The organism is Arthrobacter sp. T2-23 (assembly GCF_055398325.1).
In genome coordinates, this window is record NZ_AP027917.1 from 565,490 (window position 1) to 623,160 (window position 57,671).

The window sequence follows — 57,671 nt, forward strand, 5'->3', positions numbered from 1 at the left end:
GGCTCCGTCGCCTGGACCTGGCTCGTGGAGGCGCTGGAAAACCACCAGGCCGACTACCGGTCGGCCGGCGGCACGGCAACCCGGGTGCTGTCCGAGAGCTTCGGCACGCTGGCTGGCCGGCCCGGAACCATTGACATCGAACTCCGCGCCTCCTGGACCCCGGCCGGCCGCGACATCACCGCGCATCTGGAGGCCTGGTCGGACATGGTCTGCACTTTCGCCGGCCTCCCGCCGCTACCCGACGGCGTCTCCGCGCTGCCGCGCCGGCGTCCACGGCAGGCATGAACGGGCATCGCGACGCACCGCCTCGGCCTGCAACGATGGCGTTGTCGGTAAACTGGAGTCATCATGACCCCTCATAATCCGGAAATCACCACCGCGGGCACCACTTCAGGCACCGTCACCAACACCGCTTCAAGCACCGTCACGAACACTGTCGCGAGCACCGCAGCCAATACAGCCGCCGGCGCGGCGCAGGCCCCTGACACGGCAGCCCATATCACGGTGGAAGGCTTCGACAGCCTGGTCCCCGAGGTCATCGACCTCGACGCCCCGCGTGACGGCGTACCGCTGGTCATCGAGACCAAGGCAGGACTGGAGCGCTGCGCGGCAGCCCTGGCCGCCGGGCACGGCCCCGCGGGAGTGGACGCCGAACGGGCCTCCGGATTCCGTTACGGCCAGCGCGCCTTCCTCGTCCAGATCCGCCGCGAAGGCGCCGGCACCTGGTTGATCGACCCGGAGCCTTTCGGGGACCTCAGCATCATCAACGACGCGCTGCGCGGCGTCGAATGGATCCTGCACGCTGCCAGCCAGGACCTCCCTTGCCTCTCCGAACTGGGCATGTGGCCGGACAAGCTCTTCGATACCGAGCTCGCCGCCCGCCTCGCCGGGCTGCCCCGGGTGGGCCTCGCCGCGGTGATCGAGCAGCTGTTGGGCTTCGGCCTGGCCAAGGAACACTCGGCCGCGGACTGGTCCACCCGGCCGCTGCCCGAACCCTGGCTGCGCTACGCCGCGCTCGACGTCGAGGTCCTCACCGAGCTGCGCGAGGAGCTGATCGAGCTGCTCACCGCCGACGGCAAGCTGGACTACGCGGAGCAGGAATTCGCCGCGATCCTCGAGGCCGGACAGGCCCCGCCGCGTATCGACCCGTGGCGCAAGACGTCAGGGCTGCACCAGATCCGCGACCGCCGCCAGCTCGCCGCCGTCCGCGAACTCTGGCTGGAGCGCGACTCGCTGGCCCAGAAGCGCGACGTGGCCCCTGGTCGGCTGATCCCCGATTCGTCCCTCGTGGCGGCCGCCAAGGCCATGCCCAGCACCGTCCCGCAGTTGCTCGGCACCAAGGGCTTCCACGGCCGGGCCGCGCAGCGCGAGGCTCCGCGCTGGCTGCGTTGCATCAGTACCGCCCGCAGCCTCGACGAGCTGCCGCCGCTGCACCTGCCCACCAACGCTCCCCCGCCCCCGCGCGTCTGGGCCGACCGGGATCCGGAAGCGGCGGCACGCCTCGCCACCGCCCGGCCCATGCTGCAGGCCCGGGCCGAGGAACTCAACCTGCCGGTCGAGAATTTGCTCACCCCGGACTACCTGCGCCGGGTGGCATGGCGTCCCCCGGCGGAAATCAGTGAGGAAGGCATTGCCGAAGAGCTCCAAAACCTCGGGGCCCGCCAGTGGCAGATCCAGCTCACCGCCCCGTTGATCGCCGAAGCCTTCCTCAACCCGCAGCCGCTGCCGCCCAAGGAAGCCAAAGCAGCCAAGGAAGCATCGACGGGTCCGGGCGAAGCCTCCTCCGACGCCGTTTCCTGACGCGGCGGCTCCGCCTCCTTGCCAGCTATGTTACTGATGAGTAACATAGCTAGGGATGCGCCAGGATCATTCCTGCCGGCCAGGCCCCACGGGTGCGGGCAGCGATCCGGCACCCATGTCTCAATGAGGAGTAATACGTGAGCCAAGCCAGCAGCGCCAAGCAGACCACCGGAAGAAAGAACACCGTCCGCGACGTCGTCTTCGTCGACGGCGTCCGCACCCCGTTCGGCCGCGCCGGCGAGAAGGGCATCTACGCCGGAACCCGTGCCGATGACCTTGTGGTCAAGTGCATCCGCGAACTCATGCGCCGCAATCCGTCCCTGCCGGCCGAGCGGATCGACGAGGTGGCCATCGCCGCCACCACCCAGACCGGCGACCAGGGCCTGACCATCGGCCGCACCGCTGCCCTCCTGGCCGGCCTCCCGCGGACCGTTCCCGGCTTCGCGATTGACCGGATGTGCGCCGGCGCCATGACCGCGGTGACGACGACGGCGAGCGGGATCGGCTTCGGCGCGTACGACGTCGTGATCGCCGGCGGCGTCGAACACATGGGCAACCACCCGATGGGCGCCGGCGCGGACCCCAACCCGCGTTTTATGTCCGAACGGATCGTGGACCCGGCCGCCCTGAACATGGGCAACACCGCGGAGAACCTGCACGACCGCTTCCCCGCCATCACCAAGGACCGCACGGACGCCTACGCTGTCGCGTCCCAGGACAAGCTGGCCGCGGCCTACGCCAAGGAACAGATCCAGCCGGACCTGGTCCCCGTCGCCACCATGAAGCCCGGCCAGGGCTGGACCGTCAACACCGCGGATGAGCCGCCGCGTCCGGGCACCTCGGTCGAGGACCTCGCCGCGCTGCGCACCCCGTTCCGCGCGCACGGCCGCGTCACCGCCGGCAACGCCGCCGGCCTCAATGACGGTGCCACTGCCGCCCTGCTGGCCTCGGCCGATGCCGCCGAGGAACTCGGCCTGCCGGTCAAGATGCGGCTGGTCAGCTACGCCTTCGCCGGCGTCGAACCGGAGGTCATGGGCATCGGGCCGGTGCCGGCCACCGAGAAGGCCCTCAAGAACGCCGGACTCGGCATTGAGGACATCGGCCTCTTCGAAATCAACGAGGCCTTCGCCGTCCAGGTGCTCAGCTTCCTGGACCACTTCGGCATCGCCGACGACGACACCCGCGTCAACCGCTACGGCGGTGCGATCGCCGTCGGTCACCCGCTCGCCTCCTCCGGCGTCCGGCTGATGAACCAGCTGGCCCGCCAGTTCGAGGAAGACCCCAGCGTCCGCTTCGGCATGACCACCATGTGCATCGGCCTGGGCATGGGGGCCACCGTCATCTGGGAAAACCCGCACCACGCCGACTACGGCACCGATTACACCACCATCGAGACTGGAGCCGCAGCATGAGCGCCGCCGATTTCCACAAACTTGCCGAACTGTTTCCGGGCGAAACCGTGACCCACTCCTACGTCCAGGACATCAAGCTCCCGGCCGTCAATGGCACCAGCCCCGGGACCTTTGCACTGGTCACCCTGGACAACGGCCTCGACCACTCGAAGCCCACCACCCTGGGCCCGAACACCCTGATCGAGCTGGGCACCGTACTGGAGGGTCTGCGGGACCGCGCCGCTCGGGGCGAGATCGTCGGCGTCGGCGTGACCGGCAAGCCGTACTTCCTGGTCGCGGGCGCGGACCTGTCCACGGTCAAATCAGTCAGCGGCCGCGAACAGGGCCTCTGGATGGCCCAGCTCGGCCACGATGTCTACGCCACCCTGGCCAACCTCGGTGTCCCCAGCTTCGCGTTCATCAACGGCCTGGCCCTGGGCGGCGGCCTGGAGATCGCCCTGCAGTCCACTTACCGCACCGTCTCCACCGGGGCAGGCGCGCTGGCCCTGCCCGAAGCGTTCATCGGACTGATCCCGGGCTGGGGCGGCGTCTACATCCTGCCGCGGCTGATCGGCCCCGAGAACGCCGTCAAGGTCATGATCGAGAACCCGCTGAGCAACAACCGCACCCTGACCGGCCCGCAGGCCTACGAACTCGGCGTCGCAGACGCCATCTTCGAGCCCGCGGACTTCGTCGAGCAGTCCGTAGCCTGGGCCGCCCAAGTGATCGCCGGCGCCGTCACCCCGGCCCGTGCCAACGCCGTGGACGCCTCCGCCCCGGAGGTCGCCGAGCGCTGGGCCGGCGCCGTGGCCGCCGGCCGCGCTTTCGTCGAGGCCAAGACCTCCAACGCCTCCCCCGCCCCGGCAAAGGTCCTGGACGTGCTGGAAGCCAACCGGACCCTGACCCAGGCCGAGTCGGCGGAGCTTGAGTGCGAGACGCTCGCGGACCTCATGCAGACGGACGAGTTCCGCTCCACGGTCTACGCCTTCCTGGACCTCGTGCAGCGCCGTTCCAAGCGCCCCGCCGGCGCCCCGGACCGCAAGCTCGCCCGCCCGGTCACGAAGATCGGCGTCGTGGGCGCCGGCCTGATGGCCAGCCAGCTCGCGCTGCTCTTCGCCCGCCAGCTCAAGGTGCCCGTGGTGCTGACGGACATCGACCAGGCCCGGGTGGACAAGGGCGTGGACTACGTGCACGCCGAGGTGGACAAGCTGCTCGCGAGGAAGCGGATCAGCCCGGACGCCGCCAACCGGACCAAGGCCCTGGTCAGCGGCTCGGTGTCCAAGGAGGCGTTCGCCGACGCGGACTTTGTGATCGAGGCCGTGTTCGAGGAACTCAACGTCAAGAAGCAGGTGTTCAAGGAGGTCGAGGCGATCGTTTCGCCCGAGTGCATCCTGGCGACCAACACGTCCTCGCTGTCCGTCACGGCCATGGCCGAGGACCTGCAGTACCCGGAACGCCTGGTGGGTTTCCACTTCTTCAACCCGGTGGCCGTGATGCCGCTGCTGGAGATCGTCCGTGCGCCCAAGACGGACGACGCCGTGCTGGCCACCGCGTTCGAACTGGCCAAGGGCCTGAAAAAGTCCGCAGTGCTGGTCAAGGACGCCGCAGCCTTTGTGGTCAACCGGCTCCTGCTGCGGCTGATGGGCGAAGTGACCGCCGCGTTCGATGAGGGCACCCCGGCCGAGGTGGCGGACAACGCGCTGCGCCCGATGGGCCTGCCAATGACGCCGTTCACCCTTGGCGCCATGGTGGGGCTGCCGGTCGCTCAGCATGTCCAGGAATCCCTGCACGCCGCTTTCGGGGACCGCTTCACCGTGTCGAAGAACCTGCAGGTGCTGATCGACAATGGCATCAAGTCCCTTTGGGATCCGGCCTCGGTGAAGGCGGGCAAGCCGGTAATCCCGGCCGAGACCCTGACCCTGCTGTCCTTCGGCGATTCGCCGTCCACCGCCGAGGAAGTGCTGCGCCGCACGCAGGACGCCCTCGCTGAGGAAATCGGCCTGATGTTGGCCGAAGGCGTCGTGGCAGGACCGGAGGACATCGATCTGTGCATGATCCTCGGCGCCGGCTGGCCGATGTTCCTGGGCGGCATCACCCCGTACCTGGACCGGGTGGGCGCCTCCGAACGGGTCAACGGCAACAAGTTCTTGGCACCGGGTGTGGCCTCCGAACCGGCCGAGTAAGGCAAGCAGCCTCAGCCGTTAAGCACAAAAGGCGCCGCCGTCCCCGCCAGCAGGCAGGGACGGCGGCGCCTTTTGTGTCAGATCTCCCGCAGGGTGCCGCCGTCGAGCGCGAGGACTCGGTGGGCGCTGGCCCGGGCATAGTCGAGGTCGTGGGTGACCATAACGACGCCGGCGCCCCGCGCCGCCGCCGCGGCCACGGCGTCGGCGAGGTGTTCAAGGCCGTGCCGGTCCAGTCCCACGGTGGGCTCATCCAGGGCCAGGACGGCCGGACGGCGGGCCAGCACGGTGGCCAGGGCCAGCAGCCGCTGCCGGGAGGACGGGAATTCGGCGGGGTGCTCCCCCGCGGCGTCGGAGAGCCCGACGGCGGCCAGCGCCTCGAGCGCCCGTCCGGCCGCGGCCCCGGCGCCGACCAGGCGGGGCAGGCCGAAGCCGACCTCCCGCAGCGCCGTCCGTTCAAAGAGCTGGTCGCGCGGCTGCTGGAACAGCAGGCCGACCGAGGCAGCGATGCGGCCGGTCGGGATCCCGTCGATGCTTTGTCCCTGGACGCGGACCTCGCCGGCGTCGGGCCGGAGCAGCCCGTTGAAGTGGCGCAGCAGCGTGGATTTTCCGCTGCCGTTCGGGCCGGTGACGGCGACAATTTCCCCCGGGCGGACAGTGAGGTCCAGGTTCCGCAGCACGCCGGCGGGGCCGTAGCCGAAGCCGATCCCCCGCAGTTCAAGGACCGGCGCCGCAGCCGCTGCCGGGGCAACGGGCAGCGCCGGCGGGGATGCGGCAGCCAGGCCCGCCACCACAACGCCAGCGTCGCTCAGATGGGGGCCGCCCGCCAGCTCGGCCGGCGCGCCTTCCGCCGTCGCCGTGCCGCCGTCCAGCACGAGCCAGTGCCCGGCGCCGCGGGCCAGTGCATCCACCGCCTGGCTCAACAGCACGACGGCGGTGCCGGCGGCAAGCAGCCCGTCCACCAGCATCCGGAGCTGGCGGCCGCCAGCCGCATCAAGGGAGGCCAGCGGCTCGTCCAGGACCAACACCTCCGGCTCGGCAATGACAGCGCAGGCCACCGCCAGCCGGCGCAGCTCGCCGCCGGAAAGCTCCGCCGGGTCCCGCTCCATGAGCCCGGACAAACCGGTCAGTTCCGCGGTCCGCGCCACGCGCCGGAGCATCTCCAGTCGCGGGACGGCCCGGTTCTCGAGGCCGAAGGCCAGCTCCTCGGCGACCGTGGAGCGCACCGAGGAGAGCATGGCTCCGGCGTCCTGCGGCACGTAGCCTACCCGGCCGGACCAGGCGGCCGGGTCGATCCGGGGGTCTCCGCTAGCGCCGTCGAACTCCAGGACATCGGCGCCGAGGGCCAGGCTCCCGCGCAGGATCCCGGAGTGGCCGGCCCGGAGCCAGCCGGCGAGTACCTTGCCGAGGGTGGTCTTGCCGCTGCCGGAACCTCCCAACACGGCGGTCAGGGAACCCGGCCGCACGGACAGCCGTACGTCGCGCAGGGCCTCCCCTGCGTCGCCGTGGAAGCTGAAGCTGACGATCCGCGCGGCGGCTGCCGGCGGCGAGGAGGTGGCGCGTCCGGACGCGCTCATGCGGGGACCGCCGTCGGCCAGGCCGTGACGAGCCGCAGCACCACGGCGGCCGCGGTCAGCAGGAGCGCCGCGACACGGAAAATCCGCTGCCCGGGCGGGTCCTGCAGCTGCCGGTAGCTGGTCCGCGGGCCCGGTGCGCCGAAACCGCGCGCGTCGAGCGCCTGCGCCCGGACCCCGGCGTCTTCCAGCAGGCCCAGGACCAGCGGCACCGCCTGCAGCCTGGCGGCGGCCAGTTTGGGCAGCAGCCCGCGCCGCACCACCAGCCCGCGCGCCTCCTGCGCCTGCCGGATCTTCTCCAGCCGACCGGCCACGGCGGGGACCAGGGTGAGCGTGGAAGCGAGCACAAAGCTGAACTGCGGGGGGATCCGCCGAATGGCCAGGGCGGTCAGGAGATCCGGGACGTTGACGGTGAAGGAGAACAGCAGGAGCACCAGGACCGACGCGGCCGTCCGCGAGGCCAGCTCCAGGGCGAAGCCAAGCCCCTCTGTGGTCACCCGGGCCGGCCCCCACTGCGCCAGCACCGTGTGGCCTTCCGGGAAGAAGAGCCCGTGCAGTACCAGCAGGGACAGGCACAGCGGCGCCAGGATGACCGCTGCGGACGCCAGCACCCGGGGCCCCACGCTCGCGCGCACGGCGAGCAGCACGGCCGCCAGGGCCACCGCGAGGGACAGCGGCCAGCTGCCCGCCGCCGTCGTGGTGACCGCGGCGCAGCCTGCCGCGGTCAGGGCCGTCAGCGGGTGCAGGCGCATGGTTTAGGCGACAGGTGCCGCCGGGGCCTTGCCGGCGAGCACCCGGAAGCGGCGGACGAAGGCGAACTGGAACGTGGTGCGGCGTGGCAGGGCATACGCCAGCAGGGCGGCGATCGTGAAGACGATGGCCTTGTCCATCGGGTCCGAGATGAGGGCCTGCTTGGTGATGGCGGCCAGCAGGGTGTCGCCCATGGCGCGGAAGGCGCTGACGACGGCTCCGGTGCCCAGGCCCGCGGTTCCGCCGTAGACGAACGCCGCAATCGGGGCGGAGACAACGCCGGCCAGGATCCCGGTGACGAAGCCGGCCACGGGCGCGAGGTAGAAGCGGCGGAACAGGCCGCCGCGGGCGGCGAGTCCGGCGAGGAAGCCGATCAGGGCCGCGCCGGCGGCGAAGGGGAGCACGGTGGGGTTGACGAAGGACCATACGATGCTGCCGAGCACTCCGGTGGCGGCGCCGGCGGCCGGGCCGGCCAGGACGGCGATCAGGACCGTGCCGATCGCGTCGAGGTAGAACGGCAGTCCGGTGCTGCCCATCAGCTGGCCGAGGACCACGTTGAGCACGATCGCCACCGGTATCAGGACCAGGGTGGACGTGGGCAGTACGGGCAACACGGCGACCAGCAGCAGTGCCGCGCCGAGCAGGAATCCGCCGAGGGCCACGAGCGCGGAGAAGCTGGCCAGGCCGTCGGCGAGCTCCACCGGCTGGGTCAGGACGAGGAAGACATAGGTGGCCGCGATGGCCGCGGCGCCCGCGACTTCGAGCAGCCGACGGCGGCGCGGGGACCGTGCGGCTCCGTTCCTGGAGCCTGCGTCGGGGAGGGTCAGGGGCTGCTGTGACATGGGAAAAGTCCTTCGGCGTGGGTCTGGAATATCCGCCTCATGTCACCTCGGCGCAGCTATCATCTTAGCGATCCCCCGCCCCGCCGGAAACACCGCCGGGAACACCGGGGGGTACACCGCCGCCGGGGGCTCCTGTTCCCGGTTGCGGCTACCGTGAGGCCAGCGACCGGGCCAGGGCGCCCACCGAGGAAATCAGCTCGTCGAAGCACTGGCCGGGATCGTTGTCCGCGACGATCCGGGCGTTCGGCGGCAGCCCCCAGAGTCCGCGGAAGTCGGCCACGGTGGTGCCGGCCAGCAGCGGGGAGTCGGTCTCGACGTCGACAGTCGCTGCCCGGGTGCTGAACGGTGTGCGTCCAACGGCGGCACAGGCGGCGAACGCATCGTGCATGTGGGCCACGTAGCCCTGGTCGTAGAGCCGGTGGAACTCCATGTAGAAGCGGATCGCGTCGGACAGGCAGGCGACCAGCGGGCTGCTGGAGGTGCTCCGCTGCCCCTCGGGTTGGTCCGGGAGCACCAGCTCGGGTTCGGCGGCGCCGGCGGCCTCGCCGAGCCGACGCAGGTGCTCCGGCAGCATCTCAATCCGTTCGGTCGATTCCAGGGCGCAGACCACCGGCAGCTTGTCCTCCGGCAGCCCGCGGTAGGCCGCGAAGACCTCCTTGGCGGCGTGCGGATCCACCGAGGTGTTCCATTCCGCCGTCGGGGTCGTGTTGCCCTGGTAGTAGAAGCTGCCGCCCATGATGACGAGGCCCTTGAGCAGCCGCGGCAGTTCCGGTTCGCGGCGCAGGGCAAGGGCGAAGTTGGTCAGCGGTCCGGTGATCAGCCCGGTGATCTCCCCCGGGTGCGCCCGGGCCTCCTCCACCCAGACGTCGACGGCGTGGCGCTGCGAAATCGGCTGGGCGGGGGCGGGCAGCTCGGCGTAGCCGATCCCCTGCGGCCCGTGGGTCTCTTCGGTGGTGACGAGCGGGATTTCCAGCGGGACCTCGGCGCCGATAGCGACTTCTATCCCCTGCCGCCCGCACAGCTCCAGCAGTGACAGGCTGTTCAGGGCCACCTGGCGCGCGCCGACGTTGCCGGCGGTGCAGGTGATCGCCTGCAGGTGAACCTCGGGCCGGGACAGCAGGTAGACGATGGCCAGGGCGTCGTCGATGCCGGTATCGACATCCATCAGGATCCGCCGGAGGGCGGCGTCAGTCTCGGGCACAGTGCGGCTCAGAACAGTGCGACCTTCGGCGTGCGCGGGAAGATCTCATCGAGTTCGGCGAGCTCCTGGGCGTCCGGGACCCAGGCGACGGCGGCGGCATTCTGCCGGACCTGTTCGGGCCTGGTCGCGCCCGCGATGACGCTGCTGACGGAGGGCTGGGCGGCAAGCCAGGAGAAGGCCACCTGGATCTCGGTCAGATCCCGCTCGGCGGCGAACGCGGAGAACGCCCCCAGCTGCTTCCAATCGGCGTCGTGGACGAGGTTGGTGCGCGTGTGGCTCAGGCGCGAACCTTCCGGCGCCTGGCCCTCGGAGTACTTGCCGGTCAGCAGGCCGTTGGCCAGCGGGAAGTAGGGCAGCACACCCAGGCCGTAGGCTTCGGCGGCCGGGGTGACTTCCAGCTCGGCGCGGCGGTCCAGCAGGTTGTAGTGGTTCTGGCTGGAGATGAACCGGGCTCCGCCGCGGTTGCGGGCCACAAATTCGGCCTCGGCGACCTGCCAGCCGGCCCGGTTGGAGTGGCCGATGTAGCGGACCTTTCCGCTGGTCACGAGTTCATCGAGGGCCGCGAGGGTCTCATCGATGGGGGTGAGCGGGTCCGGCGTGTGGAACTGGTACAGGTCGATCCAGTCCGTTCCGAGCCGCCGCAGGGACGCCTCCGCGGCCTTGATGATGTAGCGGCGGGATCCACGGGCGCCGAAGTCGTTGCCGTTGGCTCCGCCCATGTCCATGCCGAACTTGGTGCCGATCACGGCGTCGTCGCGGCGGGACCCGAGTGCCTTGCCCAGCATGGTTTCGCTGAGCCCGGGCTCGCGGCCGTAGGTGTCCGCGACGTCGAAGAAGGTAATGCCGGCGTCCAGGGCCGCATGGACGACGGCGTCGGTCCCCTCCTGCGACTCGGTGGCGGTGTTGGCCCGGCCCAGGTTGTTGCAGCCCAAGCCCACGACGGAGACGGTCAGTCCGGAATTTCCTACGCGGCGGTATTCAGTCATGGGATTCAGCCTATAACGGGCGCGCGCGCCGCCGCGTCAAGGGCGGCACGCCCCCCCTCCGCCACAGGGGCCCGTCCCCCTATCCTGCGGGCAGTTCCAGCCCGTGTTCGTCCATGGCGTCCTGGAGCTGGGCCAGGGTGCGCGGGCAGACGCCGGGCATCCCGGTCAGCTTGCGGCGGCCCAGTTCCATGACATGTTCGAGGGTTTCCACGCCTTCATGTGCCAGGGACTTGCGGGCGGGGGCCGCCAGCCCTGCGGGAAGTGGAGTGCTGCCGGGTCGAGAGGATTTTCGCGTCATTGCGTTGCCTTCCAGTCGCTTGCCCCCAAAACTGATGTGAGCCGTGTCCGGCTCCTTGCAGGTACTTTCCGGGCCATTTTCCGGACGGGTGGTGCCTAGAGCGTGAAGCTGTTGGTGGGTTTGGCCGAGTGCTTGAGTTTGAAGTCCGTTCCGCCGAACGGTGCGGCGCCGATGCTGAGCTTGGTGAAGTCCAGGTCCTCGCCGCGGATGCAGACCTTGATCGCGTTGACGGTCTTGTTGATGTCCGGGGTGAGGCAGAAAATGTTCAGCTTGGCGTCGGAGAATTCGGAGCGGTCCACCACTCCGAGGCCGCGCCAGGCGAGGTGGCTGATCAGGGCGTCCTTGGCCTTTTCCTCGAGGTAGCGGTCGCGGCTGGTGCCGTCCTTGGTCTTGAGCGCGTACTGCGCCACGACCCAGAACTGCTCCTCCTCCGGAATTTCGGCGTAGCCGTCCTCGGCGCACTGCACGGCGAACGCGTCCATGAGCCGCTCCGCGGTCTCTGCGTCGGCCGCGCCGGTTTCCTCGGTGGTGCTCTGGTGCCCGACGACGCCGTGGTTCATCACGAACTCGTGGTACTCCTCATCGATCCAGGCCTCCCTGAAGTGCAGGACTCCCTCTTCGTCGCGTTTGTAAACCCGGATGATGCCGCTCATGGCTGTCCCTTCGTAAACCGTCCGCGGCACGTGCCGTCGAAGGGTGCTTGCTGTGCCGTGACGGCGTGGTACTGCTGGTCCAATGACGGGGTCCTCACAGGATCGGCAGGCTGCCGGTGCTGGGATGCGCCTGGCCGGGCAGCGGCCGCGCGAACGGCACCTTGGTCCCGAGGACCTGGGCGACGACGTCGTGGGTGATCTGCTGGGCGGTGAGTCCCACGCGCTCGAGCACCTGGCTGCGGCTCCCGTGGTCCAGGAACTCCACCGGAAGGCCCACCTCGTTGAGCGCGGTGTCCACCCCGGCGGCACGCATTTCCTGGCGGATCCGTGAGCCCACGCCGCCGGCCCGGACGCCGTCCTCGATGCAGATCACGAGGCGGTGGTGCGAGGCGAGGGCGATGACGGACTTGGGGACCGGCAGGACCCAGCGCGGGTCCACCACCGTGGAGCTGATGCCCTGGGCGCCCAGGCGGTTGGCGACGTCAAGGGCGAGTTCGGACATCGCGCCGACGCTGACGATCAGGACGTCGTTTTCGCTCGACCCGGCAGGCCGGCGCGCCAGCACGTCGACCCCGTCGCTGAGGCGTTCGAGTGCTTCCACTTCGGCGCCGACCGTGCCCTTGGAGTAGCGGATGACGGTGGGGGCGTCTTCGACGGCGACCGCCTCGCGCAGTTCCTCGCGCAGCCGGGACGCGTCGCGGGGCGCTGCCAGGTGCAGGCCGGGAACGATCTGCACCATTGCCATGTCCCACATGCCGTGGTGGCTGGCGCCGTCGGGCCCGGTGACGCCGGCCCGGTCCAGCACCACGGTGACGCCGGCCTTGTGCAGCGCCACGTCCATCAGCAACTGGTCGAAGGCGCGGTTCAGGAAGGTCGCATAGACGGCCACCACCGGGTGCAGTCCGCCGAAGGCCATGCCGGCCGCGGAGGTGAGGGCGTGCTGTTCGGCGATACCGACGTCGAACACCCGGTCCGGGTGGCGCGCGGCGAACTTGTGCAGCCCCACCGGGATCAGCATGGCCCCCGTGATGCCGACGATGTCCTTGCGTTCATCGGCTATATCGGCGATCTCATCGGCGAACACAGAAGTCCAGGACTTCGCGCCGCCGGCTTCGGTGGGCTCGCCGGTTTCCGGGTCGATGATCCCGACGGCGTGGAACTGGTCCGCCTCATGGGCGCGGGCCGGCGCGTAGCCGTGGCCCTTTTCGGTCATGGCGTGGACGATCACTGGCCCGGCGTAGTTCTTGGCCGTGGACAGCGCGTTCTCCATGGCCTGGAGGTTGTGGCCGTCCACCGGGCCGATGTACTTCATGCCGAGGTCCTCGAACATGCCTTGCGGCGCCCACCAGTCCTTGATGCCCTTCTTCATGGCATGCAGGCTCTTGTAGGTGAACTGGCCCACGGGGCCGCCGCTCTGCAGCCGCTTCTTCCACCAGTCGAGGGCGCCTTCGTAGGCGGGCGCGGCGCGAAGCGAATCGATCGTGGGGCGCAGCGAGGCGAGGTAGTCGGCGACGCCGCCCACGGTCGGGGCGTAGGAGCGGCCGTTGTCGTTGACGACGATCACCACGCGGCGCTTCTTGTCCGCGGCGATGTTGTTGATGGCCTCCCAGGCCATGCCGCCGGTCAGGGCGCCGTCGCCGACGACGGCAATGACGTACCGGTCGCCGTCGCCGGTCAGCCGGCGGGCGCGGGAGATGCCGTCGGCCCAGGACAGCGAGGACGAGGCATGGGAGCTTTCGACAATGTCGTGCTCGGATTCGCCGCGGTCCGGATAGCCGGAGAGGCCGCCCTGCTGGCGGAGCGTGCTGAAGTCCTGGCGGCCGGTGAGGAGCTTATGCACATAGGACTGGTGGCCGGTGTCAAAGACGATGCTGTCGCGGGGGGAATCGAAGATCCGGTGCACCGCAATGGTGAGTTCAACGACGCCGAGGTTCGGCCCGAGGTGGCCTCCCGTCTGGGAAACGTTGCCGATCAGGAACTCCCTGACCTCGGCGGCCAGCTGTTCCAGCTGCGCCTCGGACAATTTGCTCAGGTCCTGCGGACTCCGGATGGTCTCCAAGATTCCCAACGGCCCCTCCTTGCGGGTAGTAGACATGCCTTTTAACTCTAACGCCTCGGAACCGGGCGGGATGCCGGAAACGGGAAAGCCCCGGTCCGTCGGGGACGGACCGGGGCTTTCGGGCGGTGCTGCCGGACGCCGCTAGCTAGCGGAGACGATCTCCGCGCTCCCCCGGTAAACCCGGCGGAAAAGCGTTGCCGGGTTTACCGCGGGACCCTACGCGGAGATCTGGCGCAGCACGTACTGCAGGATGCCGCCGTTGCGGTAGTAGTCGGCTTCACCCGGGGTATCGATGCGCAGGACCGCGTCGAAGCTCGTGGTGGTGCCGTCTTCGGCCGTGGCGGTGACCTTGAGGGTCTTCGGCGTGGTGCCTTCGTTGAGGGCGGTGACGCCCTCGACCACGAAGGTTTCCGTGCCAGTCAGTCCCAGGCTGGCGGCGTTCTGGCCGGCCGGGTACTGCAGCGGCAGGACGCCCATGCCGATCAGGTTGGAGCGGTGGATGCGCTCGTAGCTCTCCGCGACGACAGCCTTGACACCGAGCAGTGCAGTGCCCTTGGCGGCCCAGTCACGGGACGAGCCGGAGCCGTACTCCTTGCCGGCCAGGACAACCAGCGGGGTGCCGGCGGCCTGGTAGTTCTGCGCGGCGTCGTAGACGTAGGCCTGGGGGCCGTCGGCCTGCGTGAAGTCGCGGGTGAAGCCGCCCTCGACGCCGTCGAGGAGCTGGTTCTTGATCCGGATGTTGGCGAAGGTGCCGCGGATCATGACTTCGTGGTTGCCACGGCGCGAGCCGTAGGAGTTGAAGTCCTTGCGCTCCACACCGTTGGCCAGCAGGTACTGGCCGGCCGGGGTGTCGGACTTGAAGGAACCGGCCGGGGAGATGTGGTCCGTGGTGACGGAATCGCCGAGCTTGAGCAGCACGCGGGCTCCGGTGATGTCCTTCACGGGCTCCGGCTTGGCCTGCATGCCCTCGAAGTACGGGGGCTTCCGGACGTATGTGGACTTCTCATCCCAGGCGAAGGTGTCGCCGGCCGGGGTGTCGAGCGCCTTCCAGCGGTCGTCGCCCTCGAAGACGCCCTCGTAGCCGCGGGCGAACATGCCCTTGTCGATCGAGGAGTCGATGACCTGCTGGACCTCGACCGGGTTCGGCCAGATGTCCTTCAGGAAGATGTCGTTGCCGGCCTCGTCCTGGCCCAGCGCGTCGTTCTCGAAGTCGAAGTCCATGGTGCCGGCGAGGGCGTACGCGATGACCAGCGGCGGGGAGGCCAGGTAGTTCATCTTGACGTCCGGGTTGATCCGGCCTTCGAAGTTGCGGTTGCCCGAGAGGACTGCCGTGACGGAAAGGTCGTTGGCCTGGATGGCCTCGGAGATTTCGGCGTCGAGCGGGCCGGAGTTACCGATGCAGGTCGCGCAGCCGTAGCCGACGATGTAGAAGCCAAGCTTCTCCAGGTACGGGGTCAGGCCAGACTTGTTGTAGTAGTCGGTGACGACCTTGGAACCCGGGGCCACGGAGGTCTTGACCCACGGCTTTGAGGCGAGGCCCTTCTCCACGGCATTGCGGGCCAGCAGCGCGGCGGCCAGCATCACGGACGGGTTGGACGTGTTGGTGCAGGAGGTGATCGAGGCGATCGACACCGCACCGTGGTCCAGTTCGAACTCGCGGCCGTCGGCGGTCTTGACGGCCACCGTCTTGGACGGGCGTCCGTTGGCCTTGGGGCCGTGGCCGTGCGGGGCCTGGTCCGCGAGGTGGGTCGCCGAGGCGGTGAAGGACGGCGAGTCCGACGCCGGGAAGCTCTCGTCGATCGCTTCGTCCAGGCTGCCGTCGGCGAGGTCTTCCTTCACGTAGTTGCGCAGGTCCTCGCGGAACTGGGCCTTCGACTCGGTGAGGATGATCCGGTCCTGCGGGCGCTTCGGGCCGGAGATCGACGGAACAACGGTCGACAGGTCCAGCTCGAGGTACTCGGAGAACTTGATTTCGCGGGACGGATCGTGCCAGAGGCCCTGCTCCTTGGCGTACGCCTCGACGAGGGCGACGTTCTCGTCGGACCGGCCGGTGAGGCGCAGGTAGTCGAGCGTGACGTCGTCGATCGGGAACATAGCGGCGGTGGAGCCGAATTCGGGGCTCATGTTGCCGATGGTGGCGCGGTTGGCCAGCGGCACGGCCGCGACGCCTTCTCCGTAGAACTCCACGAACTTGCCGACCACGCCGTGCTGGCGCAACTGCTCGGTGATGGTGAGCACGACGTCGGTGGCGGTGGCGCCGGCCGGGATGGAGCCGGTCAGCTTAAAGCCGACGACGCGCGGAATCAGCATGGAGACGGGCTGGCCCAGCATGGCAGCCTCGGCTTCGATGCCGCCGACGCCCCAGCCGAGCACGCCCAGGCCGTTGACCATGGTGGTGTGCGAGTCGGTGCCGACGCAGGTGTCCGGGTAGGCGCGGAGCGCGCCATCAACCTCGCGGGTCATGACGGTGCGGGCCAGGTACTCGATGTTGACCTGGTGCACGATGCCGGTTCCCGGCGGGACGACTTTGAAGTCGTCGAACGCGGTCTGGCCCCAACGCAGGAACTGGTACCGCTCGCCGTTGCGCTGGTACTCGATCTCCATATTGCGCTCCAGTGCGCCGGAGTTGCCGAAGGCGTCGATCTGGACGGAGTGGTCGATGACCATTTCCGCCGGCGCCAGCGGGTTGACCCGCTTGGGGTCGCCGCCGAGTTCCTTGACGGCCTCACGCATGGTGGCGAGGTCGACAACGCAGGGCACGCCAGTGAAGTCCTGCATGATCACGCGCGCCGGCGTGAACTGGATTTCAGTGTCGGGCTCGGCGTTGGGATCCCACCCGGCCAATGCGCGGACGTGATCGGCCGTGATGTTCGCGCCGTCCTCGGTCCTCAACAGGTTTTCAAGCAATACCTTGAGGCTGAACGGAAGGTTTTCTGCACCTTCAACGGAGTTCAACCGGAAAATTTCGTATTCGGTACCGGCTACATTAAGTTTGCCTTTTGAACCGAAGCTGTCCACAATGCTCATCGCAGGACTCCTCTCGCAACAGTTTCATCTTTGTCGCGCCGCAGACCCCTTGCTAGTTAGGCCAGCCTAACTAAGACATGGGTGATGGTTTCTTAACAGTGATTCCTGAAAAGTGACTGCAGTGCGCGATGTCGGACTACTCCGCCCATCCTAGTGGCCTCAGCCCCGCGGAGTCAGTAACGCCACAGTCTCCAGGTGGTGGGTGTGCGGGTAGAGGTCGAAGGCGCGCAGCCCCTCCAGCGCCCAGCCGGCCTGCTGGAAGTACCCCACGTCCCGCGCGAACGACGCGGGATCGCAGGACACATAGGCGATGGCCCGGGGCCCGGCCGCCACCAGCTGGTTGACGACCGCCTTGCCGGCGCCGGCCCGGGGCGGGTCCAGCAGCAGGGCATCGAAGCTGCGTGGCTGCTGCCGCAGCACGCGTTCGACCTTGCCCTGGATGATTTCCACTTGGGGTGCGCCATGGAGGTTCTTGCGGGCATCCCGGCTGGTGCCCGGCGCCCCTTCCACGGACAGTACGGACCCGGTGACCCCGACGGCGTCGGCCAGGGGCGCGGTGAAGAGTCCGGCGCCGGCGTACAGGTCCGCCGCGACGGACCCGGCGGCGAGGTAGCCGCCGTCGTGCAGGACTCCGGTCACGGCGCCCACCAGCGTCTCCGGGGCGTCGCGGTGGATCTGCCAGAAGCCGTCGCCGCTGACACGGTACTCGTGGCCGGCCGCGGTTTCCTGCACCCAGGTGCGGCCGCGCAATTGAGTCACGGCGCCCGTGCCCGGGTCAACGGCCGCCACCGAGACGTCCTCCGGCAGCTGGGCCACGATGGCGCCGAGCTTGGCCCGGGTCCCGGCGGACGGGACCAGGAGCACCAGCGGGCGGGACCCGTTGGCCGGTGCCGCGACCTCCACCCGCTCGATCCCCTGCAGCTCGATGTCCCAGAGCCTCAGCGCGTTGATGGCGTCGACGGCCAGCGGCATCTCGCGGACCGGAAAGACGGCGTCGGAGCGGTGCGCGTGCATGCCGAGCTTGCCGCCGGCCGTCACGGCAAAGCCCGCGCGGGTCCGCCAGGCCAGGCCGGTGCCGGCCCCGGCTGCTGCCTCCCCCACGGCCTCGACCGGAACGGCCAGGTCGACGCCGGCCAGCCGGCGCAGCTGCTCGGCCAGGACCTCGGCCTTGAGGCGGCGTTGGCGGTCCAGCGAAATGTGGCCCAGCTCGGCGCCGCCGACCGGCGCGTGTCCGTGCGACCAGGAGCGCAGGGCGTCGGCCGCGTGCCAGAAGTGGTCCACCCGGTCCGCGGAGGGCTCCAGCACCTCGACGACGTCGGCGCGCCAGAACTTCGCGGTTTCGCCGTCCTCGGTCAGCCGGATCCGCACTTTTTCGCCGGGGATCCCGTGGCGGACGAAAATCACGCGGCCCTCGTGCCGGGCCACGCAGTGGCCGCCGTGGGCAACGGGGCCGACGTCGACAATCAGCTCGGTGCGGGCGGGTGTCCGGGTGTCGGTGCTCATTGGATATCCTGCAGTTTCTTGGCTTCTTCGGACGATTTCAGCTGCCACGGCACGCTCGCCACCATGACCCCGGGCTCGAAGTGCAGCCGGGTCTTGATCCGCAGCGCCGTCTGGTTGTGCACCAGCTGCTCCCACCACTTGCCCACGACGTATTCGGGGATGTAGACGACGATCAGGTCACGCGGCGAATCGCGCCGCATGTTCTTGATGTACTCCATGATCGGGGTGACAGTCTCGCGGAACGGGCTGGCCAGCACGGTCAGCGGCACGGGGATCTCCAGCTTCTCCCAGTCCTCCAGTGTCTGCTCGGTCTCCTCCGGGCTGATGTCCACCGTGATGGCGTCCAGCCGGGAGGGCCGCGAGGCGCGGGCGTAGGCCAAGGCCCTCAGCACGGGCTTGCGGACGTGCGAGACGAGCAGCACGGCGTGCACCCGGGTGGGCAGCGCCCGGGGCGAGGAGTCCTCATCCACGGCGAGCTCTTTGGCCACATTGTCGTAGTGCGCCCGGATGCTCCACATGATCAGGAACAGGATGAACATGGCCAGCAGCGCGATCCAGGCCCCCTGCTCGAACTTCGTGATCAGCACGATCACCAGGACCAGTCCGGTCATGCCGAAGCCGATCGTGTTAATGGTCCGCGACTTGAGCATCCGCAGTTTCGCGGCCGGGTCCTTGGCGAGCTTCAGTTCCCGGCCCCAGTGCCGGATCATGCCGAGCTGGCTCAGCGTGAACGAGATGAAGACGCCCACGATATACAGCTGGATGAGCTTGGTGACGTCGGCGTTGAAGGCGATGATCAGCACCAGCGCACCGGCGGCCAGCGCCAGCACACCGTTGCTGAACGCGAGCCGGTCACCGCGGGTGCGGAGTTGGCGCGGCAGGTAGCCGTCCTGGGCCAGGATGGAGCCGAGGACCGGGAAGCCGTTGAAGGCGGTGTTCGAGGCAAATACCAGGATGACGCCGGTGGCGGCGACGACGATATAGAACGGCAGCGAGCCGGCACCGAAGACGGTCTGAGCAATCTGGCTGATGGCCGGGTTCTGGATGTAGCCCTCGTCCACCGGTTTGCCGTTGAGCAGGAACTCCTTGGCCGGGTCCTGCACGATGTGCACCTTGGTGGCGTTGGCCAGGTAGATGATGCCGGCCAGCATGGAAGCCGCGATCACACCGAGCAGCAGCAGTGTCGTCGCGGCGTTCTTGCTCTTGGGCTTCTTGAAGTTCGGCACGCCGTTGCTGATGGCCTCCACGCCGGTCAGCGCGGCGGCCCCGGAGGAGAACGCCCGGAGCAGCAGGAACGCTCCGGTCAGGCCGACCAGCCCCTCGTCGAACCCCGGGGTGGGCACGATCTGGAATTCGGCCGACGGCGCCTGCCCGAGCTGGCCCGTGGCGGCTTGGAAGACGCCCACGGCGGTCATGCCGAGGATCGAGAACATAAAGATGTAGGTCGGCACGGCGAAGACGCTGCCGGCTTCGCGGATGCCGCGCAGGTTCACCAGGGCCAGGACCACGACGCCGATCGTGGCGATCGTGGCCTGCTGGCCATGCAAAGAGGGGACGGCGGTGGTGAGGTAGGCGGCGGCAGAGGACATCGACACCGCGACCGTAAGGACGTAGTCCACCAGCAGGGCCGCGGCGACCGTGAGGCCCGCGTACTTGCCGAGGTTTTCGTTGGCGATCTCGTAGTCGCCGCCGCCGGAGGGGTAGGCGTGGACGTTCTGGCGGTAGGACGCCACGACGGTGAGCAGCACCACCATCACGGCCAGGCCCACCCAGGGTGAAAAGGCCACGGCGCTGACGCCGGCCAGCGCCAGGGTCAGCAGGATTTCGTCCGGTGCGTACGCCACCGAGGAGAGCGCATCGGAGGCGAAAATCGGCAGCGCGATCCGCTTGGGCAGGAGGGTGTGGGCCAGACGGTCGTTCCGGAAGGGCCTGCCTACCAGCACCCGCTTCACGGCATTGAAAATTGTCAGCACCAGACAAAGCTAGTCTGATTCGGACGCGATGTCATGACGGCGGAGCCCGTCGCTAAGCGGCCGGCGGACCGCACCGCCGTCGGACCGTCTCCCGGGCGCCCGTGGCCGGTACAGTTTTACGCAGCAGCAGAACAAAAGAAGCTTGAGGAGGCACGTGTGGCGCACTTCGTGATCATGGGTTGTGGCCGCGTTGGGGCAACCCTGGCGCACACACTGGAGGACGCCGGCCATTCGGTCGCGATCATCGACCAGGACGACCGCGCTTTCCGGCGGCTACGGACCGGCTTTTCCGGCCGCAAGGTCACCGGCGTCGGCTTTGACCGGGAAACGCTCAAGCAGGCCGGCGTCCAGGAGGCCTACGCCTTCGCGGCCGTGTCCAGCGGTGACAATTCCAACATCCTTGCCACCCGGGTGGCGCGCGAGACGTTCCACGTCCCGCACGTGGTGGCGCGGATCTATGACCCGGGCCGCGCGGAAATCTACCAGCGGCTCGGCATCCCCACGGTCGCGGCGGTGCGCTGGAGCGCGGACCAGGTGCTGCGCCGGATCCTGCCGGAGCAGCACCTCGCCGGCGACTTCCGCGATCCTTCCGGGCGGCTGGTGCTGGCCGAGGTGGACGTGGACTCCGGTTGGATCGGGCAGCCGCTGTCCGCGATCGAAAAGGCCGCCGACATCCGCATCGCGTACCTCACCCGCTTCGGCGAGGGCATCCTTCCCGGCCCGGGAACAGCCTTCCAGGATGGAGACACCGTTCACGCCATGCTGAGCGTGGACCGCACCTCCGAGGTCGCCCATATTCTTGCCAAGTCCCCCGTCAAGGAGTCCTAAGTGAAAGTCGTCATCGTCGGGGCAGGCAGCGTCGGTTCATCGATCGCCCGTGAACTGCTGGCCCACAAACACGAGATCCTGCTGATCGACCTCAAACCCGAGGTGATTGGCCGCAGCGGGCTGCGCGGGGCGCACTGGCTGGTCGGCGACGCCTGCGAGCTCAGCACGCTCAAGGACGCCCGGCTGGAGGACGCCGACGTCGTGGTGTCCGCGACGGGCGACGACAAGGTGAACCTGGTGGTCTCGTTGCTGGCCAAGACCGAATTCGGCGTCGGCCGGACCGTGGGCCGCGTCAACAACCCGAAGAACGACTGGATGTTCGACGATTCCTGGGGCGTCGACGTCGCGGTCAACACCCCGCAGCTGATGACCGCCCTGGTGGAGGAAGCGGTGGAGATCGGCGACCTGGTCCGGCTGCTGACCCTGCAGACCGGGGTGTCCTCACTGGTGGAATTCACGGTGCCGCACGATTCGCATGTGATCGGCCTGACGGTGGGCGACATTGACTGGCCCGAGGACGCGGCCCTGGTCGCGATCCTGCGCGACCAGGCCCCGATTACGCCCAGCCGCGACGACGTGATCGACGGCGGCGACGAGCTGTTCTTCGTCACCACGATCGCCGCCGAGGACGGCCTGCGCGCGCTGCTCTCCGCCCCGGAGTCCGGCGTCGAGTCCGCCGGGGAGCCGTCCGCCGGCCAGCACCCGGTCACCGCCGACCAGCACGGCCGGGAGACCCAGTCCGCCGGCGACGACGGCTTCGAGGGCTGACCCGCCCAACTAGCTGGCAGTTGTTGCCGTTTCGACGCCTCAAAACGGCAACAACTGCGAGTTAGTTGGCTTCGGACGGCCCGTCAACTGGCTCGTCAACGGCGGCCGGCGCGGGGCGGGTGAGCAGCCAGGCGACCCACATACCCAGGATGTACAGCGGCGCACCCATGATCAGCCTGGTGGTGGCGAGGCCGGCGAGGCCCTGCTCCCCCATGAAATACAACGGGACCTGGACGAGCAGGCGAAGGACCAGGACCGAGATGATCACCCAGGTACCGATCCGGTACGCCTTCACCCGGGCGGGGTGCTTGCGCCAGTCCAGGCCCTCGTTCCGGATGAACCCGAAGAGGAGCCCGGCGAAGGGCCACCGCACCGCGATCGAGATGGACATCGCAATGATGTACCCGAGGTTGGTGAAGAACCCGAGCACGTAGAAATCCTCGGCCTTGCCGGTCGAGTTCGCCAGCCACGCAGAGAGACCGACGCCGACAATGCCGGCCAGCGCCTGCGTCAGCGGCTTGCGCTGGATGAGCCGCGCGACGGTGAACACCGCGGCCACGGCGAGCGAGGCGACCAGCGCCAGCGGAAGTTCGCGGCTGACGGTAAACGCAATCAGGAACACGAGCCCCGGAAGGATGCTTTCGGCGAGGCCCTGGACACCGCCGGCGCTCTTGAGCACGTCGATGTTGCCGTTGCGGGAACGGTGCAGTCCGGCCTTGGCCGCATAGCCTTCGGCGAGCTGGGCCACGGTGGGCTGCGCGGGGCCGGCCGCTTCGCGACCCTGCGGCGCGGTGCGCGGGGGCGCGGTGCGCGGCTGCGGGTCTTCGGGGGTGCTCATTGCTCCTCCTGGCGGGAGAGTATTTCGTAACGCGGATTGAACATGGTGGGCAGCCCATCACGCACCGTGACCATCCCCTCGAGCCGGAGTTCCAGGCCTGCCTTGACGCCGGGGATCCTGCGGCGTCCCAGCCAGATCACCCGGAGCCGGTCGGCGGCCACGGCGGGGGCCTTGCGGCGGGCCCCGGACTGAATGGCCTGCGCGGCCGGGCGTGCCTGCACAGCAGTGCGTGCCTTCGGCGGCGGGGCGTCATGGTCGGTGACGATGGCGGTGAAGGCGGCAACTTCGCCGGCCGGGGCATACGTCACGGACTCGATGAACCCGCGGCACAGCACGCGGCCGCGCTCCGGGAGCCCCCGCACCGGAACGGCGGCGGCTGGATCCTTGCCGGAGGCATCACCCAATCTGGGTAATCTCCGGTCCGCGCTCGGGCTGGTCAAACTCCGGGGCACCCTGCGGCGCCGGCGCGCCGGAGTCCCGGGGAAGGCGGAGCTGGAGCAAGTCGCGCGGCGGCATCGGGTTCTCGCCCCGCACCACAACGATCTGGCGGAAAAGTTCCTCGAGCCCGGCGGCGGCTGAACGGTCCAGCGCCGCTTCCCCGCCGAGGACGCCGCGGAGGAACCAGCGGGGGCCGTCGACGCCGATGAACCGGGCCACGCGGTAGCCCTCGCTGCCGTCGCCAGCAGGCAGCTTGGCAACGAGTTCGATGCCGAAGTGGCCCTCGATCTCATCGACCTGACCGCCCTGGCTGCCCACGGACTGGCCGATCTGCTCGCGGATTTCGTCCCAGAGGCCCTCGGAGCGGGGCGCCGCGAAAGCCTGCAGCTGCAGGCTGGAACCTTCCAGGTCCATGGTCACGGCGACAACGCGCTGGGTGGCTTCCTCGACCTCGAGCCGGAGCTGCAGGCCTTCCCGCGGGGCAATCAGCAGGGCGCCGAGGTCGACGTAGCCGTCCTGGTTGTCGATCTCCGAGGCGTCATACGGGCCGGCATTGCGGACGGCACCGTCCGTGGCGCCGGCGGCTGCGCCGGCGTCGACAGCCTCAGCTTCCCCGGTCTCGCCGGTGTCCGTCAACTGCTCCTGTTTGGCTTTCCTGCCACGCCCAAAAACCATGGGGTTGTCTCCTTAGTTGTGATCCTGCGCGAAGCCCTCGGCCGCCGCGCGGGGAACAGCTGTGTCTAACGGCCGGGGTTCAGGCCCCGGGGGCGCCGAATCCGCCGGTGGAGCCGAAGCCGCCGCCGCCGCGGACGGAATCGCTGAGTTCCTGGACGGGCACAAAGTCGGCGTACTCCACCCGCTGGATGACCATTTGTGCAATTCTATCGCCGCGCCGCAGTTCAATCGCCTGCTCACGGTCAGTATTCAGCAGAGTCACCGCAATCTCCCCGCGGTACCCCGCATCCACGGTGCCGGGAGCGTTCACGACGGTCAGACCGTGCTTGGTGGCGAGGCCGGAGCGCGGGTGGATCAGCGCGACGAAACCGTCCGGAAGAGCGATCGAGACGCCGGTGGGCACCAGCCGACGCTCCCCCGGGCCGAGGACGACGTCCTCGCGCGCGCGCAGGTCCGCGCCGGCGTCGCCCGGGTGGGCATACGACGGCGGCTTCAGGCCGGCGTCGAGCATTTTCAGCTGCACCTTCAGGGTGGGGGCTCCGTAGGCAGGAACGTCGCCGGCCGGAAAGGCGCTGGCGGCGGGCTCTGCCGGCGGGGTGTTCACGGCAGTCGTTTCTTCAGTCACAGTTCCCCACTGTAACGCCCGCGGGGAGGATCGACCTACCGCGGTGCCGCCGCTGCCGCGCGCCGGACCGCGGCGGCCTGGCCAAGGTGAAAAGGCCCGGGAAAAGTGGAAAGCTGGACCCATGCCCGAATCCAGCGCCGCCGTGCCTGCCTCAAACACCCCCCACAACGCCACCGTTCTCTACAGCGAGAAGCTCTGGCCGAGCTTCTGGATCTGGCTGGTGGCGGCTGGACTGGCCGGGGGCGGCATCTTGGTGTTCGCGCCGATCAGCATCGCCGCCGGCATCACGGCCGCTGTGGTGCTCTTCGTCATCCTGGCCGTGCTGCTGGTCCTGTCCACACCGTCCATCTCGGTCACCGCAGAAACCCTGCGCGTCGGTCGGGCCACGATCGACCGGAGCTTCATCGGCGCCGTCGAGGCGTTCCGCGGGACGGAGGCGACGGCGGAACGTGGCACCCGGCTCAACGGCCTGGCGTTCATGTGCATCCGCGGCTGGATCGATCCGGTGGTCCGGATCGGGATCACCGACCCCTCGGACCGCACGCCGTACTGGCTGGCGTCCTCGCGGCACCCGGACGAGCTCGTCGCCGCCCTGTCCCGCTGAAACTGTTCCGCTGAAGCTGTCCCGCTGAACCAGGCGACCCTTAGCCCTCGCAGTCCTTGCAGTACTTAAGGCCGTCCTTTTCGCGGGCGATCTGCGAGCGGTGGCGGACGAGGAAGCAGGAGGCACAGGTAAATTCGTCTGCCTGGGCGGGCAGGACCCGGACCAGCAGCTCCTCGCCGGACAGATCAGCGCCCGGGAGTTCGTAGCCCTCGGCGAGGTCGGTTTCGTCCTCATCGACCACCGCGGAAGGCTTGTCCGTACGCCGCGACTTCAGTTCCTCGATGGAATCCTCGTTGAGGTCTTCTTCAGTCTTGCGCGGCGCATCGTAGTCTGTCGCCATTAGTTGTTGCTCACACTCCGCATTCGTTGGGTTGGGTCGCCGCCTCCGCACCGGTGGGGGCTGGTAGCCCCCGGTACCGGCCGGGTTCGGTTCACCGATGTCAACGCCGGACAACCGCTTTTTGTGCCCGATGTCGGGCCATTTTTACGCACATCCCAAGCCGAATACCAGAGGCATGCGGTCCGGGTGCCGCGGGGCCGGCCCTGGTCACGCCGAATGGGGCGGAAAGTCGCGGAAAATCACGGCGCGCCCACCCTCCTAACCGGATTCACTGCCCATCGGTGGCAGAGTTTCGAATGTTAGTAATGCCAGGGTGGAGGATTTGTATGCAGGATCTACGGCTTGTAGGCGTCCACGACGACGGGGAGCATCTCCTGTTGAGTGGCACCGGCGGCGAGATGTTCCAGCTGCCGATCGATGAGGCTCTTCGGACGGCTGCCAGCCGGACGCCGGCGAAGGCCGCTTCCGGTGTGGGCGCCGGGCCCATTGCCATGTCCCCCCGCGACATCCAGGCCAGGATCCGCAGCGGCGCCACCGCCGCGGAGGTAGCCGAACTTTCCGGCATTCCGCTGGCGAAGGTCCAGCGCTACGAGGGCCCCGTGCTTGCCGAACGCGAGTACGTCGCGCAGCAGGCCCGCAAGATCGAGGTGGCGTCCCCGTCCGCAGGGCACGACAGCTACCGCTCCTTCTTCGGCGACCAGCCCGCCACACTGGACGAGATGGTCACGCACCGGCTCCGGGCCCACGGGATCGAACCCTCCAGCGTGGAGTGGGATTCCTGGCGCCGCCCGGACGGCAGCTGGAACGTGGTGGCCCGGTTCGAAGCCCCGTCCGGCGCCCACGCCGCGATCGGCGAAGAGCCGCCGGCGATGTGGACGTTCAGTCCGGCGCGCAAGTCGCTGCAAAACGCCAACCGCTGGGCCCAGCAGCTCAGTGAACTTGAGCCGATTGACGGCCCGGTCCCGGCCCGCAGGCTCTCCGCGGTCTCGGACCGTCCCTTTGATTTCGAGACCGACGCGGAGGCCGCGGCCCGCACCGCCACCGCGCAGCTCAGCGTCGTCCATCCCTTCGGGGCGGCCCAGCAGGAAAAGGATGCCGACGGGCTGCTGGACATGCTCCGGTCACGCCGCGGGCACCGCCTGGGCCTTGACGAGGACGCCGACGACGCCCTGGCGCTGCTCCTGACCACCGGTGTTCCGGCCGCCCACCCCCGGCCGTCCGAGGTCCCACCGCCGGAGGACGACGGCGGCGACCACGACGACGCTTCCGGTAAACCCGCGCCCGCGGCGGAGGAACAGACGGCGTCGGCAGCGAAGACTGAGCCGCACGCGGCGCCTCGCCCGGATGCGGTTCCTGATGCATTTGCGCGACGCCGGGACGCCCGGCCCTCAATGCTCTCGCGGCTGAGCCTGGCGCCGCGGCACCAGGACAACGACGACGGCGACGACGCGCTGAAGCTTCACGACGGGGTCAGCACCGAGACCCGCGAAATCACCATCGCGGCTTCGCAGTTGCGGCCGGTCCGCACCGGTCCCACGTCCAGCCCCGGGCTGGATGAGCTGCTGGGCGGCGGACCGTCCCGGCGCGCGCAGGCCGACTCCCCCGCGGCCCAGGGCCCGGACTCCCGCCGCACCGATCCGTCCCACACCGATCCGTCCCACACCGGTCCGTCCCACGCTGGCCCGGCCCGCCCGGACCTGCCCGGCACGGAGTCATCGCGCAGCGATTCCTCCGGCGACGAGCGGGAGCCGGAAACCCCGGAACGCCAGCCCTCCAAGCCCAAGCGGTCCAGCGTTCCCAGCTGGGATGAAATCGTGTTCGGCACCCGCAGCGACTAACACGAACCGCCCGGCACGAACGGCCAGGCAAGGCTTGGCTTGGCAGGGTACGGTTCAGCGCCGCGGAACCTTGCGGGCAGCCTTCGCTCCGCCGGCTTTTCCCTCCGCCCGGAAGCACAGCAGTGGGACCTCCCGCTCCGCCTTGGTCAGCGAACCGTGCTGGCCGACCACCTCAAGCGCGCGCGCCTGGACCCGCCGGGTGTCGTAGAAGGCCAGGGCGTCGCGGGCGGCGATCATCACGTCGCCGATCCGTGCGTTTACCGGGCCGCGGACTTCGCCGAACAGCCCGGCGGCCACCGCCTCTTCGCGGGTGAAAGCCCAGATCCGGTCGCCGAACCGTGCCCGCCAGGCATCCAGCAGCCGCCGCCGGCCGGCGTCGTCCGTCCCGTCCTCAAGGTAGAGGTGCACCATGCGTGGTTCCCCCGCCGTGTGCCGAACGCCGGCGATCAGCTCCGGGTGGGCGGAGTAGTCGATCCGCTGCGATTCAGGCACGTCGACCATGCCGTGGTCGCCCGTGACCAGCACCGTGGTGCCGGCGGGGAGGGCTGCATTGAGCCGGCGCACGGTCGCGTCCAGCTCTTCGAGCTGGTGTTCCCACTGCGGTGACTGGCATCCGTAGCGGTGCCCGGCCTTGTCCAGTTCGTGGACGTAGAAGTACATCAGCGAGCTCTCGGCGCCGGCCATGGCCTCCCCCGCGGCCGCGGTCCGGGCGTGGGAGGTGGTCCCGGCCAGGAAGCGTCCGCCCCGCAGCGCGGCCCTGGTCATCGCGGAGTCGCTGAACCGCGGCAGGGCGACGGTGCTGACGTCGACATACCCGCCGGCCCGCTCGAAGACAGTGGGCAGCGGCTGCCATTGCTGCGGGTCGACGCCGTCGTCCCAGTTGCCCAGCATGTTGACCACCCGGTCCTGGTCCGGGTCGAGGACGTCATAACCGACCATGCCGTGCTGCCCGGCGGGCAGTCCGGTGCCGAAGCTGGCCAGCGACGCGACAGTCGTGGACGGGAAGGCCGAATCGACCCAGGCCGGCACGGCGCCCTGGCCCGCCTGCAGCACGGACCGCAGGAACGGCGTGTGGGCTGACTTCTGTTTGAGCAGCTGCCGGCCCAGGCCGTCGGCGAGGACAACGCAGACATGCTTCGCGGCGGGGAGCTTCAGCCGGTTGTCGAAGCCCGGGACGCCGAGGCTGGCCGCGGCGCTGCTGAGCACCTCGGCGATGGAACGGTCCCCGTAGGCCGGGGCGGCCGGCATCCCCGCCTGGCCGCCGGGGGTCGGGAGGGGCGCCTGCGGGGCGGGTACCGGGGACTGGGAGGCGCGGGCCGGCACCATTTCAGCGCTGGTGACCGCGGCTGAGGCGGTTTCCGAAGACGCCGGCGCGGGGACGCTGCGGCAGCGCCGAGACGCCGTGCGCGGCGGGGGCGGTGGAGCCGGTGTTCACGGCCCGGAGCGCCCGGGCGAACAGCTTGGCGTCCTGGACGGCCTGGAGACCGTCCGCCTCGGCGCTGATCCGCAGAACGATGTCTTCCTGCGCGATGGTGCCGCTGTAGCCGTGGTCGGCCTCGCACTGCGGGTCGCCGCAGCTGGCCGGACCCATATCGAGGCGCTGGCCGCCGGACCAGGCGATCGACAGGGTCAGTTCACGGACCGGGTCCGAGGGCTTGTAGTCCTGCGGCTGGGCGTAGACGTAGCTGAGCACCACGGAGCGGATCTGCGTCACCGGAACGGATTCGGTGGAGACCTGGGCGACGATCTGCTCGCCAGCCTCATCGAGCTGCTGGTCGTCCACATGCGTGATGACCAGCATGTCCTCGGTCAGCACCAGCACGGTGATGTGCCGGCGCACCTCGGCCCGGTCGAAGTGGGTCTCAAGGTGGACCAGGTGGGCCACGCAGTCCCGGCCGTCCAGGGCGTCGGCGACGACGTCGGCGACAAGGCGGGGGTAGAAGCCTGCCTGCTGGAGGGCGCCTTCCAGGCTCTGGCCCTGCGCGCTGTGGTCATGCAGGCCGTGGTGCGAGCCGTGGCGGGCGGGGGCCGGCGCCTGGGGCTTGGATGCTGGAGGCTGGGAGCTCATGGCTTCCATTTTCACAGATCGGCTGGGGACTTGCTAACTGCCGTGCTGTTCCTGCCCTCCTGTTGCTGCCTTGCCGGCCCATGCTCCTGCGCGGCGGCCTGCGCGCTAGTTGCGCATGGCCCGCCGTGCCGTGTCGGTGCGCTGCGCGGCGTTGGCAATGCGGACGTCGGCTGCCAGGATCACTGCGCCCTCGGGACCGGCCAGGACCGGGTTGAACTCCACCAGCACGATCTCCGGGTGGTTGTCCTTCAGCCGGGTCAGCCGGGCCGCGAGGTCCTCGAGCGCGGCGGCGTCGACGGCTGGCAGGCCCTGGTAGCCGAAGAGTTTGCGGGAGGCGCGGGGTGCGCGGATGAAGTCGTGGACGTCCGAGTTGGAGAGCGGCGGAACCCGGTGCGCCCAGTCATCGAGCAGGTTGACCGCGTCGCCGGCCAGCCCGAAGGACACCACCGGGCCCAGCAGCGGGTCCTCGATGGCGCGAAAGGTGCAGGCCTGCCCCACCGGGGCCATCGACTGCACCTCCAGGGACGGGGAGCCGTAGCGCTGCAGTGACTTGCGCATCTGCACAATGTTGCGACGCAGCGAGTCGGCGTCCTGGATGTCCAGTCGCACCCCGCCCAGGTCCAGCCGGTGCCGCAACGCCGGGTCCGTGGTCTTCAGCGCCACCGGCCAGCCCAGCCGGTCTGCGGCAGCGACGGCGTCGTCCTCGCTCTCAAAGCCTTCGGAGGGCAGCACACGGATGCCGTAAAAGCCCAGCAGCCTGGCGGCCGCGGGCGGATCCAGCCGGACCAGCTGTTCGCCGCCGACGGGCCGGAGCAGTTCCTCCAGGTCCTCGTGGGCGCCCTCGGGATCGCAGCCCTCGGGTTCCACGAACAGGCCCTGGTCGCGGTCCACCCATTGGGCGTAGCGCACCACCGCGGCGAGGGCGGCGACGGCGGCCCCGGGGTTGGAATAGCAAGGCACCCCGGCAGCGGATTCCGCCGCGTCGTCCTCGGCGGCCCCGACCATTCCCTCGACGTAGATGGACGGGTCAAGGAGGCCGGTGAACGCTGCCACCACGGGTTTCCCGGCGGCGGCCGAGCACTCGGCCAGCACCGCGCCGATCTTCTCCACGGTAAGCCCGCGGGCCGGCAGCAGGGCGACCACCACGGCGTGGACCGACTCGATGGTCAGCGTCTCCTGCAGGCTGCGGCGCAGCGCCGGCAGCGCCCGGGACATGCCGGCGTCCAAGTCGACGTCGGCGACGATCCGCTCCACGCCAAGTCCGGCCGCGGTGACCCGGTCCGCCACTACCTTGCCAAGCGCACTCGAGTTGCTGAACACGGCGACGCCGGGGCCCTGGGGCAGCGGCTGGCTGGAGACAATCTGGGCCACGTCCATGAGCTGTTCGATGGTTTCCACCCTGATCACCCCTGCCTGGCGCATCATGGCGTCCAAGGCTTCGGGCGGCGCCTGGGTGGTGCGCACGGCATGCCCCGGCGGCAGATTCAGCCCCATGGCGTCGGACTTGGCCACGATCACCGGTTTGGTCCGCGCGAGCCGCCGGGCCAGCCGCGAGAACTTACGCGGATTGCCGATGGACTCGAGATACAGCCCGACGGCGGTGGTGTCAGCGTCGTCCTCCCAGAACTGCATCATGTCGTTGCCGGACACGTCGGCGCGGTTTCCGGCGGAGAGGAACGTGGAGATGCCCACCCGGCGGCGGCTGGAGGCGGCGTAGAGCGAAACACCGATCGCCGCGGACTGGCTGAACAGGCCGAGCCCGCCGCGGCGGGCCAGCGAGGGCGCCATCGAGGCGTTGAGGGACACGGCGGGGTTGGTATTGACGATCCCGAGCGAGGCGGGGCCGATCACACGCATCCCGTTGGCGCGGGCCTGCCGGACCAGTTCGCGCTGCCGGGCGAGGCCGCGTTCGCCGTCGTCCGCGTAGCCGGCGGTGGCCACCACGATGCCCTTGACCCCGGCCTCGGCGCATTCCTGGACCACCTTCGGGACCTCGTCGTACGGGACCGCGATGATCGCGAGCTTGACCGGGCCAGGCACTTCGGACAGCTTGGCGAAGGACAGCATGCCAGCCAGTTCCAGCGCCTCGGGGTTGATCGCGTAGACCGGGCCGGTGAAGCGGCCCTCAATGATGTGCTCCAGCAACTGGTAGCCCACGGTGCCCCACTTGCGGCTGGCCCCGATCACGGCCACGGAGGACGGCGCGAGCAGCTCCTGGATGCTGCGGGCCTCGGCGCGGTGTTCGCGGGACTCCATCACGGCCCGGGACTTGTCCGTGGGGTCGATGTTGAATTCGAGGCTCACGACGCCGTCGTCGAAATGCCGCTTGACGTCGTAGCCGGCGTCCGAGAAGACCATCAGCATCTTGCGGTTCTCCGGCAGCACTTCGGCGCTGAACTTGCGGATGCCGTTCTCCCGGGCCGCGGCGGCAAGGTGTTCGAGCAGGATGGAGCCGATGCCGCGGCCCTGGTGCGCGTCGGCGATATTGAAGGCCACCTCCGCCTCCTCCGGGTCATCGAGCCGGTCGTAGCGTCCGATGCCCATGATTTCGCCGCCGATGGTGATGACGAGGGCCACCCGGTCCTTGTAGTCGACCTCGGTGAACCGTTTGAGTTCCTTGGCGGAGAGCTTGGACTTGAAGGCGAAGAAGCGCATGTAGATGGACTTCTGCGACTGGCCCACGTGGAAGGCCTGCACGGCGTCGGCGTCGGCGGGGTGGATGGGGCGAAGGTGCGCGGTGCCGCCGTCGCGCAGCACGACATCGGCTTCCCAATGTTCCGGATATACGCCGTCCGCGGGCTGATCCACCATAGGCTTAGCCTAGCCATAAACTTACGCAGTACCCGTTCAGCACCCCGAAGAAGGATCCACCCGCCTCATGGCACGCCGCCAAACCACGCCCCCGGCAGGGGAAGCCCCGGACTTCGTCGAGAACATCGTCGACATCGACGTCACTTCCGAAATGGAAGGCTCGTTCCTGGAGTACGCCTATTCGGTGATCTACTCCCGGGCCCTGCCCGACGCCCGGGACGGCCTCAAGCCCGTGCAGCGGCGCATCCTGTACATGATGAGCGAGATGGGCCTGCGTCCGGACCGCGGCCACGTCAAGAGCGCCCGCGTGGTGGGCGAAGTGATGGGTAAGCTGCACCCGCACGGCGACACCGCCATCTACGACGCCATGGTGCGGATGGCGCAGGACTTCTCCCTTCGGCTGCCGCTGATCGACGGCCACGGCAACTTCGGCTCGCTCGACGACGGCCCGGCAGCCCCCCGGTACACCGAGGCCCGGCTGGCGGCGGCGGCGCTGACCCTGACGGACCACCTCGACGAAGACGTCGTGGACTTCGTCCCGAACTACGACAACCAGCTCACCCAGCCGGACGTACTGCCGGCCGCGTTCCCGAACCTTTTGGTCAACGGCGCCACGGGCATCGCCGTCGGTATGGCCACCAACATGGCCCCGCACAACCTTGCCGAAGTGGTGGCGGCGGCCCGGCACCTGATCGCGCACCCGGACGCCACGCTCGAGGACATCATGAAGTTCGTCCCCGGCCCGGACCTGCCCACCGGCGGCCGGATCGTGGGGCTGGATGGCATCCGCGACGCCTACGCCACCGGCCGCGGCTCCTTCAAGACCCGGGCCAAGGTCGACGTCGAACAGCTCTCGGCGCGCCGCACCGGCCTCGTGGTCACGGAACTGCCCTACATGGTGGGCCCGGAAAAAGTGATCGAGAAGATCAAGGACGCGGTCAACGGCAAGAAGCTGACCGGCATCAGTGACATTGTGGACCTCACCGACCGCAAGCACGGGCTGCGGCTCGTGATCGAGCTGAAGAACGGCTTCAACCCCAACGCGGTACTCCAGCAGCTCTACCGGTTCACGCCGATGGAGGACTCCTTCGGCATCAACAACGTCACGCTCGTCGACGGGCAGCCGCAGACCCTGGGCCTGCTGGAGCTGCTCTCCGTTTACGTGAACCACCGGATCAACGTGGTGCGGCGCCGCACCTCCTTCCGGCTGGGCAAGAAGAAGGACCGCCTGCACCTGGTCGAGGGCATGCTGATCGCGATCGTGGACATCGACGAGGTCATCCAGATCATCCGTTCCTCGGACGAATCGGCAGAGGCACGGACACGGCTAATGTCCATCTACGACCTCACCGAGATCCAGGCGAACTACATCCTGGAACTGCGGCTCCGGCAGCTGACCAAGTACTCCCGGATCGAGCTGGAGAAGGAACAGGACGAGCTGCGGCGGGAGATCGCCGAGCTTCAGGCGATCCTGGACTCCCCCGAGCTGCTGCGCGGGCTGGTCTCCGACGAACTTGGTGAACTCGCGGACAAGTACGGCACCCCGCGCCGGACCGTGCTGCTCGAATCCGAGGCCGTCTCCCCCACGGTCGCCGCCGCCCTCGCGGCGCCCGGTGCCAAGGGCAAGGCCGCCCCGCTGGCCCTGGAGATCGCGGACGACCCCTGCTGGGCCATCCTGACGGCGTCCGGCCAGATCGCCCGCACGGCCAACCAGGACAGCCTCGCTGAGTCGGGGCCGCGGACCAAACACGACGTGTTCCGCTCTGTGGTCAAGACCTCCGCGCGCGGCGAGATCGCCGCGGTCACCTCCCAGGGCCGCATGCTGCGGCTCCAGGTGATGGACATGCCGGTGCTTCCACCTACCTCCGGCACCCCCAACATGGCCGGCGGAGTGCCGGCCAAGGACTTCATCACGCTGCTCAAGGGCGAATCGCTCGTCGCGTTCGCCCCGCTGGACCAGGTCCTCGCGATAGGCACCGCACAGGGTGTGGTCAAGCGCGTCCAGCCGGACTACCCGCTGAACCGCGAAGACTGGGAAGTGATCGCGCTCAAGGACAAGGACACGGTGGTGGGCGTCGAGCCGGCCGCCGGCGACGACGTCGAGCTGGTCTTCGTGACGCGGCAGGCACAGCTGCTGCACTTCAGCGCCTCCGCGGTCCGGCCGCAGGGCCGCACCGCCGGCGGCATGGCCGGGATCAAGCTCGCTGCCGGGGACCGGGTGTTGCACTTCGGCACGGCCCGCTCCGGCGACGACGCCGCCGTGGTGGTCACCATCGCCGGAACTGAAGGGGCGCTGCCGGGCACCGCCCCGGGCGCCGCGAAGGTCACCGCACTGGCCGAGTACCCGGCCAAGGGCCGCGGTACGGCCGGTGTCCGCGCGCACCGCTTCCTCAAGGGCGAAGACACCCTGCTGCTCGCGTGGGCGGGCCACGGCCCGGCGAAGGCGTCCTCGCTGGCCGGGGTGGCTCGCTCCCTGCCGGGCGAACACGGCCGCCGCGACGGCTCCGGCATCCCGCTCTCCCAGGCCATCGACGCGATCGGCCCGAGCATGGCCTGGGCGGAGGAAGCCGCGGCCGAGGGGTAGGGCGCGCAGGCCGGGAAGATGGTGGCTGGCGCCTCGGTGCTTCTCCATGCTGCCCGCAGATGGGCTCCTTGCCCCGCGTTGCCCGCCCTCGGCGCATCCATTTGCCACACACGGCCGCTGAGGGCTTCGCCATAGCGGCCAACTGTGGCAAATGACCGAGGGGGCACCCACATGTGAGCCACTCCGGCAGCGAAAGCGGCGTTGCCGCGTCCCGGTAGTCCGTCGTTGGGAAACGCGCTCAGGCGGCGACGTCGCGGCGTCGGAAGCCGACGACGGCGAGCGCCAGCAGCACCGCGACGGTGGTCACGGACACGGCCACCCCGTCCCAGGCAACGCCCCGCCTCAGCGGATCGTGGGCGATGTGCTGGAATAACGGCGAGACCTTCTGGACCCGGTCGAAAGCGTCCACCAGCGGCGCCAGGGCATTGACGATGTAGGCGAACACCGCCAGCGCGGCGGGCACCCCGCGGCTCAGGCCGGTCCTCCCGGTGCCGGCGGAGAGCGCCAGCGCCAGCGCACCAAACACGACGCCGAGCAGGGCCAGGTGGAGCATGGTGGCGGCCACCTTGTCCGGGGGCAATTCCAGGTCCACGAGCTTGCCCTCAAGTACCAGCGACACTCCCATCACGGCTGCCAGCAGGAACGTGCCGAGAGCCATGGCCAGGAACTTGTCCAGCACCACCCGGCCGCGGACTACCGGGTTGGAGAGCAGCAGGTCCATGGTGTGGCGGTCTTCCTCCCCGCCGATGGCCCCCGCACCCGCGCACCCCCGCCGATGGCGTAGAGCAGGACCCGGGAAACGGACCATGCCAGGGCCCGCGCCGAATCCCGGGCCGCCGCCACGCATGGCCGCCCGGGATCAGTGCGGGGTCGCTACATCCCCGAGTTGATATTCAGGATGTTGCCCTCGCTGTCGAGGAACCAGGCTGCGGTGCTTCCGTCCGGCAGGGTCGCAATCCCGTCTTCAGTCTTCAGGCCCGGGAAATCGTACTCCTCGAAGACGACCCCTGCCGCGCGCAGCTCGGCGACAGTGGCCGGCACGTCGGTGACCGTCCAGCCCATCTGGGTGTTCTTGGCCGATCCGGCGTTTGGCGTCTGGTACAGCAGGAACCTGCTGCCGGCGCCGCACGTGTACATCAGGTTGTCCTCGGCATCCGGGTTATCCGGTTCGAGTCCGAGCTTGTCGCGGTAGAAACCGCGTGCACGGGCGAGGTCCGCGGCCGGCAGAACGGCGCCGACCGGCTGGTCTTTGAGCATGGCTATGTCCCTTTCCAGGCCCTTCCCCCGCAACGCATCCTACTCCTTCCCCTAGACTGCAGACATGCCTATCGTGCCCGATCAAAAAGACTGGACCTGGGTGCTCGCCCGGCCGTGCCCCGAGTGCGGTTTCGACGCCTCCACCTGCACCCCGGCCACGACGCCGGGACAGCTCGCCAACATGCTGCCGCGCTGGCGGGCCGTGCTGCGCCGCCCGGACGCCGCAGTGCGTCCGGATGAGGACACCTGGTCGCCGCTGGAGTACGCCTGCCATGTCCGGGACGTGTTCACGCTCTTTGACCACCGCCTCGACCTCATGCTCACCGAGGACGACGCCCGCTTCGAGGACTGGGACCAGGACCGCACCGCTCTCGAGCAGGACTACGCCGGCGCCGATCCGGCCGAGGTGAGCGCCGCCCTGACGGCCGAGGGCGAACAGATCGCGGCGTCCTTTGGCCGCGTCCCGGAGCGGGACTGGGACCGCAAGGGCACCCGCAGCAACGGCTCGGAATTCACGGTGCTGACGTTCGCGCAATACTTCCTGCACGACGTCATGCACCACCTCCACGATGTGGATGGATAGCGTGTGGATGGATAGCGTGTGGATGGTTAGGCGCGGGGCCGCCTAGAGTTCCTTGTCCCAGGCCATGCTGCGGTTGACCGCGACGTAGCCCATCTTCGTATAGAGCGCCAGGGCCCCTGTGGGGTTTTCCGAGTCGACGTCGAGCGAGGCCTTGTCCATTCCTGCGGCGGCGAAGCGGCGCATGGCGTCGGCCAGCAGCGCCTGGGCGATCCCGCGGCCCCGGAACTCCCGCGGCACCCCCAGCAGGTCCGTGTACCCTTCCGTGAAGCCCCGGGCCGCGGCGCTTTCGGCGTCGTGGCTGGCGATCTGGTAGCCGGCCACCCGGCCGCTGGCCTTGTCCAGGACGACGGCGCTCAGGTCCGGCCGAGCCTGCGGATCGTTCACCACGAAGCCCCAGGCCTCCTCGTCGCGCGGCTCGCTGCCCCAGTGATCACGGAAGGCATCGTTGTGGGCCAGCCGCACGGCCTCATGCAGGCCCGGCCCGAAATCCACGAGGTCGAGCCCGTCGCCGAGCGCCGGCTCCGGGAAGGCCGCATCCAGCGGCCGGTGCATCTCGTTGTAGTAGCGGACAATCCGGTAGCCACGGCCCTCGAAGAGCGAGCCCTGGTGGGTGTGCTGTTGTTCCATGTAGAGGCGCAGCCTCGGCCCGGCGGCGCCGGCATCCTCGGCAAACCGCTGCAGCGTCCGGGCCTCCAGCCAGCCCAAGAGCCCGCTTCCGACCCCGCTGCCCTGCCACCCGGGGTCCACGCAGCCAAAGCCGACGGCTTTGTCACCGTCCGGGTTTTTCGTCAGCCTGGCGTACGCCCGCGCGACTCCCCGGCTGTCGAAGCCGAGGATGCTGTTCGCGGCCACCGGGTTTGTCCGGGACTCCAGGATCTGGGCCAGGTCCTCGCGCCGCTCAAACCAGACAGGCCGCTCGACGGCGGCAGTACGGGCAATCAGGGCTGCCCAGTCCTCCAGCTCGGCGGTGCCGGCCGGCCGCCACGAAAGGCGGGGGTCCAGGCGGGCCTGCGGGTCGGTGCGTCCGGTCATGGCTACAGGCTAACGGCGGCCCTACCCCCGCGCCAGCACCGGCTCCGCCTGCGACGCCGCACGATCCAGGTCCAGCCGGCCGTCCTCCGGGCGGATGTCCTCCGGGTTGTGCGTGACCAGGACCACCGTTCGGCCGGCCAGCCCGCGGCGCAGTTCGGCCAGCATGTGCCGTCCTGCCTCCGCGTCCAGGTGCGCCGTGGGTTCGTCGAGCAGGATCACGTCGGCGCCGGTCAGCAGAGTGCGGGCCACGGCCAGGCGCTGGCGCTCGCCGCCGCTGAGGAACGCGCCGCCCGGGCCGATGGGGGTGTCCAGCCCGCCGTCGAGCCGTTTCAGCAGCGGTTCCAGGCCGACTGCGGACAGGACATCGGCCAGTCGCCGCTCGAGCTCCCCGCCGTCCCCGGCCGCGGCCGCAGGGCGTTCGGTCTCGGGAAGTCCCAGCATCAGGTTGCCGCGGATGGTGGAGTCGAAGAGGTGCGCCTCCTGCGGGCACCAGGCGGCGCTGCCGGTCAGGAGCAGCTGTCCCCCTGAGGCGGGCAGGAAGCCAAGCATGGTGGCGAGCAGGGTGGACTTGCCGGACCCGGAAGCGCCGGTCACGGCCAGCCAGCGGCCGGGTTCGGCGCTGGCGGACAGGCCGCTGAAGACTTCGGGCCCGCCGGGCCACGCAGCCGACAGGTGCCGGAGTTCCACGCCGGGCCGCCCACCCGGCCGTGCTGCCAGCGGCACGGTCCCGGGCGATTCCTGCTCCTCGGGGGCGAGGACGCCGGAGGCGCTGACGCGCCGGAGCACCGAACGGAGCGCCGGGTACTGCCGGACCGCCGTCGTGATGGCCGCGTACGGTTCGACCAGGGCCAGCTGCAGCAGCACAACGACGGCGACCGTCGCCGGCTCCGCCGTGCCGCGGAAGACCAGGGGCGCGGCGAGGACGGCGCTGGCCAGCGCGGCGACCCCGCAGGCCAGGACGGTGAGTCCCTGCCCGAGCCCCTCGGCCAGGGCGGACCGCTGCGACGCAGCCGTTGCGGCCCGGTCGGCCCGGTGGATGGCGTCCAGGACCGGGGCCCCGACGCCGTTGGCGTGGAGTTCGGCGCGGGCGTCCAGGGCCGCGGCGACCCGGCGCAGCACACCGGAGCGCAGCTGCTGTTCGGCGCGGGCGGACATCCGGTCCGCGAGCAGCGCGAGGGCCGGGGCGGCCGCGAGGCTGACCGCTGCGCCGGCAATTGCGGCCGGCAGGGCTGCCGGCAGCAGCAGCCCGATGCCCGCGACGGCGGCAGCGCCGACAGCCACGGCCGTCAGCGGCGGCAGGACCACCCGCGGCAGCAGCTCCCGGACGGTGTCGACGTCGTCCACCACGGCGCCGAGGACGTTGCCGCCCTGCAAGAGCCGCCGCAAGGAGAGGGCCCGCCGGCTCAGCGACTCCCAGAGCCGGCCGCGGAGCCGCGTCAATGCGGTGAACACAGCGTCATGCAGGAGCAGCCGTTCGGCATACCGCAGGGCGGCCCGGCCGACGCCGAAGAAACGCACCCCCACGATGGCGGTGAGCAGGTACAGGATGGGCGGCTGTTCGCTGGCGCGGATGATGAGCCAGCCGGACAACCCGGCGAGGGCCACGGCGAACAGCGCGGCCAGGACGCCGACGACGCCGGCGCCGGCAAATTTCCCGGCCACCGGCGCCAGCAACCGGCGCAGCTGGGATGCCGCCGTCCCGGCGCGGACGGCGCTGTCCGCCGGGTCAACCACGCTGCCGGACGGCTCCGCACCGCGGCCGCCGGCCGACGCGGGAGCCGAGGGTCCGGTGCTGCCGGCGGCCGGTGAGGCGGTGGCGGTCGCAGCCGTGCCGGAGCGCGCGCCCACGGCCACCAGCCGGTCCGCGAGTTCCCGGGTCTGCCGGTCGTGGGCCACGAGCAGCACGGTGGCCTTCCCCCGCAGCCCGTCGATACTCCGGCTGACCGCGTCGGCCGAGGCCCGGTCCAGGTGTGCGGTGGGCTCGTCCAGGAGCAACACCGTGGCGCCGGCCATGATCCGGGCCAGCCCGCGGGCCACGGCCACCCGGCGCAGCTCCCCCGGGCTGAGCTCGGCCGGATGCTTGGCGGCAAGATGGTCGGCCGCGCAGGCGGCGAGGCAATGCATCGCCTCGGCAGTGGCTTCGGGGCTGGCCGGCGCCGACGGCCGGTCCCGGGCGGTCCCCAGGTAGAGCAGGACCTCCGCCAGCACGGTGGGCTCCACCAGCACGGGGTGCTGCGGCACCCAGGCGAGATCCGCCGTCGTGAATCCCGCCAACTCCCCAGTCACGTCCGTGCCGGAGCCGGAAGCGATCGTGCCGGCCAGCACCCCGAGCACGGTGCTCTTTCCCGCCCCGCTCGGTCCGTCCAGGGCGGTGATTTCGCCGGGAGCCGCGGTGAAGCTCAGCGGGCCGACGGCGGCGTCCCCACGCCCGCGGTAGTGCACGGTCAGGTCCCTGACCGTCACGGCCGGCGGACGAGCGGCAGACCGTCCGGCTGGGCCGGCGGCCACCGGTCCAGGCGCAGGGGCGAGCGGCAATGGCCGGGCGGCGTCGAGCACCTCGGTGGTGTCGGCGAGCGCGGACCGGCCTTCGTCGCTGGCGTGGTGGGCGGTGCCGAGTTCGCGCAGCGGCAAATAGCAGTCCGGGGCCAAAATCAGGGCCAGCAGCCCGGCCTCGAGCCCCATGTCCCCGTGAACCAGCCGGACGCCGATGAAGACGGCCACCACGGCGACGGAGATCGTGGCGATGAGCTCCAGCGCCAGCGCCGAGAGGAAAGCGGTGCGCAGGGTCCCCATGGTCTTGGACCGGTATTCTTCCGAGATGTCCTCGAGGGCCTTGCGCTGGGCGGTGGCGCGGCCCAGGCCCACCAGCACGGGCAGGCCCTTGGCGAGTTCCAGCATGTGGCCGGAGAGCCGGGACAGTGCCGCCTGGGCGTCCCGGACCCGGTCCTCGGTGAAGCGGCCGATCAGGATCATGAACAGCGGCACGAGCGGGACGGTCAGGACGATCACGACGGCGCTGATCCAGTCCGCAAACAGGATCCGGGCACCCAACAGCAGCGGGATGGCGGCGCAGTTCACCAGGGCGGGCAGGAACTGGGTGTAGTAGTTGTCCAGCGCGTCCAGCCCGCGGGTGGCCAGCACGGCGAGGCCGCCGTCGGCCGGACCGGCGGCGCGGATCCCGGCATGCAGGGACCGCTCGAGGAGCCGGGAGCGCAGTTCCTCCTTGACCCCCAGAGCGGCGCGCCGGGAGGCCACGGCCTGCGCCCACACGGTCAGCGAACGCAGCACCACCCCGGCCAGGCCGCCCCAGCCCAGCTGTCCGGCCCAGGCAGGGCTGTGCGCGATCAGGCCGGCGAGCATGGCGGCGACCGCCTGGCCCATCAGCACGAGCGACAAAGCCTTGAGGGCGGCGAGCAGCCCCAGTAGGTAAAGCGCGGAGCGGGTGGCGGGGCCGGTCGGGAACTGCGGTTTCATCGGGCAGCTAGTCCTTCGGCGCCAGGGCCTTGGCGGCAATGGCGGGCAGGAAACTGTGCGCCTCGGGAATGTGGGCGGCGCTGACCCGGCGGCGGAACACCCAGTAGGTCCAGGCCTGGTAGGCCAGGACCAACGGCAGCCCGATGCAGGCGACGATGGTCATCAGGCCCAGGGTGTAGTCGGAGGACGAGGCGTTGGCGACCGTCAGGCTGAAGTCCGGGTTCAGGGTGGAGGGCAGCACCACGGGGAAGACGGCGCCGAAAATCGAGGCGCTGCCGAGCAGCAGGAACACACCCAGCGAGAGGAACGCGCGGCCTTCGGCACCGCCGCGGGCGAAGTTCCAGGCCAGCGCGGCGGCCAGGACGGCGGCGATCACCGCGGCGACGGTCCACACCTTGCCGGTGTGCACCTGCAGCACGATCGCCCAGCCTGCGATCGGTAGGAGCAGCACCGGCAGCAGCCGCACGAACCACTGCCGCGCGCGGTGCCGGACGTCGCCGTCGGTCTTCAGGGCCAGGAACGCCAGCGCGTGCAGCAGCGAGAAGCCGACGACGGCGAGGCCCCCCAGCACGGCGTAGGCGCTGAACCACGCGAACGGTCCGCCCTCGCGGTCACCGTTGGCGTTCAGCGGCAGTCCCGTGGTGGTCAGCGCCAGGGCCGCGCCGACCCCGAACGCGGCGACCAGGGAACCCAGGGCGATGGCCCAGTCCCAGCGCGCCCGCCACTGCGGGGTGTCCACCTTGCCGCGGTACTCGAACGCCACAGCACGGAAGATCAGGGCGACCAGCACCAGCAGCAGCGGCAGGTACAGCGCGGAGAACAGGGACGCGTACCAGAGCGGGAAGGCCGCGAAGGTGGCGCCGCCGGCGGTGAGCAGCCAGACCTCGTTGCCGTCCCAGACCGGGCCGATGGTGTTAAGCAGCACGCGGCGTTCGGTGTTGTTCCGGGCGAAGCCCTTCATGAGCATGCCGACGCCAAGGTCGAACCCCTCGAGGAAGAGGTAGCCCGTCCACAGCACCGCGATGGCAATGAACCAGATGGTGGGTAGCAGTTCCATGCTGAATATCCTCTGCAGCTTGTTTCGGTGCCGTTAGTAGGCGAAGGCCAGGACGTCGTCGGCTTCGGGCTTGCCGGGGGTACCGCCGGGCGGGGTATGGTCCTCGTTTTCGTCCGCCGGGGCGTGGGCCAGCTCGGGCATCGCGGACACGACGCCGCCGCGGATGTACTTCACGAGCAGCTTCACCTCGACCACCAGCAGCACCGCGTACACGGCGGTCAGCACTACCAGTGAGGTCAGCAGTTCCCCGGCGGAGACTCCCGGGGAGACCGCCGCCGCGGTGAACATAAAGACCTGGTCGATGCCGCTGAGGTCCGGGTTGGGCGCCACCACAAAGGGCTGCCGGCCCATTTCGGTGAAGATCCAGCCGGCGGCGTTCGCGCCGAAGGGGGCCAGGATGCCGAAGACGGCGAGCCGCATCAGTCCGCGGGAGGCGGGCACGGTGCCCTTGCGGGTGAGGAAGAGGGCCACCAGGGCTGCCAGCGCGGCCATTCCGCCGAAGCCGATCATCATCCGGAAGCCCCAGTAGGTGACTTCCATGACCGGGACGTACTGGATTTCCTGGCCGGCCCGGTCACCGTAGATCGGGTTGTCGGGCAGGTGGGTGCCGTAGTCGGCCTTGTACTGGTCCAGCAGGCTGTTCACGCCCTTGACCTCGGTGCTGAAGTCGCCCTTGGCCAGGAAGGACAGGATGCCGGGGACCTCGATGACGGCGACGACGTCGTCGCAGTTCTTGGAGCCGACGTTGCCGACGCTCAGGATGGAGAAGCCGGTGCCGTCGTGGCAGGCGGCCTCGGCCGCGGCCATCTTCATGGGCTGCTGTTCGAACATGAGCTTGCCCTGGAGGTCGCCGGTGGCCGCGGTGCCGGCGAAGGAGATCATCGCGACGACGGCGCCGATCCGCAGCGAGCGGATCCAGACGGCGTGGTCCGCGCGGTCCCGGCCCGGGATGGCGGACTCGCCGGGGATGACCGTACCGTCGGCGCCGACCGTGTCGATGCCGTCGTGGCGGCGGCGCCACAGGTGGTACCAGGCGATGCCCAGGAGGAAGGCGCCGGCGACGGCGAGGGCACCGAACAGCGTGTGCGGCACGGCCACGAGGGCGGTGTTGTTGGTGAAGACGGCCCAGGCGTCGGTCATCACGGGCCGGCCGTTGATCATCTCCACGCCCACGGGGTGCTGCATCCAGCTGTTGGCTACGATGATGAAGTAGGCCGAGAAGACCGAGCCGATGACGGCGATCCAGAGGCACGCCAGGTGGACGCCGCGCTTGAGCTGCTTCCAGCCGAAGATCCAGAGGCCCAGGAAGGTGGACTCAACGAAGAAGGCCAGCAGCGCCTCCATCGCGAGCGGCGCGCCGAAGACGTCCCCGACGAAGCGGCTGTACTCGCTCCAGGCCATGCCGAACTGGAACTCCTGCACGATTCCGGTGGCCACGCCCATGATGAAGTTGATCAGGAAGAGCTTGCCCCAGAACTTGGTCATCCGAAGGTACTCCGGCTTGCCGGTGCGGTACCAGAGCGTCTGGATCACGGCCACCACCAGGCCCAGGCCGATCGTGAGCGGCACCATCATGAAGTGGTAGACGGTGGTGATGCCGAATTGCCAGCGTGCGATTTCCAAGGCGTCCAAGGCAGTCCCTTTGGCTAGGTTCCCGAGAGTTTTGTACATTGCGTAGAACTAACTTCTACAGAGTGTAGAACAAATCCGCACCCTCCTGCACCCCAGCGTGACATGGCTCACCCCGCCCCGCAACGGAGCGCTCACGCGACCCTCGGAGGCGCGGAATCGGGCGCGCCAACGGGACACGGCGGCGATGTTCTACCTTATGTAGAAACTGGACGCAAAACGCGGTAAATTTAAAGCTGAAGTATTCAGCAACCGTCCGGCGCAGACACGGCGCCGGGCGGCACTCACGAAGGACATACGGAATGGCAAGTCTCGGCGAACTGGAACGGGCAGTGATGGACCTGCTCTGGGCAGGCCAGGAGGCTGCGACGGCGAACACCCTGCGGGATCTGCTGGCGCAGAGCACCCGGTCGCCCGAGGGCGCCGGCCACGAGGGCAAGGACCTGGCCGTGACCACGGTGCTGACCGTCCTTTCCCGGCTCGAGCGGAAGGGCCTCGTGGAGCGCGAACGCGGCACCCGCCCGCACCGCTACCAGGCCGTTTCCAGCCGCGCCGACCACACCGCGGAACTGATGCACGAGGTGCTCGGTTCCGCCCCGGACCGCGAGGCCGTGCTGGCGCGCTTCATCGGCTCCGTCTCCGCGACCGAGGCTGAAACGCTGCGCAAACTGCTGGACCACAGCTAACACCGGATGTTCTGGACCTCATATTTTCTGGCGGTCCTGGCGATAGTACTGGCGTGGCCGGTGCCTATCCTGCTCTCCCGTGCCCAGTGGCCGGCCCGTTCCCCCTTTACGGCCATGCTGCTCTGGCAGGCGATCGCCCTCGCCGGCGGCCTCTCCATGATCGGCGCCATGCTCGTCTATGGCCTGGAACCGGTCGGGGACAACCTGCTGGCCGGACTCCGGTCGCTGGCGGGCATGGTCTTCCGCAACGAGCCCACCACGGCGCTGGGCTTCTGGCACATCTTCGCGCTCTCCGCCGCAGCGCTGCTGAGCGCCCACCTGGTCTTCACCCTGCTGCTGACCTACTACAAGATCCAGCGCCAGCGCCGGCGCCACCGCGAGTTACTGGCACTGCTGGCCTCGCCCTCGGCCGACGGGCCCCGGACCATGGTGATCAGCCATGACTCGCCCGTGGCGTACTGCCTGCCGGGCGGCGCCCGCTCGGTCACGGTGCTCTCGGACGGCCTGATGGCGGCCTTGGAACCTGACGAGCTGCGCGCGGTCCTGATCCACGAAAACACGCACTTGAGCCAGCGCCACCACCTGCTGCTCTGGGCCTTCGCGGCCTGGCGGCAAGCCCTGCCCTGGCTGCCGACCACCCGGCTGGCCCAGGAGGCGGTCAACTCGCTGATCGAGATGCTGGCCGACGACGTCGCGCTCAAGACCGAAAGCAGGGCCACCCTGATCAAGGCGATCGCGATCGTGGCGAGCGGCTCCGCCGGTGCGGCTGCTGCCCCGGCGCTGCCCGCGGCCCGGATGGCGTTCGGCGACCCCGGTGCGGAGGCCGACGCCGGCCAGCCCGGAGCCACCGGGGGTGCCGGGTCGGCGGCCACAACCGCCTCGCGTGTCAGCCGGCTGCTCTCCCCCCGGCCGCCGCTGCCGGAGCCGCTGCGCTACGCGGTGCTCGGCGCCTGCCTGCTGCTGCTGGCGGTGCCCACGGCGCTGCTGATCGTCCCCGGACTGCTCGGCTGAGCCGGGTTCCCCGGGCTCCCGAACGGCCCGGCTTCCCGAAGCCGGGCGTATGGGGCGCCGGTCAGGCGTCGATGCGCTCCCGGTCCAGGCTCGCGGCCCCGGCGATGATGAAGTCCTTGCGTGGGGCCACGTCGGAGCCCATCAGCAGGTCGAAGGTTTCCTCGGCCTGCTTGGCGTTCTCGATCCCGACCTTGCGCAGCGTGCGGTGCCGCGGGTCCATCGTGGTTTCGGCCAGCTGCTCCGCGTCCATTTCGCCCAGGCCCTTGTAGCGCTGGATCGGCTCCTTGTACCGCTTGCCCTCCTTGGCGAGCCGGGCCAGCAGCACGTGCAGTTCCGCCTCCGAGTACGTGTAGATCATCTCGTTGGCCTTCTGGCCGGCATTGATGACCTCCACCCGGTGCAGCGGCGGGACGGCGGCGAAGACGCGGCCCTCGTCGATCATCGGGCGCATGTAGCGGAAGAACAGGGTCAGCAGCAGGGTCCGGATGTGCGCGCCGTCGACGTCGGCGTCGGTCATCAGGATGACCTTGCCGTAGCGGGCCGCACTGATGTCGAAGCTGCGGCCCGAGCCGGCGCCGACCACCTGGATCAGGGCGGCGCACTCGGCGTTGGAGAGCATATCCCCCACGGAGGCCTTCTGGACGTTCAGGATCTTGCCGCGGATCGGCAGCAGCGCCTGGAAGTCGGAGGAGCGGGCCAGCTTGGCGGTGCCGAGGGCGGAGTCACCTTCCACGATGAACAGCTCCGAGCGTCCGACGTCGTCCGTCCGGCAGTCCGCGAGCTTGGTGGGCATCGAGGAGGTCTCCAGCGCGTTCTTGCGGCGCTGCGTCTCCTTGTGGACGCGGGCCGAGATGCGGGACTTCATCTCGCTGACGACCTTTTCCAGCAGCAGCGCCGACTGGGCCTTGTCATTGCGGTTGGACGAGGTGAGCTTGGCGTTGATCTCCTGCTCCACCACCTTGGCCACAATGGCCCGGACGGCCGAGGTGCCGAGGATCTCCTTGGTCTGGCCTTCGAACTGCGGTTCGGCGAGGCGGACCGTGAGCACGGCTGTCAGCCCGGCGAAGATGTCGTCCTTTTCGATTTTGTCGTTGCCGGCCTTGAGCTTGCGGGCGTTGGTTTCCACGGCCTTGCGGAAGGTCTTGAGCAGCGCCTGCTCGAAGCCGGACTGGTGAGTGCCGCCCTTGGGGGTGGAGATGATGTTCACGAAGCTCCGCACCGTGCTGTCGTAGCCGATGCCCCAGCGCAGGGCGACGTCCACCTCGCAGTCGCGCTCCACTTCGGCGAGCTGGCTGTGGCCGCGTTCGTCCAGGACGGGGACTGTTTCCTTGAACTTGCCGGCGCCGTGCAGCCGCCAGACGTCGGTGACAGCGGGGTCGGCAGCGAGGAACTCGACGAACTCGGAAATGCCGCCGTCGTGGTGGAAGACCTCCTCGTGCGGGCCGGACTCGCCGGGGGTGCCGGCGACCCGGCGCTCGTCCCGCACAGTGAGCTTCAGCCCGGGGACCAGGAAGGAGGTCTGCCGGGCGCGGGCGGCAAGCTCGTCGTAGGAGAACTTCGCGTCCGGGGTGAAGATCTGCCGGTCGGCCCAGTAGCGGATCCGGGTGCCGGTGACGCCGCGCTTGGCCTTGCCGATGACGTCGAGCACGGAACCGTCGACGAAGGGCTCGAAGACGGCGGCGGGGTCCGGCTTGGTGCCCGGGTCTTTGAAACGGCCCGGCTCGCCCCGGCGGAAGGACATCTTGTAGGTCTTCCCGCCGCGGTCCACTTCGACATCCAGCCGGGAGGACAGGGCGTTCACGACCGAGGCGCCGACGCCGTGCAGGCCGCCGGAAGCTGTGTAGGAACCGCCGCCGAACTTGCCGCCGGCGTGCAGCTTGGTGAAGACGACCTCGACGCCGGTGAGTCCGGTCTTGGGTTCAACGTCGATCGGGATGCCGCGGCCGTCGTCGTGGATCTCCACCGAGTTGTCCGCGTGCAGGATGATCTTGATGTCGTGGCCGAAGCCGGCGAGGGCTTCGTCGACCGAGTTGTCGATGATCTCCCAGAGGCAGTGCATCAGACCGCGGGAGTCGGTGGAGCCGATGTACATGCCCGGGCGCTTGCGGACGGCCTCAAGGCCTTCCAGCACGGAGAGATGCCGGGCGGTGTAATCAGAACTTGGGGCCACGGGTCGGAAACTCCTTCAGGGATGAAACGTAAAGACGCTCTTAATAGGTTAGTCGGCTTGCGGCCCGACGCCGGGTTGCCACTCCCCCGAAGGGACAAGCCGGCGGTCATCGCTGCCGGAGCCGTTATTGAGCCGTGATACGCGGACAGCGAAAGTGGCCCATCCTTGCCATGGAATGTCTGCGAATACTGGTTATATAGATGTATCGATCTACTAAGGAGGCCGAACATGACAACAGCAGTTGCGGACCGCACACTCACCACCGTTGACCGGTGCGACCGTTGCGGAGCTCAGGCATACGTCCGGGTTGTTCTCGGAGCCTCCGGCGGTGAACTGCTCTTCTGCGCTCACCACGCACGCGCCGTTGAACCGAACCTTCGCCCGCTCAGTTGCGACTGGCACGACGAGACGGGCCGCCTCAACGAGAAGGCACCGGTTCCGGTCGACTAGACGTCCACTCAAGAAGGGCCCCTCCGTTGCGGAGGGGCCCTTCTGCGTTAACCGCCGGGATGACTCACACCGCCGGGTTGTCGCTGCCGGGTTCTCGCTGCGGCTTAACGAGATACGCGGGGCCGGTTCCCGCCCGTGGATCCGTGGACCATGGGCGGGAACCGGCCCCGCGTTGCCTGAGGCGGTGCTTAGTCCAGGTAGTCCCGCAGGACCTGAGAGCGGGATGGGTGGCGCAGCTTGGACATGGTCTTCGATTCGATCTGGCGGATGCGCTCGCGCGTGACGCCGTAGACCTTTCCGATTTCGTCTAAAGTCTTCGGCTGGCCGTCGGTCAGCCCGAAGCGCATCGCGACGACGCCGGCCTCGCGCTCGGAGAGCGTGTCCAGCACCGAGTGCAGCTGTTCCTGCAGCAGGGTGAAGCTCACGGCGTCGGCCGGAACGACTGCCTCGGAGTCCTCGATCAGGTCACCGAACTCGGAGTCGCCGTCTTCACCCAGCGGGGTGTGCAGCGAGATCGGTTCGCGGCCGTACTTCTGGACCTCGACAACCTTCTCCGGGGTCATGTCCAGCTCAAGGGCCAGCTCTTCCGGGGTGGGTTCGCGGCCGAGGTCCTGCAGCATCTGGCGCTGGACGCGGGCCAGCTTGTTGATGACTTCCACCATGTGCACCGGGATGCGGATGGTGCGGGCCTGATCGGCCATGGCGCGGGTGATCGCCTGGCGGATCCACCAGGTGGCGTAGGTGGAGAACTTGAAGCCCTTGGTGTAGTCGAACTTCTCGACCGCACGGATCAGGCCCAGGTTGCCTTCCTGGATGAGGTCCAGGAACAGCATGCCGCGGCCGGTGTAGCGCTTGGCCAGTGAGACCACGAGGCGGAGGTTGGCTTCCAGCAGGTGGTTCTTGGCGCGCTTGCCGTCGTGGATGACGAATTCGAGTTCACGCTTGAGCTTCGGGTCCATGGAGCCGTCGTCAGCCGCGATCTTCTCCTCGGCAAAGAGGCCCGCCTCAATGCGCAGGGCGAGGTCCACTTCCTGCTCGGCGTTCAACAGGGCGACCTTGCCGATCTGCTTCAGGTAGTCCTTGACCGGATCGGCGGTGGCGCCGGCGGACATGACCTGCTGCACGGGGGCGTCGTCGTCGTCGGCATCGGAGTAGACGAAGCCGGAGCCGGTGGTGGCTGCTGCCGCCTTGCCTGCTACTTCTTCGCCGTCTTCGCCGAGCTCGGCGGCGTCGGGGGTCACGTCATCGAGTTCCTCGTCGACCTCAACGTCGTCGGAGTCCTCGTCTCGGGACTTGCTGGCGGCTTCGGCCGCGGCTTTGGCGCCGGGCTTGGGCCCGCGCTTCTTGGGCTCAGGCTTGGCGGCTGCCGTGGCGGAGTCATCGCCCGCGGCGGAGGCTGCGTCTTTGGCGGCCTTGTTGGCTGCACGCGTGGCGGCACGCTTGGCGTTTGCCGCCGCCTTCTTCTCCTCGGGAGACAATACGGCCTGGTCGGCGGGTTCCTTCTTCGCGGAAGACGGGGTCACAGAAAACCTTTCTAGCAGCGGTCTGTGGAATCGCCATACGGGCAACACCACTATGACCCTGTCAAGTCCGTGTTTGACATCAAGCGCAATCACGACCAGCAGAGCCACTTAGTAGAACTGCCGGAGCGACCGTAATGTTCCCTGTTTCCAAGGTTCCTTACCCGCACTCAATCCACGGACCCAACCGGGTCTCGCCAACTATTGTCTCACGATTTTCCGGATCGGGAGCCTCGGAGAACCCGTCGCCACGCAATATGGCGCATCTGGCCTCCGGGGCTCAGGCGGCGTTTGGGTCGAACTTCTGCCAGGCAGCGTCCCTCCGCCTCGCCCAGCCGCACAAGGTTCCCCGGCGGCCCAGCTCTGCCAGCAATTCGGCCAGCCGGTAGCCGGGCAGGGCTGCGCCGGCGGCGGTGAACAGTGCGTCGGCGAACGACCCGCGGCCGCGGCACCATTCAATCCAGCCCCGGCCAGTGAGGGCCGCGGCCCGGGCTTCACCGCCGCCGCAGCCGCCGAGGCGCACGAGGACCCGGTCGAGGCCGGCCAGGCGCGCCCAGTCGGGCGTCGGCGGCGCCAGGCCCAGCAGCACCTCCCCGTAACCCGGAACCGCCCCGACCTCGGAAGATTCCCTGCGCGCCACGGCGTCCCCCGGCGCACTGGGCGCACCGGGCGCTGTGACGGCTGCTGGCGCCGCGAGGGGGAAGCCGTCGAGTTCGGGCAGCGCGGCGGGCGTGCCCGGGCCGCCGTCGAACAGGCCAAACTCCTCAGCCCCGGCCTCGGCGGCGGGCCGCCCGGCGGCAGCCATCACGAGAACCGCGTCCCGCCACGATGCCACGCACAGAGTGGCCCGCAGGTACCCGGCGAGGTTGGCCGGCAGGGCGGCGGGCAGCACACCGGGCTGCTGCCCTGATGCGGCCGGTGCCACCGGGCGCCCGGCGGCATTCAGTACGCGCTCCCAGACATCGAGCACCGCCTGGAACTGCGCCCGGTCCCGCCACCGGCCCGAAAATTCCTGCGCCCAGCGTTCCTCGGCCTCCAGTGCGGCCGGAGCGTCCTGCGCCGTTGTGCCCGCCGGGGCGGGAAGGCCGGGGACGGCACCCACGCTGCTGCCCCGGAAGACCAGCTCAGCGTTGAGCCGGCTGTTCCTGATTTCCTCGATCGGACGGCCCGGCGGCGCGCAGCAGGAGGGGTCGGTGCAGTGGGCGTTGCGCCAGTACCGCTCCCCGATCAGCCAGGCGTCCCGGACCGGCAGTCCCGCCGCACCGAGGGTTCGCTCCAGTTCGCGCAGGAGCCGGGCCAGTGCGGGAGAGCCGGAGCTGCCGGCATCGGGACCGGAGCCACCCGTGCCGGGAACGCCATCCGGCGGGCCGCCGTCGGCGATGTCCTCCCCCGGCGGGCCGGCGAAGACCGCCAGCAGGGCGCCGTCGGCCTCCTCATCGGCCTCAAGGTAGTCGCGGATTGTCCGCGCAAAAGCGGCCAGCGCGGGCCCTCGGCAGCGGGAGGGCTCCGGGAGGTCGACGCGCAGGGTGGCGCCGAGCCGCTTTCCCTGCAGCGTCATGGCCACGAGGCTGTTGGCCGGCCAGTAGCCCAGCGAATGCGGGATGAAGCCGAGGATGTCCTCGGGGCCGGTGATCTTCAGATGGTCGGGGGCTGTCATAGCCCCAGCTTCACCCGCGCCGGCAGCGGCTGTCAGGCCCGGTGCTTCCTATGTGGACAAACGCGCTATGTGGACAAACGCGGAGAAGAGCAGCGGTCAGGGGGTGCGCCGGCGCTCGGCGACGAGCCGGCGCTGCCGGGCCAGCGACTGGAGCAGCGGCGGCACCACCACGCCTTGCGCCGCCATCTGACGGCGCACCTTCCGTCGGGTGATCAGGATGGCCGTGGCGCCCGCGACCAGCAGCAGGAACTGCACGCTCAACGCGAGCCGGAACGCGCCCAGGCTGTAGAGCCCCTCCGGCGAAAGCCCGGCCAGGTGCAGCGCGTCCAGGGCCACGCCAATCAGGAAGATGGACAGCAGCGCGGCGATGAAGCCGCCCACGTTTACGATCCCGGTGGCGGTCCCGATCCGGTGGGCGGGGTTGAAGGTCCTGGCAAAGTCGAAGCCGATCATCGAGCCGGGGCCGCCGACAGCCAGGACCACCACCAGCCCGGCCAGCAACCAGAGCGGCGAGCGGGCCGGCTGGAGCAGCACCGCGGCCCATGCCACTGCGGTGGCACCGGAGATCAGCAGCACCATCGTGGAGCGGCGCAGCGGGTGGCGGGCCACGAAGCTGCCCATCAGCGGCCCGGCGACAATCGCGGCGGCCACGTACAGCGCCATCAGGGCAGACACCGTTCCGGTATCCAGACCCTGCGCCGAAATCAGGAAGGGGTACCCCCAGGTCATCGCGAAGACGGTGCCGCTGAACTGCACGGTGAAGTGGCTCCATAGGCCCAGCCGGGTACCCGGTTGCCGCCAGGCCCGGGACAGGGACACCCCGGTGGCGCGGAGCCCCTGAGAGGGTTCCGGAGCGGGATGGCCGGGCGGCACGTCCTGCAACAGCACCACCACCAACACGACGGCGAGCCCGGACATGCCGGCCAGGGTCAGGAACGCCGGCGTCCAACCCGCGGAGTGCAGGATCAGCGCGAACGGTACCACGGAAAACAGCTGTCCCAGCTGGCCGGACATGCCGGTCAGCTGGGTGAGCAGCGGCACCCGCGACGGTGCGAACCAGAGCGGGATCAGCCGGATCACGGAGACGAAGGTCATGGCGTCGCCGGCGCCCACCAGCACGCGGCCCAGCACACCGCCGGGGATGCTGTCGGCGAAGGCCAGCTGGAGCTGGCCGAAGCCCATCAGCAGGGCGCCGCATGCGAGCATGGCGCGCGAGCCGAAGCGGTCCACCAGCACTCCCACCGGGATCTGCAGGGCCGCGTACACCAGCAGTTGCAGCACGGTGAAGAAGGAGATTTCGGCGGCGCTGGCGTGGAAGCGGGCCGTGGCCTCAAGGCCAACCACGCCGAAGGAGGTGCGCTGGCTGACCGCCACCAGGTACGCGAAGACCCCGATGATCCAGATCAGCCAGGCGCGGGGGGAAGTCACTCCCCTATTATGCCTCGGACCGTCATAAATAGTATTTATTCGCCGGGTTCTTTACGGGCCAGGTATGCCTCTACGGCGGCGCCGAGTGCGTCGGCGTTCGGGAGCTGGTCGTTCTCGTCTGCGAGCAGGGAGCGGCGCACCGTGCCCTCGGCCTTTTCGTCATACCGGGTTTCCAGCCGGGAGACGACCTGCTGGACTTCCTCGGAGGCGTCGATCTGCTGTGCGATCTGCCGGCCGACTTCGCGGCCCGCTTCGCGGAGCCGGTCCGTGGGGAGCATCAGCGAGGTCGCCGCGCCGAGGTACTCCAGGCCGGCGACGGCGGCCGTGGGGTATTCGGCTTCCGCCAGGTAATGCGGGACATGGATCACGTAGCCGGCGATGTTCCGTCCCGCCTCGACCAGACGCAGTTCAAGGACGTGGCCGACGGCGGCCGGCACCTCGACGGTCGGCTTCCAGACGGAGATCCCCTCGATCAGTTCCGGCCGGTTGCCGTGCACGGTGACCCCCACCGGGCGGGTGTGTGGCACAGGCATCGGGATGGAGTGGATCCAGGCCGCCAAATTGACGTCAAGTTCCTCCACGAGGCCCACCACGGCGCGGGCGAAGCGCTCCCACTGCAGGTCCGGCTCGAACCCGGCCAGCAGCAGGAACGGCTTGCCGAGCCCGTCCTGCAGCCGGTACAGGGCCAGGCGCGGGGCCTGGTAGTCCTGCAGGTGGTCCTCGACGAAGCTCACCTGCGGCCGCCGCGACCGGTAGTCGATCAGCTGGTCGGCGTCGAACTCGGCGACGAGTTCGGAGTCGAGGGTGTCAAGCAGTTCCGCGGTGATCTGTTTGACGACGTGGCCGGCATCGGCGAAGCCGGTGAAGCCCATCAGCAGGTTGAGCCCGCGCAGCTCGGGGCTGCGGAACAGCGCGTCATCACGGACGTAAAGGGTTTGTGGGTCCAGCAGGGAGCCGGAAATCCGTTCCATCACGGCATGTTCCTTTCGCAGTAGCAGGTAGAGGGGCGGCGGAGCCAAAGGGCGTGGCTCCCCCTCGGGGTGCCGACGTGCCGATACCTGATACAACGCCCCGCCGGCCGGGGTAATTCCTGCCGCGAGTGTGGTCCAGCTCTCATTAAATTGAACTCCGGCGTCGGGGAGAGACTACGATCGGAGCTGGCCTTATAGATGGCCTTGCAGACACCGGATCGCGTGCAATGGCGACGGTGGCTCAGGTACCCGTGGCAGGGCGCCTAACATGCAGTTCCTGCCGAAAAATCACAGAGAATTGAGGACTGTCCTCGTGGTCAAGAATACCGAAGTCAAACTGAGCGCGATCGCCGGAGACTTGAAGAAGTCGCCGTCCGACGCCCTCGTCGTGGGCGTGGGCCAGGGCACCGACGGCCCCGTGCTGCTTGAGAACCCGCTGTCGGCCAAGGCGGCCGAGGCGCTCGCCGAGTCCCTGGCCGTTCTTGGCCTCACCGGCGCCGCCGACCAGGCGCACCGCCTCCCCGGCCTCCCCGAGGCCGGGGCACCCGTCCTGGTCCTGGCCGGCGTCGGCAAGGTCGCCGCGGGCACCCCGCTCTCCGAGGAAGCACTGCGGCGGGCGGCCGGCTCGGCCGTGCGCCAGCTCGCCGGCGTCGCCACCGTCACGCTCGCCCTGCCGACGCCGAGCCTCGCCGCGGTCGCGGCCGTCGCCGAAGGCGCCGCGATGGGTGCCTACTCCTTCAACGAGTACCGCACCGCCAAGGACAGCATCAAGGACCCGGTCAAGAATGTCCGCATCCTCACCGACTTCGCCGCGGACAAGGCACTCACTCCCGTGCTCGAGCGCGCCGCCCTGATCGGCAAAGCCGTCAACGCCACCCGCACGCTGGTCAACCAGCCGCCGAGCCACCTCTTCCCCGAGTCGTTCGCCGACGCCGCCAAGGAACTGGCCAAGGGCCTGCCGGTCAAGGTCACCGTCTGGGACGAGAAGCGCCTGGAGAAGGACGGCTTCGGCGGCATCCTCGGCGTCGGCAAGGGCTCCACCCGGCAGCCGCGCCTGGTCAAGGTCGAATACGCCCCCGCCAAGGCCACGGCCAAGATCGCCCTCGTGGGCAAGGGCATCACCTTCGATACCGGCGGAATCTCGCTCAAGCCGCACCTCGGCATGGGCGACATGAAGTCCGACATGGCCGGCGCCGCCGTCGTGCTGAACACCGTCCTGGCCCTCGCGGAACTGGGCCTGCCGGTCAAGGCGACCGCATGGCTGTGCATCGCGGAGAACATGCCTTCCGGCGCCGCGCAGCGCCCCGCCGACGTGCTGACCATCTTCGGCGGCAAGACCGTCGAGGTCCTGAACACCGACGCCGAGGGCCGCCTGGTCATGGCCGACGGCATCGTCGCTGCCAGCCAGGAGTACCCGGACGCGATCATCGACGTCGCCACCCTCACGGGCGCGCAGCTGATTGCCCTGGGCGACCGCACCGCCGGCGTGATGGGTTCCGATTCCGTCACCGGCGCGCTCAAGGCCGCCGCGGACCGTGCCGGCGAGCTTGTCTGGCCGATGCCGCTGCCGGAGGAGCTGCGCCCCAGCCTGGACTCGCAGGTCGCGGACATCGCCAACATCGGCGAACGCCATGGCGGCATGATGACGGCCGCCGTATTCCTGCGCGAATTCGTCGGCAAGGGCAAGGACGGGGAGCAGATCCCCTGGGCCCACATCGACATCGCCGGCCCGTCGTTCAACAACGGCAGCCCCTACGGCTACAACCACAAGCAGGGCACCGGCTGCACCGTGCGGACTTTGGTGGCCTATGTCGAGGACATTCTCGCCACGGCCGTCTAGGCAGGGTCGCGGCCTTGTGGCCGGGGCTGATACCCCGGCCACAAGGCCGCGTGACACTGGACACAAGCGCTCCACAAACGCCACGGCAAGGTGGAGCATGTATTAGTGGTTCGCTAAGGTGAACCGTAGTTTCAAAGCAATTAGCTTCACAGAAGTAATTCCAAACGAAAGGGAACCGGCCTGCTGGCATAATCACGGCAGACAGTTCCAAGACCAGATGATGCGTACTCTCGTGTCATCGTTCACGCGAGGGAGCGTTTTAGTGGCCGATCAGGCAACTGCGCAAGAATTCGACATCCTGGTACTCGGTGGAGGCAGCGGCGGCTACGCAACTGCGCTCCGCGCCGTCCAGCTCGGCCTCACGGTCGGCCTCATCGAAAAGGGAAAGCTCGGCGGCACCTGCCTGCACAACGGCTGCATCCCCACCAAGGCCCTGCTGCACTCCGCGGAACTGGCCGACCACGCCCGTGACTCCGCCAAGTACGGCGTCAACGTGACCCTGGACAGCATCGACATCAACGCGGTCAACGCCTACAAGGACGGCATCATTGCCGGCAAGTTCAAGGGCCTCCAGGGACTCATCAAGGGCAAAAAGGGCATCACCGTCATTGAGGGCGAGGGCAAGCTCCAGGGCACCGACACCGTCGTCGTGAACGGCACCGCGTACAAGGGCAAGAACATCGTCCTCGCGACCGGCTCGTACTCCCGCACCCTGCCCGGCCTGGAAATCGGCGGCAAGGTCATCACCTCCGACGAAGCTCTCACCATGGACTTCATCCCGAAGAGCGCCATCATCCTCGGCGGCGGCGTGATCGGCGTCGAGTTCGCCTCGGTCTGGAAGTCCTTCGGCGTCGACGTCACCATCGTCGAAGGCCTGCCGTCCCTCGTCCCGAACGAGGACGCGACGATCGTCAAGAGCTTCGAACGCGCCTTCAAGAAGCGCGGCATCAAGTTCTCCACCGGCGTCTTCTTCCAGGGCGTTGAGCAGAACGACGACGGCGTCAAGGTCACCCTCGTGGACGGCAAGACGTTCGAAGCCGACCTCATGCTGGTCGCCGTCGGCCGCGGCCCGGTCACGGCCAACCTCGGCTACGAAGAGGCCGGGCTGACGATCGACCGCGGTTTCGTCATCACCAACGAACGCCTGCACACCGGCGTCGGCAACATCTACGCCGTGGGCGACATCGTCCCGGGCGTCCAGCTCGCACACCGCGGCTACCAGCAGGGCATCTTCGTGGCCGAGGAGATCGCCGGCCTCAAGCCCGTCGTGGTGGAAGACGTCAACATCCCCAAGGTCACCTACTCCGAGCCGGAGATCGCGACCGTGGGCTACACCGAGAAGGCCGCCAAGGCCAAGTTCGGTGACGACCAGATCGAAACCCAGGAATACAACCTCGCTGGCAACGGCAAGAGCTCCATCCTGGGCACGTCCGGCCTCGTCAAGCTGGTCCGCCAGAAGGACGGCCCCGTCGTCGGCGTCCACATGATCGGCGCCCGCATGGGCGAGCAGATCGGCGAGGCCCAGCTGATCGTGAACTGGGAAGCCTACCCGGAGGACGTGGCCCAGCTGGTGCACGCCCACCCGACGCAGAACGAGTCCCTCGGCGAAGCCCACCTGGCCCTCGCCGGGAAGCCCCTGCACGGGTAGCAGTTCCGCCCGCACCATCGCAAGACCACCGTGCTTAGTGCATCCGGCCGAAAAAGCCGGGTGCACTAAGCTCGAACCAGGCAGCAACCATCCGCACCAAAGATCAATAAGGAGAACGGGGACGACATGTCTGAATCCGTTAACTTGCCCGCCCTCGGTGAGAGCGTCACCGAAGGAACCGTCACCCGCTGGCTCAAGCAGGTCGGTGACCGGGTAGAGGTGGACGAGCCCCTGCTCGAAGTCTCCACCGACAAAGTAGACACCGAGATCCCCTCTCCGATCGCCGGCGTGATCGAGGAAATCCTCGTCGCCGAAGACGAGACCGCCGAGGTCGGCGCGCCGCTGGTGCGCATCGGCGACGGTTCCGGCTCCGGTTCCGCCGAGACCGCCGCGCCGGCCGCCGAAGAAGCCCCCGCCGAATCGCCTTCGGCTGCCGAAGCGCCGGCTCCCGAAGCCGAGGCTCCCGCTGCGGCCGCCGAGGCGGCCCCGGCCGAGGCACCCGCCGCCGAATCCGCCCCGGCCGGCGAAGGCCACGAAGTGACCCTCCCCGCCCTGGGCGAGAGCGTCACCGAGGGTACCGTCACGCGCTGGCTCAAGAGCATCG

At 69.3% G+C, this 57,671-nt stretch carries 46 protein-coding genes (2 of these 46 running past the window's edge); 16 read left to right on the forward strand and 30 right to left on the reverse strand.

What is annotated here, in order from left to right; all coding sequences use genetic code 11:
• The 4 genes from ACZ5Z0_RS02680 to ACZ5Z0_RS02695 all read left to right on the forward strand — a co-directional run.
• Nucleotides 1–285, forward strand: the end of a protein-coding gene (locus ACZ5Z0_RS02680) for a DUF3000 domain-containing protein (RefSeq protein ID WP_464109774.1). Its footprint begins 360 nt before the window's first position; 285 of the gene's 645 nt are visible here — the last part of the coding sequence; its start codon lies beyond the left edge, outside the window; its stop codon occupies nt 283–285.
• A gap of 63 nt (nt 286–348) precedes the next feature.
• A complete protein-coding gene (locus ACZ5Z0_RS02685; protein ID WP_464109775.1) occupies nt 349–1,800 on the forward strand; it encodes an HRDC domain-containing protein in 1,452 nt (483 codons plus the stop codon).
• Between the two features lie 137 nt (nt 1,801–1,937).
• The gene (locus ACZ5Z0_RS02690; RefSeq protein WP_464109776.1) at nt 1,938–3,212 is read left to right on the forward strand and encodes a thiolase family protein; all 1,275 of its coding nucleotides are present in this window, start codon (nt 1,938–1,940) and stop codon (nt 3,210–3,212) included.
• Nucleotides 3,209–5,374, forward strand: coding sequence for a 3-hydroxyacyl-CoA dehydrogenase NAD-binding domain-containing protein (locus ACZ5Z0_RS02695; RefSeq protein ID WP_464109777.1), 2,166 nt, complete (start codon nt 3,209–3,211; stop codon nt 5,372–5,374). Before ACZ5Z0_RS02690 ends, ACZ5Z0_RS02695 begins: the two co-directional genes overlap by 4 nt.
• Nucleotides 5,375–5,451: 77 nt before the next feature.
• On the opposite strand, the gene ACZ5Z0_RS02700 is transcribed toward ACZ5Z0_RS02695, so the two are convergent.
• The 11 genes from ACZ5Z0_RS02700 to ACZ5Z0_RS02750 all read right to left on the reverse strand — a co-directional run bounded on the left by ACZ5Z0_RS02700 (nt 5,452) and on the right by ACZ5Z0_RS02750 (nt 20,237).
• Nucleotides 5,452–6,948 carry an ABC transporter ATP-binding protein gene (locus ACZ5Z0_RS02700; protein ID WP_464109778.1) on the reverse strand — a complete coding sequence of 499 codons (1,497 nt, stop codon included), beginning with the start codon at nt 6,946–6,948 and terminating at the stop codon, nt 5,452–5,454.
• Nucleotides 6,945–7,697, reverse strand: a complete 753-nt coding sequence (locus tag ACZ5Z0_RS02705) for an energy-coupling factor transporter transmembrane component T (RefSeq protein ID WP_464109779.1) — start codon at nt 7,695–7,697, stop codon at nt 6,945–6,947. The genes ACZ5Z0_RS02700 and ACZ5Z0_RS02705 overlap by 4 nt, the downstream gene beginning before the upstream one ends.
• Nucleotides 7,698–7,700: 3 nt before the next feature.
• Complete coding sequence (locus tag ACZ5Z0_RS02710; RefSeq protein WP_464109780.1) at nt 7,701–8,537, reverse strand: ECF transporter S component; 837 nt, start codon at nt 8,535–8,537, stop codon at nt 7,701–7,703.
• Between the two features lie 148 nt (nt 8,538–8,685).
• A complete protein-coding gene (locus ACZ5Z0_RS02715) occupies nt 8,686–9,702 on the reverse strand; it encodes a nucleoside hydrolase (protein WP_464110692.1) in 1,017 nt (338 codons plus the stop codon).
• Nucleotides 9,703–9,746: 44 nt separating this feature from the next.
• The gene (locus tag ACZ5Z0_RS02720) at nt 9,747–10,724 is read right to left on the reverse strand and encodes an aldo/keto reductase (protein WP_464109781.1); all 978 of its coding nucleotides are present in this window, start codon (nt 10,722–10,724) and stop codon (nt 9,747–9,749) included.
• A gap of 79 nt (nt 10,725–10,803) precedes the next feature.
• A complete protein-coding gene (locus ACZ5Z0_RS02725) occupies nt 10,804–11,022 on the reverse strand; it encodes a helix-hairpin-helix domain-containing protein (RefSeq protein ID WP_464109782.1) in 219 nt (72 codons plus the stop codon).
• A 95-nt stretch (nt 11,023–11,117) separates the two neighbouring features.
• Nucleotides 11,118–11,675 (reverse strand): hypothetical protein, encoded by a 558-nt coding sequence (locus ACZ5Z0_RS02730; protein WP_464109783.1) that lies wholly within the window; start codon nt 11,673–11,675, stop codon nt 11,118–11,120.
• Nucleotides 11,676–11,769: 94 nt separating this feature from the next.
• Nucleotides 11,770–13,743: a 1-deoxy-D-xylulose-5-phosphate synthase gene (gene dxs, locus ACZ5Z0_RS02735; RefSeq protein ID WP_464110693.1), complete on the reverse strand. Its 1,974-nt coding sequence runs from the start codon at nt 13,741–13,743 to the stop codon at nt 11,770–11,772.
• Between the two features lie 207 nt (nt 13,744–13,950).
• The gene (locus tag ACZ5Z0_RS02740; RefSeq protein WP_464109784.1) at nt 13,951–16,761 is read right to left on the reverse strand and encodes an aconitate hydratase; all 2,811 of its coding nucleotides are present in this window, start codon (nt 16,759–16,761) and stop codon (nt 13,951–13,953) included.
• Nucleotides 16,762–16,920: 159 nt separating this feature from the next.
• Complete coding sequence (locus tag ACZ5Z0_RS02745) at nt 16,921–18,264, reverse strand: class I SAM-dependent RNA methyltransferase (RefSeq protein ID WP_464109785.1); 1,344 nt, start codon at nt 18,262–18,264, stop codon at nt 16,921–16,923.
• Complete coding sequence (locus tag ACZ5Z0_RS02750; protein WP_464109786.1) at nt 18,261–20,237, reverse strand: APC family permease; 1,977 nt, start codon at nt 20,235–20,237, stop codon at nt 18,261–18,263. Before ACZ5Z0_RS02750 ends, ACZ5Z0_RS02745 begins: the two co-directional genes overlap by 4 nt.
• A 156-nt stretch (nt 20,238–20,393) precedes the next feature.
• On the opposite strand from ACZ5Z0_RS02750, the gene ACZ5Z0_RS02755 reads away from it, so the two are divergent.
• Both ACZ5Z0_RS02755 and ACZ5Z0_RS02760 read left to right on the forward strand, forming a co-directional pair.
• The gene (locus ACZ5Z0_RS02755) at nt 20,394–21,065 is read left to right on the forward strand and encodes a potassium channel family protein (protein WP_138769570.1); all 672 of its coding nucleotides are present in this window, start codon (nt 20,394–20,396) and stop codon (nt 21,063–21,065) included.
• Nucleotides 21,066–21,833 (forward strand): potassium channel family protein, encoded by a 768-nt coding sequence (locus ACZ5Z0_RS02760; protein ID WP_464109787.1) that lies wholly within the window; start codon nt 21,066–21,068, stop codon nt 21,831–21,833.
• 61 nt (nt 21,834–21,894) lie between these two features.
• Here the strand turns inward: ACZ5Z0_RS02760 and ACZ5Z0_RS02765 are convergent, their stop codons facing one another.
• The 4 genes from ACZ5Z0_RS02765 to dut form a co-directional block, all read right to left on the reverse strand.
• On the reverse strand, nt 21,895–22,671 hold the full coding sequence (locus tag ACZ5Z0_RS02765; RefSeq protein WP_464109788.1) for a DUF3159 domain-containing protein: 777 nt from the start codon (nt 22,669–22,671) through the stop codon (nt 21,895–21,897).
• Nucleotides 22,668–23,075 carry a single stranded DNA-binding domain-containing protein gene (locus ACZ5Z0_RS02770; protein WP_464109789.1) on the reverse strand — a complete coding sequence of 136 codons (408 nt, stop codon included), beginning with the start codon at nt 23,073–23,075 and terminating at the stop codon, nt 22,668–22,670. The genes ACZ5Z0_RS02765 and ACZ5Z0_RS02770 overlap by 4 nt, the downstream gene beginning before the upstream one ends.
• On the reverse strand, nt 23,068–23,784 hold the full coding sequence (locus ACZ5Z0_RS02775; protein ID WP_464109790.1) for a DUF3710 domain-containing protein: 717 nt from the start codon (nt 23,782–23,784) through the stop codon (nt 23,068–23,070). Before ACZ5Z0_RS02775 ends, ACZ5Z0_RS02770 begins: the two co-directional genes overlap by 8 nt.
• Nucleotides 23,785–23,863: 79 nt before the next feature.
• Nucleotides 23,864–24,409: a dUTP diphosphatase gene (gene dut, locus ACZ5Z0_RS02780; RefSeq protein ID WP_464109791.1), complete on the reverse strand. Its 546-nt coding sequence runs from the start codon at nt 24,407–24,409 to the stop codon at nt 23,864–23,866.
• 121 nt (nt 24,410–24,530) lie between these two features.
• Between dut and ACZ5Z0_RS02785 the strand changes: the two genes are divergently transcribed.
• Entirely contained in the window at nt 24,531–25,013 is a 483-nt protein-coding gene (locus ACZ5Z0_RS02785; protein WP_464109792.1) for a DUF3093 domain-containing protein, read from the forward strand.
• Nucleotides 25,014–25,053: 40 nt separating this feature from the next.
• Here ACZ5Z0_RS02785 and ACZ5Z0_RS02790 read toward each other — a convergent pair whose 3' ends face one another.
• The gene (locus ACZ5Z0_RS02790; protein ID WP_138769577.1) at nt 25,054–25,353 is read right to left on the reverse strand and encodes a DUF4193 domain-containing protein; all 300 of its coding nucleotides are present in this window, start codon (nt 25,351–25,353) and stop codon (nt 25,054–25,056) included.
• A gap of 326 nt (nt 25,354–25,679) precedes the next feature.
• On the opposite strand from ACZ5Z0_RS02790, the gene sepH reads away from it, so the two are divergent.
• Nucleotides 25,680–27,191 (forward strand): septation protein SepH, encoded by a 1,512-nt coding sequence (gene sepH / locus ACZ5Z0_RS02795; RefSeq protein WP_464109793.1) that lies wholly within the window; start codon nt 25,680–25,682, stop codon nt 27,189–27,191.
• A gap of 54 nt (nt 27,192–27,245) precedes the next feature.
• Here the strand turns inward: sepH and ACZ5Z0_RS02800 are convergent, their stop codons facing one another.
• The 3 genes from ACZ5Z0_RS02800 to ACZ5Z0_RS02810 form a co-directional block, all read right to left on the reverse strand.
• Complete coding sequence (locus tag ACZ5Z0_RS02800; RefSeq protein WP_464110694.1) at nt 27,246–28,439, reverse strand: alkaline phosphatase family protein; 1,194 nt, start codon at nt 28,437–28,439, stop codon at nt 27,246–27,248.
• 79 nt (nt 28,440–28,518) lie between these two features.
• A complete protein-coding gene (locus ACZ5Z0_RS02805) occupies nt 28,519–29,259 on the reverse strand; it encodes a DUF5998 family protein (RefSeq protein WP_138769579.1) in 741 nt (246 codons plus the stop codon).
• Between the two features lie 105 nt (nt 29,260–29,364).
• Nucleotides 29,365–32,070: a bifunctional acetate--CoA ligase family protein/GNAT family N-acetyltransferase gene (locus ACZ5Z0_RS02810; RefSeq protein ID WP_464109794.1), complete on the reverse strand. Its 2,706-nt coding sequence runs from the start codon at nt 32,068–32,070 to the stop codon at nt 29,365–29,367.
• A gap of 67 nt (nt 32,071–32,137) precedes the next feature.
• Between ACZ5Z0_RS02810 and ACZ5Z0_RS02815 the strand changes: the two genes are divergently transcribed.
• Nucleotides 32,138–34,654, forward strand: a complete 2,517-nt coding sequence (locus ACZ5Z0_RS02815) for a DNA gyrase/topoisomerase IV subunit A (RefSeq protein WP_464109795.1) — start codon at nt 32,138–32,140, stop codon at nt 34,652–34,654.
• Between the two features lie 238 nt (nt 34,655–34,892).
• On the opposite strand, the gene ACZ5Z0_RS02820 is transcribed toward ACZ5Z0_RS02815, so the two are convergent.
• Together ACZ5Z0_RS02820 and ACZ5Z0_RS02825 are read right to left on the reverse strand one after the other, a co-directional pair.
• Nucleotides 34,893–35,375: a hypothetical protein gene (locus ACZ5Z0_RS02820; RefSeq protein WP_464109796.1), complete on the reverse strand. Its 483-nt coding sequence runs from the start codon at nt 35,373–35,375 to the stop codon at nt 34,893–34,895.
• Nucleotides 35,376–35,527: 152 nt separating this feature from the next.
• A complete protein-coding gene (locus tag ACZ5Z0_RS02825; protein ID WP_464109797.1) occupies nt 35,528–35,911 on the reverse strand; it encodes a VOC family protein in 384 nt (127 codons plus the stop codon).
• Nucleotides 35,912–35,975: 64 nt separating this feature from the next.
• Between ACZ5Z0_RS02825 and ACZ5Z0_RS02830 the strand changes: the two genes are divergently transcribed.
• The gene (locus tag ACZ5Z0_RS02830) at nt 35,976–36,494 is read left to right on the forward strand and encodes a DinB family protein (protein WP_464109798.1); all 519 of its coding nucleotides are present in this window, start codon (nt 35,976–35,978) and stop codon (nt 36,492–36,494) included.
• Between the two features lie 42 nt (nt 36,495–36,536).
• On the opposite strand, the gene ACZ5Z0_RS02835 is transcribed toward ACZ5Z0_RS02830, so the two are convergent.
• From ACZ5Z0_RS02835 to ACZ5Z0_RS02850, 4 genes are read right to left on the reverse strand one after another with little or no spacing between them, the layout of a single operon-like run.
• Nucleotides 36,537–37,526: a GNAT family N-acetyltransferase gene (locus tag ACZ5Z0_RS02835; RefSeq protein ID WP_464109799.1), complete on the reverse strand. Its 990-nt coding sequence runs from the start codon at nt 37,524–37,526 to the stop codon at nt 36,537–36,539.
• Between the two features lie 21 nt (nt 37,527–37,547).
• Nucleotides 37,548–41,000, reverse strand: coding sequence for a thiol reductant ABC exporter subunit CydD (gene cydD, locus ACZ5Z0_RS02840; protein ID WP_464109800.1), 3,453 nt, complete (start codon nt 40,998–41,000; stop codon nt 37,548–37,550).
• Between the two features lie 7 nt (nt 41,001–41,007).
• Nucleotides 41,008–42,057: a cytochrome d ubiquinol oxidase subunit II gene (gene cydB, locus ACZ5Z0_RS02845; RefSeq protein WP_464109801.1), complete on the reverse strand. Its 1,050-nt coding sequence runs from the start codon at nt 42,055–42,057 to the stop codon at nt 41,008–41,010.
• A gap of 33 nt (nt 42,058–42,090) precedes the next feature.
• A complete protein-coding gene (locus ACZ5Z0_RS02850; RefSeq protein ID WP_464109802.1) occupies nt 42,091–43,689 on the reverse strand; it encodes a cytochrome ubiquinol oxidase subunit I in 1,599 nt (532 codons plus the stop codon).
• Nucleotides 43,690–43,988: 299 nt separating this feature from the next.
• On the opposite strand from ACZ5Z0_RS02850, the gene ACZ5Z0_RS02855 reads away from it, so the two are divergent.
• Complete coding sequence (locus ACZ5Z0_RS02855; RefSeq protein ID WP_464109803.1) at nt 43,989–44,372, forward strand: BlaI/MecI/CopY family transcriptional regulator; 384 nt, start codon at nt 43,989–43,991, stop codon at nt 44,370–44,372.
• 6 nt (nt 44,373–44,378) lie between these two features.
• A complete protein-coding gene (locus tag ACZ5Z0_RS02860; RefSeq protein WP_464109804.1) occupies nt 44,379–45,383 on the forward strand; it encodes a M56 family metallopeptidase in 1,005 nt (334 codons plus the stop codon).
• A gap of 61 nt (nt 45,384–45,444) precedes the next feature.
• Here ACZ5Z0_RS02860 and ACZ5Z0_RS02865 read toward each other — a convergent pair whose 3' ends face one another.
• A complete protein-coding gene (locus ACZ5Z0_RS02865; protein WP_464109805.1) occupies nt 45,445–47,553 on the reverse strand; it encodes a DNA gyrase/topoisomerase IV subunit B in 2,109 nt (702 codons plus the stop codon).
• 228 nt (nt 47,554–47,781) lie between these two features.
• Between ACZ5Z0_RS02865 and ACZ5Z0_RS02870 the strand changes: the two genes are divergently transcribed.
• A complete protein-coding gene (locus tag ACZ5Z0_RS02870; protein ID WP_464109806.1) occupies nt 47,782–48,003 on the forward strand; it encodes a DUF7455 domain-containing protein in 222 nt (73 codons plus the stop codon).
• 188 nt (nt 48,004–48,191) lie between these two features.
• Here ACZ5Z0_RS02870 and ACZ5Z0_RS02875 read toward each other — a convergent pair whose 3' ends face one another.
• From ACZ5Z0_RS02875 to ACZ5Z0_RS02890, 4 genes are all read right to left on the reverse strand, one after another.
• Nucleotides 48,192–49,526, reverse strand: a complete 1,335-nt coding sequence (locus ACZ5Z0_RS02875; protein ID WP_464109807.1) for an RNA polymerase sigma factor — start codon at nt 49,524–49,526, stop codon at nt 48,192–48,194.
• 277 nt (nt 49,527–49,803) lie between these two features.
• The gene (locus ACZ5Z0_RS02880) at nt 49,804–51,180 is read right to left on the reverse strand and encodes a DUF4192 family protein (RefSeq protein WP_464109808.1); all 1,377 of its coding nucleotides are present in this window, start codon (nt 51,178–51,180) and stop codon (nt 49,804–49,806) included.
• Between the two features lie 96 nt (nt 51,181–51,276).
• Nucleotides 51,277–52,608: an MFS transporter gene (locus ACZ5Z0_RS02885; protein ID WP_464109809.1), complete on the reverse strand. Its 1,332-nt coding sequence runs from the start codon at nt 52,606–52,608 to the stop codon at nt 51,277–51,279.
• A 35-nt stretch (nt 52,609–52,643) separates the two neighbouring features.
• Nucleotides 52,644–53,582, reverse strand: coding sequence for a proteasome assembly chaperone family protein (locus ACZ5Z0_RS02890; RefSeq protein ID WP_464109810.1), 939 nt, complete (start codon nt 53,580–53,582; stop codon nt 52,644–52,646).
• A 310-nt stretch (nt 53,583–53,892) separates the two neighbouring features.
• Between ACZ5Z0_RS02890 and ACZ5Z0_RS02895 the strand changes: the two genes are divergently transcribed.
• The 3 genes from ACZ5Z0_RS02895 to sucB all read left to right on the forward strand — a co-directional run.
• The gene (locus ACZ5Z0_RS02895; RefSeq protein ID WP_464109811.1) at nt 53,893–55,419 is read left to right on the forward strand and encodes a leucyl aminopeptidase; all 1,527 of its coding nucleotides are present in this window, start codon (nt 53,893–53,895) and stop codon (nt 55,417–55,419) included.
• Between the two features lie 262 nt (nt 55,420–55,681).
• Nucleotides 55,682–57,067 carry a dihydrolipoyl dehydrogenase gene (gene lpdA, locus ACZ5Z0_RS02900; RefSeq protein WP_464109812.1) on the forward strand — a complete coding sequence of 462 codons (1,386 nt, stop codon included), beginning with the start codon at nt 55,682–55,684 and terminating at the stop codon, nt 57,065–57,067.
• 126 nt (nt 57,068–57,193) lie between these two features.
• Nucleotides 57,194–57,671, forward strand: partial view of a 2-oxoglutarate dehydrogenase, E2 component, dihydrolipoamide succinyltransferase gene (gene sucB / locus ACZ5Z0_RS02905; protein ID WP_464109813.1) — the start only. Its footprint extends 1,292 nt past the window's final position; 478 of the gene's 1,770 nt are visible here — the first part of the coding sequence; its start codon is at nt 57,194–57,196; its stop codon lies beyond the right edge, outside the window.

Bases quoted from the DNA above. Each gene is read 5' to 3' on its own strand.
- sepH (WP_464109793.1), top strand. From the start codon at position 25,680: ATGCAGGATCTACGGCTTGTAGGCGTCCACGACGACGGGGAGCATCTC.
- ACZ5Z0_RS02785 (WP_464109792.1), top strand. From the start codon at position 24,531: ATGCCCGAATCCAGCGCCGCCGTGCCTGCCTCAAACACCCCCCACAAC.
- ACZ5Z0_RS02740 (WP_464109784.1), bottom strand. From the start codon at position 16,761: ATGAGCATTGTGGACAGCTTCGGTTCAAAAGGCAAACTTAATGTAGCC.
- ACZ5Z0_RS02790 (WP_138769577.1), bottom strand. From the start codon at position 25,353: ATGGCGACAGACTACGATGCGCCGCGCAAGACTGAAGAAGACCTCAAC.
- ACZ5Z0_RS02685 (WP_464109775.1), top strand. From the start codon at position 349: ATGACCCCTCATAATCCGGAAATCACCACCGCGGGCACCACTTCAGGC.
- ACZ5Z0_RS02765 (WP_464109788.1), bottom strand. From the start codon at position 22,671: ATGAGCACCCCCGAAGACCCGCAGCCGCGCACCGCGCCCCCGCGCACC.
- ACZ5Z0_RS02715 (WP_464110692.1), bottom strand. From the start codon at position 9,702: ATGGATGTCGATACCGGCATCGACGACGCCCTGGCCATCGTCTACCTG.
- ACZ5Z0_RS02745 (WP_464109785.1), bottom strand. From the start codon at position 18,264: ATGAGCACCGACACCCGGACACCCGCCCGCACCGAGCTGATTGTCGAC.
- ACZ5Z0_RS02800 (WP_464110694.1), bottom strand. From the start codon at position 28,439: ATGCCGGCCGCCCCGGCCTACGGGGACCGTTCCATCGCCGAGGTGCTC.
- ACZ5Z0_RS02835 (WP_464109799.1), bottom strand. From the start codon at position 37,526: ATGACCGGACGCACCGACCCGCAGGCCCGCCTGGACCCCCGCCTTTCG.
- ACZ5Z0_RS02730 (WP_464109783.1), bottom strand. From the start codon at position 11,675: ATGAGCGGCATCATCCGGGTTTACAAACGCGACGAAGAGGGAGTCCTG.
- ACZ5Z0_RS02855 (WP_464109803.1), top strand. From the start codon at position 43,989: ATGGCAAGTCTCGGCGAACTGGAACGGGCAGTGATGGACCTGCTCTGG.
- ACZ5Z0_RS02815 (WP_464109795.1), top strand. From the start codon at position 32,138: ATGGCACGCCGCCAAACCACGCCCCCGGCAGGGGAAGCCCCGGACTTC.
- ACZ5Z0_RS02870 (WP_464109806.1), top strand. From the start codon at position 47,782: ATGACAACAGCAGTTGCGGACCGCACACTCACCACCGTTGACCGGTGC.
- ACZ5Z0_RS02830 (WP_464109798.1), top strand. From the start codon at position 35,976: ATGCCTATCGTGCCCGATCAAAAAGACTGGACCTGGGTGCTCGCCCGG.
- ACZ5Z0_RS02695 (WP_464109777.1), top strand. From the start codon at position 3,209: ATGAGCGCCGCCGATTTCCACAAACTTGCCGAACTGTTTCCGGGCGAA.
- ACZ5Z0_RS02880 (WP_464109808.1), bottom strand. From the start codon at position 51,180: ATGACAGCCCCCGACCATCTGAAGATCACCGGCCCCGAGGACATCCTC.
- cydB (WP_464109801.1), bottom strand. From the start codon at position 42,057: ATGGAACTGCTACCCACCATCTGGTTCATTGCCATCGCGGTGCTGTGG.
- ACZ5Z0_RS02700 (WP_464109778.1), bottom strand. From the start codon at position 6,948: ATGAGCGCGTCCGGACGCGCCACCTCCTCGCCGCCGGCAGCCGCCGCG.
- ACZ5Z0_RS02805 (WP_138769579.1), bottom strand. From the start codon at position 29,259: ATGAGCTCCCAGCCTCCAGCATCCAAGCCCCAGGCGCCGGCCCCCGCC.
- ACZ5Z0_RS02820 (WP_464109796.1), bottom strand. From the start codon at position 35,375: ATGGACCTGCTGCTCTCCAACCCGGTAGTCCGCGGCCGGGTGGTGCTG.
- ACZ5Z0_RS02860 (WP_464109804.1), top strand. From the start codon at position 44,379: ATGTTCTGGACCTCATATTTTCTGGCGGTCCTGGCGATAGTACTGGCG.
- ACZ5Z0_RS02725 (WP_464109782.1), bottom strand. From the start codon at position 11,022: ATGACGCGAAAATCCTCTCGACCCGGCAGCACTCCACTTCCCGCAGGG.
- ACZ5Z0_RS02825 (WP_464109797.1), bottom strand. From the start codon at position 35,911: ATGCTCAAAGACCAGCCGGTCGGCGCCGTTCTGCCGGCCGCGGACCTC.
- ACZ5Z0_RS02710 (WP_464109780.1), bottom strand. From the start codon at position 8,537: ATGTCACAGCAGCCCCTGACCCTCCCCGACGCAGGCTCCAGGAACGGA.
- ACZ5Z0_RS02720 (WP_464109781.1), bottom strand. From the start codon at position 10,724: ATGACTGAATACCGCCGCGTAGGAAATTCCGGACTGACCGTCTCCGTC.
- ACZ5Z0_RS02810 (WP_464109794.1), bottom strand. From the start codon at position 32,070: ATGGTGGATCAGCCCGCGGACGGCGTATATCCGGAACATTGGGAAGCC.
- ACZ5Z0_RS02775 (WP_464109790.1), bottom strand. From the start codon at position 23,784: ATGGTTTTTGGGCGTGGCAGGAAAGCCAAACAGGAGCAGTTGACGGAC.
- cydD (WP_464109800.1), bottom strand. From the start codon at position 41,000: ATGAAACCGCAGTTCCCGACCGGCCCCGCCACCCGCTCCGCGCTTTAC.
- ACZ5Z0_RS02705 (WP_464109779.1), bottom strand. From the start codon at position 7,697: ATGCGCCTGCACCCGCTGACGGCCCTGACCGCGGCAGGCTGCGCCGCG.